The following is a 57671-nucleotide window of genomic DNA, read 5'->3' on the forward strand; positions in this document are numbered from 1 at the left end:
TTCTATGTGCTGCCTAAACATCTCAACAAACGTGCTCTGCGCTAACTCATCCAGCTTAGCAATAGCCTGCTCACGCTTAGCTTTAATCTCAGCAGCTTTGTCCAGTATTGCTGCAATGCGCTTCTGTTCTGCAAGTGGTGGGAGTGGGATGACTAAATCGTTTGCACGTTTAATGCTTAGATTTGAAATGTTGGTTGTTTTATTTCCAAAACTACGCAGCTTTGCTTGAATTTTTGCTGATGTAAACCAGTAATACAAATAGCGTCTATCAACAAGCGCATCTGTTGCTCTCAACGCACTAATGAAACCACCAAATGTGCATTCGTAATTTAGCTTAGGTACCCAGCAAGCCTTGCCAACTAAATTCCAACTGTTAGCGGTTGAGACAAGCAGGTCACCTTCTTGCAGTACTTGATTTTTATTAGCAACAAAATTTTTAGGCAAAAACCAAACATCTGTCTCATCAAGCTTAGATTGCACGTTTTTTGTACGCATACAGCCAACAGCATCAGCAGTTACCCCATCCAATACATCTGCTGGCTTAAACGTAATGCCGCGCACAAATGTCGCTACATCGCCTAAGCGTACTGTTGCTGTGCTCATTTCAGCAACCCTTCAAGCTCAACCAAGCCAGCTTGTATCTCGGCTTCCAGTTGCTTCAACTCTGCAATGAGTTGCTGCGGCGGTACATGCTCCACGTGTTCATGCACCACTTCCTTATATCTGTTCAAACTCAAGTCAAAGCCAGCAGCAGCAATCTCACTTGCAGCAACACAGAAGCTTTGTGCAGTACGTGCGTTCGCAACTTCATTGCCTGCACGCTCCTGCCAACGCTTTACTAAGTCTGGCAAGTTATTTTTTGCATGCTCTTCGGCGGTCAAAGCAGTTACTGGAACAACGCCTAGCTTGTCTGCATCGAGCAGTGCCTGTCGTTTGTCATCCAAGCTAAAGCCATCGGCTTGCATGTCGTAAAACCAAACGTTGTCAGTACCGCCTGAGTTTGTCTTTGTGAAAATCAATACGGCAGTGCTCACGCCAGCGTATGGTTTGAACACACCACTAGGCAGTGAAATAACTGCATCAAGCTTCTGCTCTTCAACCAAAATTCTGCGCAAGTCCTTGTGCGCCTTGCTGCTACCAAACAGCACACCGTCCGGCACAATCACAGCAGCACGTCCACCCGGCTTTAACAGCTTCAAGAACAAAGCCAAAAACAAAAGCTCAGTTTTCTTAGTCTTCACAACGTCCAGCAAGTCTTTTGCTGTCGTGTCGTAATCCAAGCTGCCAGCAAACGGTGGGTTAGCAAGAATCAAGCTGTACTTTTCTTCTTCAACTGCATAGTCTTGCGACAAGCTGTCACGGTAAGTAATTTCAGGGCTTTCAACTCCGTGCAACAACATGTTCATACTGCCAATACGCAGCATGGTGTTGTCAAAGTCGTAGCCATGAAACATTGTGCTGTTGAAGTGCTTAGCACCAGCTGCATCAACAAGCATTGCTGAATGATGCTTGCGCACATACTCACTCGCAGCAACCAAAAACCCACACGTACCGCTTGCAGGGTCACAAATAGTGTCTTTAGGCTGCGGTGCAGTCAGCTCAACAAGTAACTGAATGATGTGACGCGGTGTGCGGAACTGACCGTTTTGACCAGCACTCGCAATCTTGCCCAACATGTACTCGTAAATGTCGCCCTTCGTGTCCCTGTCATCCATGCGCACTTCATCAAGCATGTCCACAACCTTTGCAAGCAGCGCAGGTGTAGGCAATGTGAAACGTGCGCCTTGCATGTGTTTACTGTATGTACTGCCATCGCCACCAAGCTCACGCAAAAACGGGAATGCATGTTCACTAACCACATTAAACATGTCTTGTGGGTCTAGATTTTTAAGCCTGCTCCAGCGCATGTCTTGGTAACTGCGCCCCTTCGCATCGCTGCCAGCAGGAAAAATGCTACGTTCGATTGGCTTGTTGAGACGTGCAGCCTTGTTCTCTTCCAAAGTCTGCATCTCATCAAGCCTACGCAAAAACAGCAAATAGGTCAGCTGCTCGACAACTTCAAGCGGATTTGAAATGCCACCTGCCCAAATCGTTGCCCACACTCTGTCGATTTGCGACTTGATTTCACCAGTAATCATTAGGAGCTTTTAACCTTTGCAGCATTCTTTTGTTTTTTGGATGTGGCTTGTTCTGCTTTCTCCACAATCACACGCATGTGTTGGCGCAGGACTTGTGCAGCTGGAACGTCCATCTTTTGACAAGCAGCCACAAAAGCATCTCTAAGCTCCTGTTCAACTCGTATCCGCATGCCAGCGTCTTTCATGCTGCCTCTCCGTGTTTCCAATGTGTATCCACTTTATCACACAGCAACTAGTGGGTATAGAAGAAAAATCACCACCCACCAACAAAACAGTAGCTACGCAAAATTTCTAGCTGCACGTTTTTTTAACGGCTGCAGACCAGACTTGGCACAGCGCACGCAAGCTGCGTAAAACGACCTGCAAGCAGCGAAAAGCCCAGCCCAGCTACCCAAGCCTACCCTAGCAGCTTAAAACGCTTGCAGGGCTTGTTTGTAAATCCAGCTCGTTCGTGGCGCATGTGCCACACCAAGACCGCTAAATACAACTACGCATAGTTTTCACAAAACATGCGCAGTGCAGCTAACCCATTGCTGCTATTGAAGAAATTTAGAGGTAGGAATTTTGGACATACGAAAACATACTCAATGCACTATTTTCACAACAGTAGAGGAAGTGCAAATGACAAAACAAGCCCGAACAATTAGCGAGCGTGAACTGCAACGCTTGCTCGATTTCGTTTCCAAAACCAAAAGCCAAAAGCGCAACCGCGCAATCATCCTGCTTACGCACCTTGCGGGCATGCGAATTGGTGAAGTAGCTGCGCTGCGGGTTGCAGACGTACTTGCAAGCGATGGAACAGTGCGCAAAGAAGTTACGTTGAGCGCGATGCAGACAAAAGGCAATCGCAGCCGAACCGTCCTGCTCAACCAGCGCATGCAAGCAGAGCTAGCTGCTTACTTGCAGACAGTGCGTGTGCGCGATCAAAAGCAACCCTTGTTTTCAACTCAGCGCAGTGCTGGATTTACTGCCAACTCACTTACTCAAGTGGTGAATGGCATTTACAAGAAAGCGGGACTGGATGGATGCAGTAGCCACAGTGGTCGTCGTGGCTTTCTAACAAACTTGGCTGAGAAAGGTGTGAGCGTTAGGGTAATGATGGCGCTTGCAGGTCATCAAAACATGAGCACAACCCAGCGTTACATCGACTTGCGTCCAGGCGTGCTGCGTAACGCTGTGGAGTTGATTTAAAAATTACGCTTAATTAGTGTTGGCAAAGATTTCAAAGCGTCATTAGTTGCTTTTGCATGCGCATCAACCCAAGCCAGCTTTTCTTGCTCACCCTTCTGAAGCTCTGCAATGTATTCACACGCTTCTTTAGTTGTTAATGATAAAGCCTTGTAGCGCTCAATTATCAATCGGGGGCTAATATTAGAGCGCAGATATTCATATGCCTTTGCATGCTCCTGCGTTTCAAATATATGTTGAAAATCTTTCTTCTTTAATGCACTCGAAATCACTCCGACATAATCGTCTCCACAAACAGTAATTAACGCTTTATCTGTTTTAAATTCTTTTTTTGACTTTATTAACTCACATGTGCCTTGAACATTCTTTTTAACAAGCTGTGCTGCAAGTTGATCAGCTGTCATGTCCATAAATGCTTTTTGAGTTGCATATCGCAATTTCGCATCGAGCACCTCAAGCTCGTCAGCATTTAAAAGCAGACTAAATGCAAGGCCTGTCACGTATTGATCAACATCACGTTCAGCATCGTATTTCAAAACTATGTATGACACTCGAATCTCCTTTCCACGCCTCTACTTCAATTCAAACCCATTATTCATCTCAAGCAGCTTCTTCAATTTGTTGCTTGGTTTAGTAGCCTGCACAGCCAACGCTGGGCGACTGCTGTTTTCAATTGCAGCTGATACCACTTGCATCTTTATACCAGCTATCGTTTGTTTTGCCATGCCCGCCTGACGTGCTGCGCTGCGTGATGTGACGAGACGTGGAACACTGTCAGGGTCTAGTCCAGCATCACCTCGATCAAATGGTCTATCAAGCCATGCTTGCAAGCTAGGGTCTAGGCCTAGGCTTTCTTCCAGCCACTCTAACGCATGCTCGAATTGCACTTGAGACTGCGCCATGAACTTTTTTGCAACTGCATGTTTGCGCTGTTGACTGTAGCTGTCTGCCCTGTTGTACGTCAAAATCGCCTTGCTTAGCCTTGATTCGTACTCACGTATCGCATCGGGCTTTTCACCATACATGCTTCGACGGCGCTCTTTTTCGTTTAACCATCTTGCTTCGATTTCCGCAAATTCGTCTCGCGTCAACCACGTCTGCAAATCCCTGTTTTGCACATGCTTACCCAGCTCAAGCTTTGTTTTGATAGCTGTCAGCTTTTCTATACGCCTTGCGTCAATCGAACGCACGACTGGCTTTGGCTTTGGCTTTGGCTTTGGCTTTTGAGTTTGGTTTTTGGCTTTTAGTTTTGACAGTTGGCTAGTTGGCATGCTGTTCAAATTCCGTGCAATCTATGCACGTTTATTTTACGCCTAACAAACCAAATCCACAACTCGATTCCAATAACCAAAACCAAAACCAAATACCAATTTATTTGTTCCGCACAATACTGCCATCCACTACATCGTAGTCACTAAGCGCATTACTACGCATCTTTTCACGTGTTGTGCGGTAATAAGTCTTTTCGATCTGCGCGACGCTAGTACCAGCCATTTCAGCTACAGTCATCAAATCTAAGCCACTGTTAACTTTGTGGGTGATAAAAGAGTGACGGAAGCTGTAATGAACAATTCCACGTTCAGCCGCATCAACAATTTCAGCTCTCTCAAGCAAATTATCAAAATGAACGTAAATTGCACGAGGTGTAATGGCAGTCTCTCCATCAACGCTAAAAACCAAGTCTTTCCCAATTAGTTTACGGAGTGCATTTAGATTCTTAATTAAGAATTGCTCTGCCTTAGCTGAATAGGAAGCTGGCAATCCCTTAAATTTAATGCGCTTAGCGGCTGCGTAAAGCAAAACGTAGACATAACCGTCATCGCCGACCATGAATTGCCGAGTTCTCCTAACCTTACTAATTGCACCTGGAACAGTAATTTCAAATAATGCCTCGACACGTCCGCCCTTTAGCTTTCGAACTTCTCGCTCCACATCCTTAAAGCTAATGTTCTCCCACTTCAATTGCAACATTTCACCGCGACGCATACCAGTTAGCATTGCAATAGCATTGAAACACCCACATATGGCCTTGGTAGTGTTATTTTTATCGTTTTTATCGTCTGCTTGCTCATGCACATAAACACGCAAGACTTTTGCCATACGCTTTAATTCGTCCTTGTCAAAAATTGGACGTTTCAAAGCCATGTCACCAGCGTCAATAGGCTTTAGCTTTTTAAAGTCAAACGCTTCAATGTAAGTCTCGTTGCGTTTAAACAACCAATAAATCATTGCATTAATAGTGCTCTGTTCATTAACAATTGTTGATTGACTGATTTTTATTTCATTGCGCTTCTTAGTTTGACGGCGCTCATTAAAGTAGTTCTCACAATCAGTCCTAGCAAGCTCTTTAAGCTTTGTATCCTTGCCAATATATTTAAGCCAGTGCTGCAAGTGGGTGTTAATAGTCCTGTAGCGTCCTTGCACAATGATTCCAGCATCAACGTCTTTTTGCCGTTGCTGCAAGTACATCTCAACGCCTTGCTTGGTTGTGAGTGAGAAGTAGGTCTTACCAGCAAGCTCACCTGCCTTTAGCTCGTGGTAGTACTTCTTGGCTTTATCAATAGCCGTGTCTTGGTTGCGTGTTTTAAGGCTAAAGCGAGCGTACTTGCGCTCCTTTGCAAGCCACATACGCATCTGCCAGTAGTCACCACGCTTGTGTATGACTGCTTCGTCGTAAATTGGAATTTCGTCGTCAGCGTATTGCGTTTTTTTAAGTGGCATTTTTGGGCGCAGGAGCACTTACGAAAATCAATAAGCACTTTTTTGTGTAGGTTTACGTGCAACTGTAAAACCTGCGCCCAGCAAAATCAAGCACTTATTTTGCTGCGTGTCACTTTTGTGTAACTCGTAAATCGTTATAAATCAACAACTTACAACAGAAAAGTTACTCCCACTCGATCGTCGCCGGTGGTTTTGAACTCACGTCGTATGTAACTCTGTTGATGCCACGCACCTCGTTGATGATGCGGCCCGAGACCTTCTTGAGCAGCGCATAGGGCAGCTCGGCCCAGTCTGCAGTCATGAAGTCGCTGGTCTGCACCGCACGCAAAGCCACCACGTAGTCGTAAGTGCGGCCATCGCCCATCACGCCCACGCTTTTCACGGGCAGGAATACGGTGAAAGCCTGGCTGGTCAGGTCATACCAGGTTTTGCCGGATTCGTCAGTGAAGTTGCGTAATTCTTCGATGAAGATCGCGTCGGCGCGGCGCAGCAGGTCGGCGTATTCCTTTTTCACTTCGCCCAAAATGCGCACGCCCAAGCCGGGTCCGGGGAATGGGTGGCGGTACACCATCTCGCGCGGCAAGCCCAGCGCCACACCGAGTTCGCGCACTTCGTCTTTGAACAACTCGCGCAGCGGCTCCAGCAATTTCAGGCCCAGTTGCTCAGGCAGGCCGCCCACGTTGTGGTGGCTCTTGATGGTCACAGCTTTCTTGCTCTTGGCACCGCCCGACTCGATCACGTCGGGGTAGATCGTGCCTTGGGCCAGGAACGTCGCGCCCTTGTGACCGCCGTTACCGGCTTTCAACTTGGCCGCTTGTTCCTTGAACACATCCACAAACAAACCGCCAATGATCTTGCGCTTGGCTTCGGGCTCGCTCACACCCGCCAGCTTGCCCAAGAACAAATCGCTGGCATCGACGCGGATCACTTTCGCGTGCAACTTGCCCACGAACATCTCCATGACCATGTCGCCCTCGTTCAGTCGCAGCAGGCCGTGGTCCACAAACACGCAAGTGAGCTTGTCGCCAATGGCGCGGTGGATCAGGGCTGCGGCCACCGATGAATCGACACCGCCCGACAAGCCGAGGATGACTTCTTCGTCACCGACTTGCTCGCGGATTTTGGCCACGGCTTCTTCGATGTAGTCGCCCATGATCCAGTCTTGGCGGGCTTTGCAAATGTCGAGCACAAAGCGGTTGAGCAGCGCCTGGCCTTGCACGGTGTGCGTGACTTCGGGGTGGAACTGCACCGCATAGAAGTGACGAGCTTCGTCGGCCATGCCCGCAATGGGGCAAGCCGGGGTCGAAGCCATGACCTTGAATCCCGGGGGGATGGCCGTGACCTTGTCGCCATGGCTCATCCAGACCTTGAGCATGCCGTGGCCTTCGGGCGTGGCGAAGTCTTCGATGCCTTTGAGCAATTCGGTGTGGCCATGGGCGCGCACTTCGGCGTAGCCAAATTCGCGGGTGTGACCAGCTTCGACCTTGCCGCCCAACTGCTGGGCCATGGTTTGCATGCCGTAGCAAATGCCCAAGACCGGGATACCCAGCTCAAACACAGCATCGGGTGCGCGGTCGTCGACTTCGTACACGCTGGCGTGTGAGCCGGAGAGGATCACGCCTTTGAGGTTGCCGTCTTTGGCGTACTCGCGCACCCAGTCGCTGGTCACGTCGCAAGGGTGCACTTCGCAAAACACATGCGCTTCGCGCACGCGACGGGCAATCAGCTGGGTGACTTGTGAGCCGAAATCGAGGATCAGGATTTTGGAGTGCTGCATGGCAGGCGTCGTTCTTTGAGAAATGAAAAGGCGTCTGGGGTGCAGACGCCTTGGAGGTCAGAGGCAGATTTTAATCAGCCCGGTAATTGGGTGCTTCTTTGGTGATCTGCACGTCGTGGACGTGGCTTTCACGAATGCCCGCAGCGGTGATTTCCACAAACTGCGATTCGTTGTGCATGGCCTCAATCGTCGCGCAGCCGCAGTAGCCCATGCTGGCGCGCAAGCCGCCGGCCATCTGGTAAATGATGGAGACGACCGAGCCTTTGTAGGGCACGCGGCCTTCGATGCCTTCAGGCACCAGTTTGTCGGCATTGGGGTTGCCGGTGCTGGATTCCTGGAAATATCGGTCGGCACTGCCTTGTTGCATGGCCCCAATGGAGCCCATGCCGCGGTAGCTCTTGTAGCTGCGGCCCTGGAACAACACGATTTCGCCGGGGGCCTCTTCGGTGCCAGCAAACATGCCACCCATCATCACCGTGCCCGCGCCTGCAGCAATCGCCTTGGCGATGTCACCGCTGTAGCGGATGCCGCCGTCAGCGATCAGCGGAACGCCCGTGCCTTTGAGGGCGGTGGCCACACTGTCCACGGCCATGATTTGCGGCACGCCCACGCCCGCCACGATGCGGGTGGTGCAGATGGAGCCAGGGCCGATGCCGACCTTGACGCCATCGGCTCCGGCTTCGACCAAGGCCAAAGCGGCAGCGCCGGTGGCGATGTTGCCGCCGATGACTTCAATGTGCGGGTAGTTTTGCTTGACCCAGCGCACGCGGTCGAGCACGCCTTTGCTGTGGCCGTGCGCGGTGTCCACCACGATGGCGTCCACACCTGCGCGAGACAGTGCCTCGACACGTTCTTCGGTGCCCTCGCCCACACCCACGGCCGCGCCCACGCGCAGTTTGCCTGCGGCGTCGCGTGCGGCATTGGGGAAGTTGAGCTGTTTGGTGATGTCCTTGACGGTAATCAGGCCCTTGAGTTCAAAGGCGTCGTTGACGACCAGCAGGCGTTCGAGCTTGTGTTTGTTGAGCAGGTGTTTGGCTTGCTCGGGGGTGGTGCCTTCGGGCACAGTGATCAGGCGCTCGCGTGGCGTCATGATTTCGCTGACCTTCTGGTCGTAGCGGGTTTCAAAACGCAAATCGCGGCCGGTGACAATGCCGACCACTTGGCGGCCATCGCAGACCGGGAAGCCGGACACACCCAACTCGTCGCTCAAGGCCATGACTTGGCGGACGGTGGTGTCTGGCGTGATGACGACCGGGTCGCGCAGCACGCCCGATTCGTAGCGCTTGACCTTGGCCACTTGAGCGGCTTGCTCTTGCGCCGTGAGGTTTTTGTGCACGATGCCGATGCCGCCTTCTTGCGCGATGGCAATCGCCAAGCGCGCTTCGGTGACCGTGTCCATAGCGGCAGACACCAGGGGCAGGTTCAGTCGGATGTTTCGGGTGAATTGCGTCGCGAGCGACGTGTCCTTGGGCAGGACTTGGGAGTAGGCGGGGACGAGGAGAACGTCGTCAAAAGTAAGGGCTTTACCGAGTAGGCGCATAAGCTAAGGCTCCAAAAAATGGATTGTACCCGCGCAGACCAAGGGATTTCCCGTCCTTCGTGCCCAAAATGGGGGCACCCCAAACAGCAAAAAGCCTCAGGCGTTTTGGTAATGCAGCACTTTGAGGGACTTTTCAGGATCGATGTCGACAAAAGCCGCCGGATTGGCCAATCGCTCGACAAACCGCAAGCTCGGGGCCGCCTCGGCAACCTGGCTGTGTAAAAACTGCGTGTCCAGCTCCGGCGCGTTCAGGCACAGCAACACATGGCCTTGCGGCTCCAGCAAATCGGGCAAACGCCGGACCAGCTTGATGTAGTCCTTGGTGGCGATGAAGCTGCCCTTTTGGTAGCTGGGCGGGTCGATCACGATCACGCCGTATGGCCCCATCTTGCTGATCTTGCCCCAGGTTTTGAAGACGTCGTGCCCCAAAAAGCGGGCTTTGGCAGGCAGGTCGTTCAGGCGGTGGTTTTGCTGCCCCACGGCCAAAGCGGCCTGGCTCATGTCCAGGTTGACCACTTGCGCCGCCCCGCCCTGCAAAGCCGCTATCGAAAACGCGCAGGTGTAGGCAAACAAATTCAAGATGTTCTCGTGCTTGGCGTGGTTCTTCAACCATTCCCGGCCATTGGCCATGTCCAAAAACAAGCCGTGGTTCTGGCCGCGCATCACATGCACCAGATAACGGGCGCCCTGCTCTGTCACCACATGCGGCTCGGGCACGCTGCCTGACATGAGGCGGGTTTCGGCTTCGCCTTGGGCACGGCACTGGAACACCCAGTTGAGCGGCTCACCCGGGGCTAATGTGTCCCAGCGGGCTTGCAATGCACTTTGGAACTGGGCCAATGCCGCGTCGGTCACGGGCTTGAAGCTGGTCAGCACCCACACGGGCGCAAACCAGTCGAGTGTCCACTGCTCGCAATCGGGGTACATGCCGCCGCGACCATGGAACACCCGGTGCGCATCGGCGGTGTTGTGCATCTGGGCGATGGCGTTCAAAAGGGCTTGCATGGGGACTTTCAATAACCGGCTGCCGAGCCGCTTTTGCGGTTGGCAAACAAGCCTGTTCGGCCCTTGCCCTGGCGCTTGAAGCGCTGGCGCCGTGCCACTTTGGGGTCGACCTTCAGCTCACGGTACAGCTCAATGCGGTCCCCTTCTTGCACGGGCTGCGTCCAGGGCACTTTGCGGCCCCAGATGCCGGGCTGTTGAAATTGGAGGCTTGAGAGTTTGGAGGCATCGGTCAATCCATCCAGGCTCTCATTGGCCACGGCCTTGGTTGGCTGCCATTGGGCCACGCCCAGGGCCAAAACCGACGCCACGGTGCTGCCCTCAGGCACCAGCAAGCTCATTTCCTGCACATGCCGGGGCGCCAGGCTCCAGCACAGCGTGACCTGCAATGAAGGCTCAGCCATAGACTGCTTCAGCGCGTTTCACAAAGGCATCGACCAAACTGGCCGCAATCTTGTCAAACACCGGCCCCACCAGAGCCGCCAGGGTCTTGCTGGAAAAGCCGTACTGCAAGTCCAGCTCGACCTTGCAGGCGCGCTGCGTGCCATCGCCCACAGGGCTGAACCGCCACATGCCGCTCAGGTTGGAAAACGGGCCTTTGACCAGGCTCATGCCGACCGAGCGCCCTTCTTCGTGGGTGTTGCGGGTGGTGAAGGTTTGTTGGATGCCGCCCAGGCTGATGCCCACTTCGGCCACCATGCCTTGATCGTCGGTTTCGAGCACGCTGGCGCGGTCACACCAGGGCAAAAACTCGGGGTAACGGGCCACATCGGTGACCAGGCGAAACATTTCCTCTGGGGCGTACCAGATGAGAACGGACTTGTGGATATTCTTCATACAATGCACCGATTGTAGTTTTTCGATTGGCCTGTGGCTGATCGCCGGGCTGCACACTCTTGCGAACGGCCAGCCCGTCCTTATTTGCTCACCATGGCCACCACCAAAAAATCAACAGCTGCCCCCGTTTTTGCCAAGATCGCCGAGAACAAGAAAGCCGCCTTCGACTATTTCTTCGAAGAGCGCTACGAGGCAGGCATGGTGCTGGAAGGCTGGGAAGTCAAGGCCATCCGCGAAGGCAAGGTGCAACTGACCGACGGTTATGTGGTCATTCGCAATGGCGAGCTGTTCATCATCGGCTGCCTGATCAACCCGCTCAAAACCGCATCGACGCACATCAACCCCGAAGCCGCACGCACGCGCAAGTTGCTGCTCAACAAGGAAGAGATCAAGCGCCTGATCGGCAAGATCGAGCAAAAGGGCTACACCCTGGTACCGATCAACCTGCATTGGAAAGCGGGCAAAGTGAAGTGCGACATCGCGCTGGCCAAGGGCAAGGCCGAGCACGACAAACGCGACACCATCAAGGACCGCGAAGGCAAGCGCGAAGTCGAACGCGCCATGAAGAGCCGCCACCGCGACCGCTGAACACCAGTTCTCTGAGATCGGTTTGTAGTTTGTAGGTCGGTGGCTTTAGCCCCGACTATGTTGAACGTGTACGGTGTCGGGGCTAAAGCCACCGACCTACACAATCAGCTCAAATCGCGCAGCGGATGGTGATCAGAAGGCCAAGGGCTCACAAAGAAACGCGCGGCTTCGGCAGCATCCACCTCTTCGACACGCGCAGGCTTCCAGTTCGGGTTGTGGTCCTTGTCGACCGCCAAGGCACGAATGCCCTCGACCGTGTCACTGTCCGCTACCAAACGCAGATGGAAACAGTGGTGCACCATGTCGCGCTCCATGCGCAGGTCGTCGGCCAGGCTCATTTGCCGAGCGCGGCGGATTTGCTCGAGCACCACATGCAACATCAAGGGCGAACGGTGGCGCAAGGCATGCGCGGTTTTCTGGCTCCACTCGTCAGAGGCAGATTCCAGCTTTTGCAACATCTGCGCAACGCTGGGCAAACCAAACACCTCGTCAATTTGGGGTTGAGGCGTGAGCTTTTCAGGAGTCAAAGCACCCGACTGGGCCAAGACCCAGCGCTCCACCGACTCGGCGTTTTCAAAGGGGCTGCTGATCAAGGTTTGCCAGATCGGCTCCAGCATGCCACTGGGCAACGCGATGTCGGCCAGCTTGGCGGCCACCGCCTGTGCGCCATTCAGCATGTGCCCGGTCAGCCCCAAGTACTCACCCAGACGCCCCGGGCAACGGCTCAGGAAATAACCGCCACCCACATCCGGGAACAACCCAATGTTGGTCTCAGGCATGGCCATCTTGGTGCGCTCGGTCACCACACGCACACTGGCACCCTGGCTGATGCCCATGCCGCCGCCCATGACGATGCCATCCATGAAGGCAATGTAGGGCTTGCTGTAGGTGTGAATCAGGTGGTTGAGGCGGTACTCTTCGGTGAAAAAATCCCCCAAGGATGCGTCGCCAGCATGTGCGGCCTGATGGAAAAACCGGATGTCGCCGCCTGCACAAAATGCGCCGAACGGGCCTTCTTTGCCCGTGCCCCGCACGGCCACCGCCAGCACTTGCGGGTCATCTTGCCAAGCCAAGAGCGCTTGAGTCAATGAGCGAACCATCTCCAGCGACAAGGCGTTGAGCGCCTTGGGACGGTTCAGGGTGATGCAGCCGATGCGGCCTTCGATTTGCGCGATGACATCAGACATTGTTTTGTCTCCAGCCTAACCATTCATTGAGAAGCAAGGCACCCAAAACCAGGGCACCTCCCAAGAGTACGCTCAACTGCGGGGCCTCATTGGCGCCCCACCAAGCCAGTGCAATGCCAAAAACGATTTCGAGCAAGGCCAGCAAAGCCACCTCGGGTGCTTTGAGCACACGGGCACACACCACCGACAAAGCACAGGGAATGGCCAGCTGGAACAAGCCCAGGATGGCCAACAAGCCCACATCATGCGCCGATGCCTGAAACGGCATGGACAAGGGCAAGGCCAGCAAAGACGACAAGATGGCGCCCAGCATGACAGAAGGCACGAGATCGAGGTTCTGGCCCTCGCTCTGGCTTTTTTGCACCAGCGTCCATTGCACAGAGCCCGCGACGGGTACGCACAAAGCCACCAAGGAGCCGATCAGGAAATTCGGATCGCCCAAACTCAGCTGGGAGCCATACATCCAGCCAATGCCGATGCCCGCCAGCACAATGGCCAACCAGGTCCGCGCGGGCAAGCGGTGCCCCAAAAACATGCGGGTGATCAAGGCCGTGAGCAAAGGCCCCACGGCCATCGTGATCAACACATTGGCGACCGCCGTCAGGGTGAGCGCCACCATGAATGCGGTGAACATGACGCTCCAGCACAAACCGGAGAACCAAAAGTAACGGCTGCGCAAAGGCAGCCGTGTCCAGACACTTCGACCCTGCCACAAAGGCAGGATGACCAGCAATGAAACCGCCGTGAAGAAGCTGCGCCAGAAGGTGACTTCAAAGCTGCGGGCTTGCTCCAGGTGCCGCGTCACCACCCCGGCCATGGACCAGAGGGCGGTCACGCCCACCATGGTCCAGACGGCCATACCGTGCGTCAAACGCATGATCGTCAGCCGATCACTTGTTGCGCTTGCGGTCGCTTTCCTTCAGGAAACGCTTGCGCAGACGCACGCTCTTGGGTGTGATTTCGACCAGCTCGTCGTCCTCGATGAACTCGACGCCGTATTCCAGGGTCAGGTCAATCGGGGGCGTGATCTTGATCGCGTCTTCCTTGCCGGACACGCGGAAGTTGGTCAGCTGCTTGGTGCGCGTGGCGTTGACCACCAGATCGTTGTCACGGCTGTGGATACCCACAATCATGCCTTCGTACACCGGGTCGTTCGCCTTGACGAACATGCGACCACGGTCGTCCAACTTGCCCAGGGCGTAGGTGAAGATTTCACCGTCGTCCATGGAGATCAGCACACCGTTTTTACGGCCACCGATGTCGCCTTTGTGCGGCTCGTAGCTGTCGAAGATGTTGGAGATCAAACCGGAACCACGGGTCAAGTTCAGGAATTCGTTGGTGAAACCGATCAGGCCACGAGCAGGAATGCGGTATTCCAGACGGACGCGACCACGGCCATCGGGTTCCATGTTGACCAGTTCGCCCTTGCGCTCACCCAAGGCCTGCATCACGCCGCCCTGGTGGGTTTCTTCGATGTCGGCCGTGACCAACTCGATAGGCTCATGGCGCTCGCCATTGATGTCGCGAAACACCACGCGTGGCTTGGACACAGCCATCTCGTAGCCTTCGCGGCGCATGTTTTCCAACAAGATGGTCAAGTGCAATTCACCACGGCCCATGACTTCAAAGATACCTTCTTCGTCGGTTTCCTTGACGCGCAAAGCCACGTTGTGTTGCAGTTCTTTTTGCAGGCGGTCCCAGATTTGACGGCTGGTGACGAACTTGCCTTCACGACCGGCCAAGGGGCTGGTGTTCACGCAGAAGTTCATGGTCAGTGTGGGCTCGTCCACCTTCAGCATCGGCAGCGGTGCTGGGTTGGTCGGGTCGGTCACGGTCACGCCGATGTTCAATTCGGCAATGCCGTTGATCAACACGATGTCGCCAGGACCGGCTTCGGTCACTTGCACACGGTCCAGACCCTGGAACTTGAGCACTTGGTTGATGCGACCCTTGATGGCTTTGCCGTCTGGGCCTTCCATGACCACCACGTCCATTTGGGGCTTGATGGTGCCTTGGCTGATGCGGCCCACGCCGATACGACCGACGAAAGTCGAGAAGTCGAGCGCAGAAATTTGCAATTGCAAAGGTGCAGCAGGATCACCCTTTTGAGCTGGCACGTGCTTGAGCACGGTGTTGAACAGAGCCGACATGTCGGGGCCCCACTGCTCGCCAGGTGCGCCTTCTTCGAGCGATGTCCAGCCGTTGATGCCCGAGGCATACACCACGGGGAAGTCCAGCTGCTCGTCGTTCGCGCCGAGTTTGTCAAACAGGTCAAAAGCGGCGTTCACGACTTTGTCGGGGTTGGCACCGGGCTTGTCCACTTTGTTCACGACCACGATGGGCTTGAGGCCCAAGGCCAAGGCCTTCTTGGTCACGAAACGGGTTTGAGGCATGGGGCCTTCTTGCGCGTCGATCAACAAGACCACGCCGTCGACCATCGACAAAGCGCGTTCCACTTCACCACCGAAGTCCGCGTGACCGGGGGTGTCGACGATGTTGATGTGGGTGCCTTCCCAGCTCACGGCACAGTTTTTGGCCAGGATGGTGATGCCGCGCTCACGTTCGATGGCGTTGTTGTCCATCACGGTGTCGACCACTTTTTCGTGGTCAGCGAATGTGCCCGACTGGCGCAGCAGCTGGTCAACCATGGTGGTTTTGCCATGGTCAACGTGGGCGATGATGGCGATGTTGCGGATTTGCTTGGTCATGCTTTCTCTTCCTTTAAACCTGCTCGGCCAGCAACGGCTCGGTGGCAGGTGATTTTTCCAAAATCTGTTGAATTTCGATCGGGCTCAACAATCGACCCGGAACCAATTCGCCGCCATGCACAACAGCTGTTCCCAGCAAGGCACGAGGATGTTCTCCATACACCACGACTTGATCACAATCAACCCAAGGGCCGTGTCTGCGCACCCCATTCAAAAAACGGCCAGTGCAGTCACTGTCCAGGCTCACCTCGGTGTAGCCTGGCAGCAAAACATCCACTGGCAGCAAAGCGCTCTGGCGCTTGGCTTCATCCATCGCTTCCAGATCCTGCAGCGTCACGCACTGTGACGCATCAAAAGGACCGGTGACCACGCGGCGCAATGCGCTCAAGTGACCACCACACCCCAACGCCTCGGCGATGTCTTCGCCCAAGGTCCGGATGTAGGTGCCTTTGCTGCAACGGACACGCAAACGCAAAAAAGGCGCATCGCCTTGCAGTTGCATGTCCAGCAGATCCAGATCATGAATCACCACGTTGCGCGCTTCGCGCTCAACGGTTTCGCCCTCACGGGCATATTCGTACAAGGCCTTGCCGTCCTTTTTCAAGGCACTGTGCATCGGCGGTATTTGGCTGATCGGTCCCATGAACCGGTCCAGCACCTCCACCACCATACCCGGTGTACATGACACTTCACGCGTTTCAATCACTTCACCCTCGGCGTCGGCGGTGCTGGTTTTCAGCCCCAGACGCACGGTGGTCTCGTAAGTCTTGTCGGCATCCAGATGCTGCTGACTGAACTTGGTCGCCGCACCAAAACACAAAGGCAACACACCGCTGGCCAAGGGGTCCAAAGTCCCCGTGTGCCCTGCTTTCTCGGCCCGCAACAACCATTTGGCTTTTTGCAAAGCCTGGTTGCTGGAAAGGCCCAGTGGTTTGTCAAGCAGAAGCACCCCATGCACAGGGCGCCGCTGCACCCGTGTGCGTGGCGCGTTCATGCTCAGTCCTCTTGGGCGCGAGACGACACCGCCTTGGCGATCAATGCGTTCATGTCGGACGCACGCTCGGTGGTGCGGTCAAACAAGAAGTGCAATGTCGGCACGGTGTGGATGTGCAAACGCTTGAACAAACCATTGCGCAGAAAGCCCGCAGCCGTGTTCAATCCTTCGGTGGCTTCTTCGGGGTTGCCCGTCAACACACTGAAATAGACCTTGGCGTGGGCGTAATCGGGCGTCACCTCAATCGCGTTGATCGTGACCATGCCCACGCGCGGGTCTTTCAACTCGCGCGCGATCAATTCGGCCAGATCACGCTGGATCTGGTCGGCCACGCGGAAACCGCGATTGGGAACGGACGATTGCTTCTTGCGCGCCATTTACAGCGTTCTCGCGATTTCCTTGACGTCGAAGAATTCGAGTTGATCGCCTTCTTTGATGTCGTTGTAGTTCTTGAGCTTGATACCGCACTCGAAGCCTTCTTTGACTTCGCGCACGTCGTCCTTGAGTCGCTTGAGCGAATCGAGCTCGCCGGTGTAGATGACCACGTTGTCGCGCAGCAGGCGGAATTTGGCGTTGCGGGTGACTTGACCCGAAGTGACCATACAACCTGCAACCGTACCGATCTTGGAAGCCACGAACACGGTCCGGATTTCGGCCATACCCATGATTTCTTCACGCTGCTCTGGTGCCAACATGCCCGACATCGCGGCCTTGAGTTCATCCACAGCGTCATAAATGATGTTGTAGTAATGAAGATCAACCCCGTTGCCTTCGGCCAACTTGCGGGCACCTGCATCGGCACGCACGTTGAAACCGATCACGATGGCTTTGGAAGCGATCGCCAAGTTGACGTCAGACTCGCTGATACCACCCACGCCGGAGTAGACCAACTGCACTTTGACTTCTTCGGTCGACAGCTTGAGCAAGGATGCGCCCAAGGCTTCTTGCGAACCCTGAACATCGGCCTTGATGATGATCGGCAGCATCTTGACTTCGCCCGCAGACATGTCGGTGAACATGTTTTCGAGCTTGGCGGCTTGTTGCTTGGCCAGCTTGGTGTTGCGGAACTTGCCTGCACGGTAAGTGGCGATCTCGCGGGCACGGCGCTCGTCGCTCATGACCATGAACTCGTCACCGGCTTGCGGCACTTCAGTCAAGCCTTGAATCTCGACCGGAATCGATGGGCCAGCAGACTTGATGGCCGCACCGTTTTCGTCCAGCATGGCGCGCACGCGGCCAAAGGTCTGGCCTGCCAACACCACATCGCCCGTGTTCAAAGTGCCGGACTGCACCAGGATGGTGGCCACAGGGCCACGGCCCTTGTCCAGGCGGGCTTCGATGACCAGGCCCTTGGCGGCAGCTTGCACCGGCGCCTTGAGTTCCAGCACTTCGGCTTGCAAGAGCACTTGCTCCAGTAAGTCGTCGATGCCCATGCCGGTTTTGGCCGACACGGAAACGAAGGGCGCGTCGCCACCGAATTCTTCGGGCACGACTTCTTCGGCAATCAGTTCGCTGCGCACGCGTTCGATGTTGGCATCGGGCTTGTCCATCTTGTTGATGGCGACCACGATCGGCACACCGGCCGCTTTCGCGTGTTTGATGGCTTCTTTGGTCTGGGGCATCACGCCGTCGTCACCCGCCACCACCAGGATGACGATGTCGGTGGCTTGTGCACCACGGGCACGCATGGCCGTGAAGGCCTCGTGACCAGGAGTGTCCAGGAAAGAGATCATGCCACGAGGCGTCTCGACGTGGTAAGCACCAATGTGCTGCGTGATTCCACCGGCTTCGCCCGAAGCCACTTTGGCTCGGCGAATGTAGTCCAGCAACGAGGTTTTACCGTGGTCAACGTGACCCATGACGGTGACCACAGGGGCACGCGGCAGGGATTCAGCGTGTTGGTCCAACACTTCGTCGTCGGTGAACGCTTCTGGATCGTCCAGCGCAGCAATCACGGCCTTGTGGCCCATTTCTTCCACCACGATCATGGCGGTGTCTTGGTCCAAAGGCTGGTTCATCGTGGCCATCTGGCCGAGCTTCATCAAGTGCTTGATGACCTCGGAAGCTTTGATGGCCATTTTGTGGGCCAATTCGGCCACCGTGATGGTCTCGGGCACGTGCACTTCGAGCACGCGCACCTCGACGGGCGCCTGCTGGCTGTGGCCATCATCGCGATCACGCTCATTGCCACGGCGACCACGCGGTCCACCGCGCCAGTTGTTGCGGCCCACACCACCGCTGCTGTCGCCGCGGGTTGGAATGGCTTTCTTCTTGGCTGGATCACCCGCCCAGCTGGAAGACAGCTTGGCTGATTTGACTTCTTTGTTGCCGCCTGGGCCTGAAGGCGCAGCAGCTTGTGCAGCAGCAGCCCGAGCACCAGGCGCTGGCGTGCCAGCAGGTTTGTGCAAAGTGCCTTTGACAGCCGCTTTGGCTTCGACCTTGGGCTCTTCTTTTTTGGCGACCAACACCTTTTTAGGGGCGTTCATCATGGTCCGAATGGCTTCGGCTTCGGCCAAGGCCTTGCGACGACGTGAGTCAAGATCGGCTGCACGGGCGGTGTCTTCGTCGGCTTTGGCCTTCGAATCGGCAGCGGCTTTTTGCGCAGCCGCTTCGCGTGCTTCTTGGTCCGCTTTGGCTTTGGCAGCAGCCGCCTCGGCGAGCTGAGCGGTTTTGGCTGCGGCAACGCTTTCAGCCGAAATGACCGGCGCAGCGGGTGCCGTTTTCACTTGCGATGCGGCGTTGATGCTGGCGGCTTCAGCGCGGGCCAATTGCTCACGCTCTTCGCGGCTCAACTGGGGCTTGGCGGGGGCAGCTTGCCCTGCGGCCAATGCGGCAGCTTCGGCCAAAGATTGCGCTTCGGCACGTGCTTTGGCTTCCTGAGCTTCCATCTCGGAACGCTGCTTGGCTTCTTGCTCTTCACGCAAGCGGCGCTTTTCAATCAGCTCTTCTTCCTGGCGGCGAATCAGCTCGGCCTGACGGCGGGCTTCTTCTTCACGGCGGGCCAGGTCAGCATGGTCGATCACGGGCTCTTGCGGCTCTTCGGCTTGTGCTTCTTGCACGGGCTCGTCGTCGCGCTTGATCAGCGTGCGTTTTTTGCGCACTTCGACCTGGATCGTGCGGGCTTTGCCTGAGGCATCGGCTTGCTTGATCTCGCTGGTGGACTTTTTCACCAAAGTGATTTTCTTGCGGTCACCGGCCACGGTGCCGTGGCTGGCTTGCAGGTAGCTCAGCAGCTTTTGCTTGTCGGTGTCGTTCAGCGTATCGCTGACCGCGCTTTTGGCAACGCCAGCTGATCGCAATTGATCAAGCAAGACATCGGCAGATTTTTTGAGTTCGTTTGCGAACTCGGCAACAGTGGTACTGGACATATTGTGTTCAAGCCTCCATAGCTTCAGGCCTGGCCAGCGAACCAATGTTCGCGGGCTTTCATGATCAGGGCGGTCGCCTCTTCAGCTGTCTGAGCGGTGATGTCAGTCAGTTCATCGGTGGCCAAGTCAGCCAAATCGTCACGGGTATGAATACCCGCTTCGACCAGCTTGGAAATCAGCTCAGGCGTCAAGCCTGGCAGGTCACGCAAATCCTGAGAAACGTCTTCAACGCTCTCTTCGCGTGCAATCTCAAGGGTCAGCAACGCGTCTTTGGCGCGTGTGCGCAACTCGTTGATGGTGTCTTCGTCGAAGCTTTCGATCTCGAGCATTTCCTGGATCGGCACATAGGCCACTTCTTCCAGGCTGGTGAAACCTTCACCAATCAGGATGTCGGCGATTTCCTGGTCCACGTCCAGCTTTTCCATGAACAACTGGCGAATGCCGGTGGTCTCTTCGGCTTGCTTCTGGGCAGACTCGGCAGCGTCCATGATGTTGATCTTCCAACCCGTGAGGTCAGAAGCCAGGCGCACGTTTTGACCACCACGGCCAATCGCAATCGCGAGGTTTTCTTCGTCCACCACCACGTCCATCGCGTGCTTTTCTTCGTCCACCACGATGGACTGCACGTTGGCCGGAGCCAAGGCACCAATCACGAACTGTGCCGGGTCTTCGCTCCACAACACGATGTCGACGCGCTCGCCGGCCAATTCGTTGGTCACCGCATTGACGCGGGTGCCACGCACACCGACGCAGGTGCCAATCGGGTCAACGCGCTTGTCGTGCGACAAAACAGCGATCTTGGCGCGTGAACCGGGGTCACGGGCGCAGGTTTTGATTTCCAGCAAGCCTTGCTCGATCTCGGGCACTTCCTGACGGAACAACTCGATCATGAACTCGGGGGCCGAACGCGACAGCAAGATCGGCGCGCCGCGCAAGGTCAAGTCCACTTCCATGATCATGGCGCGCACACGGTCGCCGCTGCGCAGGTTTTCCTTGGGAATCATTTCGCTGCGGCGCAGGCGGCCTTCAATGCGGCCTGCTTCGCAGATGATGTCGCCCTTGTCCATGCGCTTGACGGTGCCGACAAAGATCTTCTCGCCACGCGACATGAAGTCGTTGAGCAGCATTTCGCGCTCGGCGTCACGGATTTTTTGCAAGATGACCTGCTTGGCCGCCATGGCGCCAATGCGGCCAATGGGCAAAGACTCGATCGGCTCTTCGATGTACTCGTCGACTTCGATGTCCGGAATTTGCTCTTTGGCTTCAAACAGCAAAATTTCCTGCTCGGGCAACTGAAGACCGGCTTCATCGGGAACCACATGCCAGCGGCGGAAAGTCTCGTAATTGCCGTTGTCGCGGTCCACCGCAACGCGGATGTCCACTTCACCGGCATACAGTTTTTTGGTGGCTTGGGCCAAAGCGGCTTCCACGGCACCAAACACCACGTCGCGCTCAACGTTCTTTTCACGTGAGATGGCTTCGACCAACATCAACATTTCGCGATTCATGACTTGACTCTCCTGTTCCACTGGGTCTGCGGTTCAGACCCGATAAAAATGCGCAAAGCCCGACACACCGGTCAGGCTTCAACCTTTGGCTTGCGCCCTTTGAAATCCACCACGGGCGCCAAACGGGCCTCGCGCAACTCATCCAATGTGAAACCCAGCGCATGCAAAGGCGCAGGGACTCGTTTTTTACTGATTCTTTGACCGGGCTTGCCGACGGGCTCGTCACTCCAGACGATTTGCCAGCCTTCACCTGTGGCTGTTCGCTCAAGGGTGCCGCGAAACTTCTTGCGGCTGGCACTGACCAGACCGCCTGCGTTTTCACCCATCGGGGCCTTGAGGGTGAGGTCGATCAGCTCACCGACAAAACGCTCAAAATCTTTTTCATGACGCAAGGGGCGGTCAATGCCGGGCGAGGACACCTCAAGCCGGTTGTAAGCAACGCCGTCGACTTCGAGGGCGAACTGCAGTTGCCGATTGACTTTTTCGCAGTCTTCCACGTTGATGAAGAGCTCTGAACCGGGCTGCCATGGCCAGTCGATGGTGATGCGCAGCAAGCCGCCCGCAGTGCGGTCAATCTCAACCAGGTCATAACCCAGTCCAGTCACGGTTTCTTGAACAATTTGCTGCAATGCCACAGAGCTTCGAAATATCAACGTTAAAAAAGAAAGACCCAAAAAAAACGGGCGGTGAAAACCCGCCCGTTTGGTCGTGAAGCCGGTATTCTAGCCGAAAAACGCGCTAAGTGCGTGATTTTTAAGGAAAACGAAGCACTGTTTCCCGTGAGTCTGCTCACGCATTTGGAAAGGCCGCCAACAAACTGCGGGTGTAGGCATGGCTCGGTTGGTGCAACACCTGATCGGCCGGCCCGGTCTCCATGATTTGCCCCGCCTGCAGCACCATCACTTGGTGGGCCATGGCCCGTAAAACATCGATGTCATGGGTAATCAACAAATAAGCAATGGATCGCTTTTTTTGCAATTCCTGTAGTAATTTCAGAATTTGCTTTTGCACCGTCACATCCAAAGCGCTGGTCGGTTCGTCCAGCACCAACAGATCGGGCTCGACCACCAAGGCCCGGGCCAAGGCCATGCGCTGCCTTTGGCCACCAGAAAAAGAATGCGGGTAGCGGTTCAGCAAATCCGGAAAATCTGCGGTGCTCAAGCCCACTTCGGCCAAAGTGGCCAAAACACGGGCCTCAATTTGGGATTCAGGGGCTTGCGGCTGGTGAAGGCGCAGGCCCTCCGAGACGATTTCACCCACCGTCATGCGGGGCGAAAGGCTGCCATAAGGGTCCTGAAAAACCACCTGCACGCGTTGCCGCAGGGCCTTGTCTTGGGCTGGCGAGTTTTGCCATGTTTTGCCGCCAAAAGACAACACGCCTTCAAACGGGATCAAGCCCAGCACCGCTTGCGCCAAACTGGATTTGCCTGAACCCGACTCCCCCATGACCCCCAAGGTCGTGCCTGCCTCAATCTGAAAGTCTGCTGCATGGACAGCGGTGAAGTGGTCTTTTTGGAACCAGCCCCGAAAACCGGGCAAATTCATGGGGTAACGCACGCGCAGCCCTTGAGCCTGCAGCAGCGGTTCGGCCTTGCCTGCAGCCAGCTGAACCAAGCCTTCACGGCTTGGGCGGCTGTCCAGCAGCTTTTGCGTGTAGGGGTGCTGCGGCTTTGCAAACACCTCGGCCAAGGGCCCCTGCTCCACCAGATGGCCTTTTTCCATGACCGCCACATGGTCTGCAAAGTGGCGGACCAGGGCCAAGTCATGGGTGATCAAGAGCACGGCCATGCCCGTTTTTTTCTGCAAATCGGCCAGCAAATTCAGCATTTGCAGACGCAAGCTGGCGTCCAGTGCGGTGGTGGGCTCGTCGGCCAGCAGCAGTTTGGGCTCGGAGGCCAAGGCCATGGCCATCATGGCGCGTTGCCGTTGCCCGCCCGACAACTGGTGCGGATAAGCGTCAAACCGGCGGTGCGGATCATCGATGCCGGTTTCGGCCAGCAGGGTTTCCGCCCGCTGGTCGGCCTCTTGGCGGCGCAGCATTTTCTTGAGCTGCAGCACTTCAGAGATCTGCTGCCCCACCGTCATCAGGGGGTTGAGGGCGGTCATCGGCTCCTGAAAAATCATGGCGATTTCATCGCCACGGATGCGCGCCATTTCGGCTGGCGACTGTTGCAGCAAATCACGCCCTTGCCACAACACCTGCCCGCCCAGTTGCGCCGACTCCAGCAGCCTCAGCACCGACAGCGCGGTGACCGACTTGCCCGAACCCGACTCCCCCACCAGTGCACAACGCTCACCGGGCTGAATGCTCAGGTTGATGCCGTGCACCACCTCGGTGTCGCCAAAAGACACGCGCAAGTCGCGCAATTGCAGCAAAGGGGTGCTCATGCGTCGGCCTTTCGCGGGTCCAGGGCGTCGCGCAAGGCATCGCCCATGAAAGTCAGCAGCAGCAAAGTCACCACCAACACGCCGAAGGTGGAGATTGAAATCCACCAGGCGTCGATGTTGTTTTTGCCCTGCGACAGCAGCTCACCCAATGAGGGCGTGCCGGGTGGCACCCCCAAGCCCAGAAAATCGAGCGAGGTCAAAGCCAGAATGGCCCCACTCATGCGAAAGGGTAAAAAGGTGACCACCGGGGTCATGCTGTTGGGCAACACATGCCGCCACATGATTTGCCAGTGCCCCAAGCCCAGCGCCCTGGCCGACTTGACGTAATCGAGTTGGCGGTTGCGCAAGAACTCGGCCCGCACGTAGTCCGACAAGCCCATCCAGCCAAACAGGCTCAGCAACACCAGCAGCAAACCCACACTGGGCTCGAACACCGCCGAGAAGATGATGAGCAAATACAACTCGGGCATGGCACTCCAGATTTCGATGAAGCGCTGGAACACCAGATCGATCTTACCCACAAAGAAGCCCTGCACTGCCCCGGTCAACACGCCCAGCAATACACCGAAGAGCGTCAAAGCCAAGGCAAACAGCACCGACACGCGAAACCCGTAGAGCAAACGCGCCAGCACATCACGGCCCCGGTCGTCGGTGCCCAGCCAGTTGCGGGCGCTGGGCGGTGCCGGGTTGGGCAGGGGCGCAAAATAATCGAGCGTGCTGTGGTGATAAGGGTTGGGCGCTTGCAAAGCCCAGTTACCCTCCTTGTGCAGTTGTTGCTGGATGAAGGGGTCCAGGTAATCGGCGGGCGTTTCAAAGTCGCCCCCAAACAGCTTTTCGGGCAAGGTCTGCACCACCGGAAAGTACCACTGCCCCTGAAAGCGCACGACCAAGGGTTTGTCGTTCGACAAAAACTCGGCGCCCAGACTGAGCACGAACAAGGTCATAAAAACAAGCAGGCTGTACCAGCCCAGGCGGTTGCGCTTGAAACGTTGCCAAGCTCGGGCCGTGGGCGAAGTCTGCGCAGACGAGAAGGAAGTCGTGGATGTGCTCATTGGTCGAACTTCACACGCGGGTCTACCCACAAATAACAAAGGTCGCTGACCAGCTTGGTGACCAGGCCAATCAATGTGAACAAATACAAGGTGCCCAGTACCACCGGGTAATCGCGCCGGATGACCGACTCATAGCTGAGCAAGCCCAAGCCATCGAGCGAAAACAAGGTTTCGATCAACAAAGAGCCCGTGAAAAATGCGCCGATGAAGGCCGCAGGAAAACCGGTGACCAAGGGGATCAACGCGTTGCGCATGACATGGCGGTACAGCACCCGGTTTTCGCTCAGGCCCTTGGCACGGGCGGTGAGCACGTATTGCTTGCGGATTTCTTCCAGAAACGCGTTTTTGGTCAGCATGGTGATGACAGCAAATGAGCCCAGCACACTGGCCGTGACCGGCAAGGCGATGTGCCACAAATAGTCGACCACCTTGGCCCCCCAACTGAGTTGCTCCCAATTGGATGACGTCAGGCCGCGAAGTGGGAACCACTGCAGCTGACCGCCAAAAATCACCAGCAAAGCCACGCCCAACACAAAGCCCGGAATCGCATAACCCACCAGCACCAGCAAGCTGGTGAGCGTGTCAAAACGCGTGCCCGCCCGCACCGCTTTGGCAATGCCCAGAGGCACCGACACCAGATAACTCAGGAAAAACGTCCACAAGCCCAGACTGATCGAGACCGGCAATTTTTCCTTGATCAGGCTCCAGACGTCTTTGGGGTAGAAAAAGCTTTTGCCCAAATCGAACTGCGCAAACTGTTTGAGCATCATCCAGAAGCGCTCGGTGGGCGGTTTGTCAAAACCATAAAGGGTTTTGATCTCAGCAATGCGGGCCGCGTCGACGCCCTGGCGACCGCGGTAACCACTGCCCGCAGCAGCCGCGCCCTCCCCGCCCGTGTCACGCCCCTGCAGTTGGGCCACCATTTGTTCTACCGGCCCACCGGGCACAAACTGGATCACCGCAAAAGTCATGAGCAAGACCCCGAACAAGGTCGGGATCATCAACAACAAGCGCTTGAAGATGTAGGCCAGCATGGCTCAAGGGCCTTTCTTGTCAACCGCAGGGCCGACGTTTGCAGGGGATGAGGCCGCTGTAGCCAAGGTGCCAGAGGCAGCACCAGCCGACCTGGACCACCAAACCGTTGTCACCAAGGCTTCGGGTTGGTAATAACGCGGCAAGCTGGCAGGTCGGTCAAAAGCCGCAGCACGCCAGGACACGCGGTGCACCGCGCCGTACCAGTGCGGCACCACGTAATGGCCATGCCGCAAAACACGGTCCAGCGCCCGCAAACTGGACACCAGTTCCGGCCGGGTGGTGGCGCTCACGGCCTTGTCCAGCAAAGCATCGACCGCCGGGTCTTTCAGGCCCAACACATTGCCCGAGCCCTCCACATCGGCCGACTTGCTGCCAAAGCGCTCCAGCAACTCGGTGCCGGGCGCTTCACTGCCCACCGAGCGGTTGCTGATGATGTCAAAGTCAAACACATCCATGCGCTTTTGCAGCAGCGCAAAGTCAATCACTTTGTACTGAACCTGAATGCCCAGCTTTTCGAGGTTCTTGGCAAAGGGCGTGACCACGCGCCCCATGGAGCCCGAGCTGTCCAGAAATTCAAGCGTCAGCGCTTGGCCGTTGGCGTTGCGCAAAGCGCCATCGCGGTAAGTCCAGCCCGCATCTTTGAGTAAATCACGGGCTTGGCGCAGGTGGTCGCGCAAAGTGTGGCCCGAGTCCATGGCCAAATCCGTCTTGGGGGGCAAGGGCACATCTTGCTCGAACACGGCCGCAGGCAACTTGGCCCGCAAAGGCTGTAGCAAGGCCAGTTCGTCGGGGTCAGGGCGGCCTTTGGCCTCAAAGTCGCTGGCCACAAAATAGCCACGCACACGGCTGTAGGCGTTGTAAAACAGCTGGCGGTTCAGCCACTCAAAGTCCATGGCCAAAGCGATGGCCTGACGCACCCGCACATCCTTGAACTTGTCACGGCGCAAGTTGAACTGAAAACCCTGAAAGTCGCCCGCATTGCCATGCGGCAACTCGGCCTTGATCAATTCGCCCCGATCAAATGCGCGGCCCGTGAAAGCCCTGGCCCATTCCCTCGCAATGAACACCTGCATGTAATCGAACTCGCCCGCCTTGAAGGCTTCGAGCTGCGCTGTGCTGTCCTTGTAAATCTTGTAGGTGATGCGGTCAAAGTTGAACAGGCCCTTGCGCACATTCAGGTCTTTGGCCCAATAAGCCGGATCGCGCACATACGTGATGTCTTTGCCAAACTGCACCGGGCCCATGCGGTAAGGCCCCGACGCGATGGGGATGTCCATGACCATCTGGTCCAGCGGTTTGTGCGCGTTGCCTTGCAGGCCCCATTTTTGGCTGAACACGGGCAAGCTGCCCACAATCAAAGGCAGTTCACTGTTGGGCCGCACAAAGTCAAAGCGAACGCTGCGCTCGCCCAAAACAGTGGCGGCCTTCACCTCGCCAAAATAGGTGCGGTACTGCGGAGCGGCTTGCTTGCTGGTCAGGCGCTCGAATGAATGGCGTACATCGGTGGCCAGCACCGGATCGCCGTTGTGAAAGCGGGCCTGGGGGTGGATCTGAAAAGTGGCTGACATGCGGTCTGCAGCCACCTGAATGTCCGAAGCCAGCAAACCATAAGCCGTGGTGGGCTCGTCCATGTTGCCCGCCAGCAAGGTGTCAAACATCATGCCCAGCATGGCGGGCGGTGCGCTGCCCTTGAGGGTGAAGGGGTTGTATTTGTCGAAGTTGGACTGCCGCGTGGGCGGCACCAGCACGATCTCGCCGCCTTTGGGTGCAGCAGGGTTCACATAAGAGAAATGGTCAAAACCAGCGGGGTAGCGAATGTCGCCAAACTGCGCATAAGCGTGCGCCGCCCACGCGGTGGCCGTCGTCCAGAGCCCGAGGGCCAGCAAGCAATTTGTCCAAAATCGGGCCATGGGTCTTCGCATGCGACAATTCTGCACACATTTTCCAGGAGTTGAAGACATGACTACAAAAACAGGATTTCTGTCGGGCAAAAAGCTGTTGATCACCGGCGTGTTGTCCAACCGCTCGATCGCCTATGGCATCGCCAAGGCTTGCCACGCACAAGGCGCCGAGCTGGCATTCAGCTATGTGGGCGAACGGTTCAAGGACCGCATCACCGAGTTCGCTGCCGACTTCGACTCCAAACTGATTTTTGATTGCGATGTGGGCAGCGATGAGCAAATCGAAAAGCTGTTCACCGATTTGTCAGCCACCTGGCCCAAGATCGACGGCTTTGTGCACGCGATTGGTTATGCGCCGCGTGAAGCGATTGCAGGCGATTTTCTGGATGGTTTGTCGCGCGAGGGCTTCAAGATCGCCCACGACATCAGCGCCTACAGCTTTCCCGCGATGGCCAAAGCGGCCCTGCCTTACCTGAACGACAAGTCGGCCGTGCTGACCCTGACGTATCTCGGCGCGATCCGCACCGTGCCCAACTACAACACGATGGGCTTGGCCAAGGCCAGCCTGGAGGCGTCGGTGCGTTACCTGGCCGAGTCATTGGGCAGCCAAAACCGTGGCCTGCGAGCCAACGGTATTTCGGCAGGCCCCATCAAAACCCTGGCCGCCAGTGGCATCAAGGGTTTTGGCAAGATTTTGTCGGTGGTGGCCGAGGCTTCGCCGATTCGCCGCAATGTGACCATTGACGATGTGGGCAATGTGGCGGCATTCTTGTTGAGCGACTTGGCCGCGGGTGTGACCGCAGAGATCACCTATGTGGATGGTGGTTTCAGCCAGGTTGTCGGTGGGATTGCGGAGCCAGCTGCGGCTGAATGATGGCGTTCTGAGCCCTGGTTATGCGCCGTGTTTAAGACCGCCTGAGACAAGGCGGGCGCTGCCCGGGCTCATAACTCGCTTCGCTCGCCAAATCGCCCGGTTCAGCGCCCGCCTTGCCTCAGGCTGAGCAGGTATTCGTATGACGATGGGCTTGCTGGAATTAGCCGCACCGAACACACACTGGCTTGATCAAGCATGAGCGATGGGCTGTTAGCGATTCAAAATCGGCACTGAACCGGCGCATCTTCCGGAATTGAAAAAAGCGGCCTAGGCCGCTTTTTTCAATTCTCCCCCGCAGGTGGGTTGGGGCCCTGTGCGGGGGCGATGTGGCAAAGCGAAGCGCCTCTGAGCCCCTGCACAGGGCCTCAACTCACCTGCCACCACAACGACCCAACACCGAAATCAGGCCTTCACGCAATCCGCAAAGTACCGCTTCTTGCCGTCGTCGTCCTTGATCTCCACCAAACCGTGGATATCCGTCTCGAACCCAGGGCACTTCTCGTTGAACTCGCGGGCAAACTTGAGGTAGTCCACGATCTTCTTGTTGAAGACTTCGCCAGGAATCAACAGCGGAATACCGGGTGGGTATGGCGTGACCAGACCCACGGTGATGCGGCCTTCGAGGTGATCGATTTCCACGCGCTCGGTCTTGCGCTGGGCAATGTGCGCGTAGGCGTCTGACGGACGCATGGCGGGGGCCAGGTCAGACAGATACATCTCGGTGGTCAAACGGGCGATGTCGTATTTGGCGTACATCTCATGCACGTGCTGGCACAGGTCGCGCAAACCCATGCGCTCATAGCGCGGGTGCTTCTGGCAGAACTCCGGCATGATTTTCCACATCGGCTGGTTCTTGGCGTATTCGTCCTTGAACTGCTGCAGCGCAGTCAACAGCGTGTTCCAGCGGCCCTTGGTGATGCCGATGGTGAACATGATGAAGAAGCTGTACAGGCCGGTTTTTTCGACCACCACGCCGTGCTCGGTCAAGAACTTGCTGACGATGGACGCAGGAATGCCGGTCTTGTCGAACTTGCCATCCAGGTCCAGGCCGGGCGTGACGATGGTCGACTTGATCGGGTCGAGCATGTTGAAGCCGTCGGCCAACTGCTGGCCAAAGCCATGCCACTTGCTGGCCTTCTTGCGTGGGTCGTTGCGCAAGATCCAGTCGTCGGCGCGGCCAATGCCTTCTTCGGCAAACTTTTCAGGGCCCCAGACCTTGAACCACCAGTCTTTGCCATATTCGGCATCGATCTTGCGCATGGCGCGGCGGAAATCCAGGGCTTCGGCAATGCTTTCCTCAACCAGCGCAGTGCCGCCGGGTGGCTCCATCATGGCCGCAGCCACATCGCAACTGGCGATGATGCTGTACTGCGGCGAGGTGGAGGTGTGCATCAGGTACGCCTCATTGAACAACGGCCGGTCGAGCTTGGTGTTTTGCGCGTCCTGCACCAGCACATGGCTGGCCTGGCTGATACCGGCGAGCAACTTGTGAATGGACTGCGTGGCATAGACCATCGACTCTTTGGGTCGAGCGCGTTTTTTGCCCATCGCGTGGTACGGGCCATAAAACGGGTGGAATGCCGCGTGCGGCAACCAGGCCTCGTCAAAGTGCAGGTTTTCCACGTAGCCGTCCAGCATGCTTTTGATGGTTTCGGTGTTGTAGAGCACGCCGTCGTAGGTCGACTGCGTGAGCGTCATCACGCGAGGCTTGACCTTTTTCGGGTCCACGCCCTTGAGCAAGGGGTTGGCCTTGATCTTGGCCATGATGGCCGCTGGCTCGAACTCGCTTTTGGGAATGGGGCCGATGATGCCGAAATGGTTGCGCGTGGGCTTCATGAAAACCGGAATCGCGCCGGTCATGATGATCGCGTGCAGGATGGATTTGTGGCAATTGCGGTCCACCACCACCACATCACCCGGGGCCACGGTGTGGTGCCAGACGATTTTGTTGGAAGTGCTGGTGCCGTTGGTCACAAAAAAGCAATGGTCGGCATTGAAGATGCGCGCCGCATTGCGCTCGCTCTCGCCAATGGCGCCGTTGTGGTCCAGCAGCTGACCCAACTCTTCCACCGCGTTGCACACGTCGGCGCGCAGCATGTTTTCACCATAAAACTGGTGGTACATCTGGCCCACAGGGCTCTTCAAAAAGGCCACGCCACCCGAGTGACCGGGGCAATGCCAAGAGTACGAGCCATCTTCGGCGTAATCGAGCAGCGCCTTGAAGAATGGCGGCTGCACACCCTCCAAATAGCTCTTGGCTTCGCGAATGATGTGACGCGCCACAAACTCTGGCGTGTCCTCAAACATGTGGATGAAGCCATGCAGCTCGCGCAGGATGTCGTTGGGCAAATGGCGCGATGTCTTGGTCTCGCCATAGATGTAAATCGGCACATCGGCGTTCTTGCGGCGCACTTCGTCAATGAAGGCCCGCAGGTTGATCACGGCAGGGTCCAGATCAGGGCCCGGCGAGAACTCTTCATCGTCAATCGACAAGATGAACGCACTGGCACGGCTTTGCTGCTGGGCAAACTGCGACAAGTCACCATAACTGGTCACACCTAAAACTTCCAAGCCCTCGCTGACGATGGCATCCGCCAAAGCGCGAATACCCAAGCCCGATGTGTTTTCGGAGCGGTAATCTTCGTCAATGATGACGATGGGAAAGCGAAATTTCATGGGCTTGTCGGGCTGTGCGCCAAAGAAGGGACAAAGGAATTCAAACAGAGGCGAAGTTTAAGGACAAAACCCCCTCGTAAAACCACTGTCATCCAGAATTCATAAAAAAACCAATGTGCGAATCAGGACAGACAAAAGATTCAAGAGCCCAAATGGGCCTTTTACGCTGCTACAATACGACGCTTCGGAGCGGTGGATGAGTGGTTTAAGTCGCACGCCTGGAAAGCGTGTGTGGGTTAATAGCCCACCGCGGGTTCGAATCCCGCCTGCTCCGCCAAAACAAAAAAAGCCTGCACATGTGCAGGCTTTTTTTCGTCTGTGCATTCCAACATGGGCCCGAAAGCCCCTGCTGAATGAGCCCCCGAAACCGGGGGCTGCCAGATCAGCGAACCACAGCGATCTGTGAACGCTCGCCACCTTTGTAGGTGTACAAGGTCAAAGCGCCGTTCTTGATGTCGCCTTTTTCGTCGAACGCGATGTTGCCAGTCACGCCTTTGTAGTTGATGGCTTTCAAAGCGGGCAGGTACTTGGCTGGATCAGCCGAGCCTGCAGTGACCATGGCGGTGGCCATGACTTTGACAGCGTCATAAACGTAAGGGGCGTACACCTGCACGTCAGCATTGAATTTGGCTTTGAAGTCGGTACGGAACTTGTCCATGCCGGCTTTTTGTTCGCCTTCAACGCCACCGGCTTCAGCACAGAAGACCGACTCGTCTTTCATGGCGTCGCCAGCCAACTTGGCCAGCTCGGAAGTGCAGATGCCGTCACCGCCCAAGAACTTGGCGTTGATGCCCAGAGATTTCATCTGGCGCAGCATTGGGCCAGCCACAGCGTCCATGCCACCGAAGAACACGACGTCAGGCTTCTTGGCCTTCAGTGTGGTCAGGATGGAGTTGAAGTCAGAAGCCTTGTCGGTGGTGAACTCGTGACCAACGATGGTGCCGCCAGCAGCAGTTGCGCCCTTCTTGAACTCTTCAGCCACGCCTTGGCCGTAAGCTGTACGGTCATCGATCACAGCGATGTTTTTGCCCTTGAGGGTTTCCACAGCATATTTGCCCAAAGTGCCGCCCAGGTGCACGTCGTCAGCCACGACGCGGAAAGCGCCGGTGTAACCTTGACGTGTGTACTTGGGGTTGGTCGCCGATGGCGAGATCTGAGGGATGCCTGCAGCGTTGTACAGCTGCGAAGCAGGAATGGTGGTACCGGAGTTCAGGTGACCGATCACGCCGTTGACTTTGGCGTCGACCAGTTTCTGAGCAGCGGCTGTGCCTTGCTTTGGATCTGCTGCATCGTCTTCAGCCAGCAGTTCAAACTTGACAGCCTTGTCACCGATTTTCAGGCCAGCAGCATTGAGTTCTTCAATGGCCATGCGGGCACCGTTTTCGTTGTCTTTACCCAAGTGGGCAATGGCACCGCTGACTGGACCCACGTGACCAATCTTGATCACTGTGGCGTCAGATGCGGCGTCTTTTTTGCCACAAGCAGCCAAAACAACTGCAGCCACAGCCACAGAAACCACTGTCAAAGAACGCACACCAGAAAATTTCATAGAAACTCCGAAAAGTAATTTGCTTCAATTAAGCAAGCCGTGAAGATACTGCAAATTTGGCCGTTTGTGGCCTAGGGAAAACCAAAATTCTCGCCAAACTACAAAGGTTATTTGGCGGGTCAATCCGATTCCGGGCGAAAACGGCTGGCCCAGGCTTGGCGCAGGCTGCGCCGCACCAATTCGGTGGTCATGCGCTCCAATTCAGGGCGCAACGCTTGCACCAGGTCATCGGTCAACGCCATGAATGAAGCCCGCTCCGATTCACGCGCATCCAACGCCGCAATCAAATTGGGCGATATTTGAGTTTCCGGAATAACCATGCTTAAAACTGGAACAACCAAGGGCGTATTTTCTGAAAATTGCACCGATTCAGAAGATGTCATGACGCAGCAACCTTGGACAAGTCGTGCTGCAGCAAATCGTAGCCTTGAGCGGTGTAATGCCGCCAGCGCTGACGCGCTGTCATGCGGCCATGGTCGTCGGTAGCCACAATTTCAATCAGGCGCTCAAACTTCTCAAAACCTTGAGGCACTTCATCGCCCAGGTTCACCAACACATCCATGCCGCTCAAGCGCAGTGGATCCACATGAAGGCGAATGGGTGAGGCGTTCTGCACATCTTGGGCATCTGCCGCTGTGCTGTGCGGCAAAAAGTCCGCTTCTGAAAACGTCCAAAGCGCTGCATCCAGCTGGCGCAATGTGGCCTCTGAACCCACAACCCCAATTTTCAAGTCGCGCCCATGCGCCTTGCGCAAAAGCCGACAGGCATATTGCAAGCGCTCGGGCGCATTGAAATGAAATTCAATCCGGGTCATTGGCACCCAGTCAACGGCGACGCGCGGCCGTGGTTTTAACAGGCCCTTTTGGCGCTTTGCCCGCTTGGGCCAACAGGTAATGCACCAGCAAACCGACAGGCCTGCCTGTAGCACCTTTGGCCGCACCGCTTCGCCAAGCCGTTCCGGCAATGTCCAGATGTGCCCACGGATAACGCGATGCAAAGCGCTGCAAAAACTTGGCCGCCGTGACCGAGCCCGCCTGGCGACCGGCCACGTTGGCCACGTCGGCAAAACGCGACTTGAGGCCTTCGGCATAGTCGTCGTCCAAAGGCATGCGCCAGCAAGCATCACCCGACACATCACCCGCCAATTGAAGTGACTGCGCCAAAGCATCGTTGCTGGAAAAAAGGCCTGAGCGAACCGCGCCGAGCGCGATCACACAGGCACCGGTCAAGGTGGCGATGTCGATCACGGCCTGAGGCTTGAACCGCTCGGCATACGTCAGCGCATCGCACAGCACCAAGCGCCCTTCGGCATCGGTGTTCAAAATTTCGATGGTCTGGCCGCTCATGCTGGTCACCACATCACCCGGCTTGACCGCCAAGCCATCGGGCATGTTCTCTGTGGCCGGAATCAAGCCCACCACGTTGATGGCAGGCTTGAGCTCAGCCAAGGCCTTGAAAACGCCCAGGACACTGGCCGCACCGCACATGTCGTATTTCATCTCGTCCATTTCGGCCGCTGGCTTGATGGAAATACCGCCGGTATCGAACGTGATGCCCTTGCCCACCAGCACCACGGGGGCTTGGGCCGCAGCTGCGCCGTTGTAACGCATCACAATGAACCGCAAAGGCTCTGCTGAACCACGGGCGACCGCCAAAAAAGCCCCCATGCCCAGCTTGGTGACCTCTTTGGGCCCCAGCACTTCGCATTTGAAATCTGCGCCCTTGGCGATCGACTTGGCCGCATCGGCCAGCATGGCCGGTGTGCAATGGTTGGCTGGGCGATTGGCCCATTCTTTGGCCACCTCAACGCCTGCCACCAGCGCTTGCGCCTGAGCCAGTGCCCCACGCAGCTCGGCGTTGACGGCATTCCCGCTGAACACGACTTGCTTGAGCATTCGTGGCTTGGGTTTGCTCAGGGTGCTGGTGTAGCTGTAACTGGTATCGGCCAGAGCCGAAACCGCCACTTGCAACAGTTGGGCAGACATGTCCGTCACCGCATGAAGCCCCAGGCGCTTGATCTTGGCCGACTTGAGCGCATTCCAGGCTGCAAGTACAGCGCTTCGCACATGGGCGGGTGTGCCGTCTGCCACACAAACGACCACCAGATGACGGGCTTTGATGCCCGGATGTGCGTACAAAGACAACACGGCACCCGACTTGTGCTCAAAATCACCGTGCTGGATGGCTGCCCTCACCAAGGAGGCCACCGGGTCTTGGCCCGAGACGACCGCTTTGTCTTCAGACGGCCATAAAACAACCAAGGCATCCAGATCGTCACGAATAACACTGGACAGGGCGCGCTTTTGGATTTCGAAGTTCATAATTCAGCTTTTCCTTCGCACCGATGTTATTCCATTCCTCTTTACGCAAAGACCTTGCCCGCAATTTCGGGGCCACGCTGGTGGTTTTGGTCACCATTGTGATCACCATCATCCTGATCCGGACACTGGGTCAAGCCAGCCGTGGCAGCGTCAACCCCTCAGAAGTCCTGCTGGTCATGGGTTTCAGCGTGCTGAGCCAGCTGACCACCATCATCACCTTGAGCCTGTTCATCACCGTGGTGGCCACCCTGTCCCGCATGTACAGCGACAGTGAAATGGTGATCTGGTTTTCGAGTGGACAAGGTTTGGGCCATTTTGTTCGCCCGCTTTTCAGATTTTCCTGGCCCGTGCTGTTGATCGTCACCTTGCTGGCACTTTTTGCCTGGCCTTGGAGCAACCAGCAAATCCAGGATCTGAAACAGCGCTTTGAAAAACGCAACGACATCGAGCGTGTCGCTCCCGGTCAATTTCAGGAGTCTGCGGGCGGACAACGCGTCTTCTTCATCGACAAAGACACCCCTGACAACCGTTTTGGCAGCCATGTCTTCATCTCCAGCATGGAAGGCAGTATGGAAAGTGTGACCACCGCCCAACAGGGACGGATTGAACTCACCGGCAGTGACCGGTTTTTGATTTTGGACAAAGGGCAGCAGTGGCTGACCAACCGTGAGACCGGCGAGACCCGATTGACCCAGTTTGAACACTATGAACTGCTGGTGGACTCCGACGTGAGCATTCCCTCTTCTGCGTTCACCAGCCGTCACACCCCGTCCTGGGAACTGCTGAAAAATCCAAGCCGCGAAAACTGGGCCGAACTCTCATGGCGCTTGGGTTTGGGTTTGGCGGGGATCAACCTGGTCTTGATCGCCTTGGCCGTATCGGCCGTCAATCCTCGGGGCGGGCGCAGCTACCACCTGGCCTTGGCCTTGTTTGTCTTTGTGGCTTACTACAACATGGTCAACGTCGGGCAAAGCTGGATCAGCACCGGACGCTTCAACTTTGCGCCCTTCATGCTGGTCTTGCACGGAGGCGTCTTCCTGATCGCCCTGCTGTGGCTCTCGGTGCGGCACTTCAACTGGTCATGGCGATTTCTATGGCCCCTGAACGCCGCACAGAACAAGGGGGCAGCATGAAAACCGTGCGCAGCTTGCTGCATGGCGAAATCATTCGGGCCGTGACTTTTGTGGGCATTGGCTTTCTCGCCTTGTTCCTGTTTTTTGACCTCGTGGATGAACTGCAAAACCTGTCACGGCTGGCCAGTCAAGGCTACAAACTGCACCATGCCTTGTTTTATGTGGCGCTCAAAATTCCGGCCCACGTGTATGAGCTGTTTCCGATCTCCGTGCTGATTGGCTGCATTTTTGTGATGGCCAGGTTGGCCCAAAGCTCGGAATTCACCATCTTGCGCACAGGCGGACTGGGGCCGCTCAAAGCCTTGGGCACCTTGCTGCAATTGGGGCTGGTGTTTGTGGCACTGACCTTTTTGATTGGCGACTACGCAGCGCCTTGGGCCGAGCGCCAAGGCGTCTTGCTCAAAACCCGGTTTCAAGGCAGCTTGACCGTGGGTCAAACAGGCGCCTGGCTCAAAGAAAGACAAGACCATCGGCATTTCGCGGTGAACGTTCGACGTTTTGACGGCATCAGCCACATGGAGAACATCCGGATTCACGAGTTCAATGAGTCAGGCCAATTGCTGGCCATCACCACCTCCCCTATGGGCGAGGTGGGCACTGGTGCGTGGCAATTGCAGCAAGTGGAACAAAAATCCATCCGTGCGGGCACAACCCCAAATGCACTGCAATACACAGCCGCCAAGCTTGCAACCATGGACTGGCCCACCGAAATCAGCGCCGACATGGTGGCTGCGGCCGTGCTCAGCCCAGACCGCATGCAAACCTGGGAGCTGTTCAAGTACATGCGGCATTTGTCGAGCAACCAGCAAAATGCACAGCGCTATGAAATCGAGTTCTGGCGCAAGGTTTTCTACCCCCTGAGCTGCCTGGTCATGCTGGTCATGGCGCTTCCCTTCGCCTACCTGCACTTTCGATCAGGCCAAATCACAGGCCATGTCTTTGGCGGGGTTCTTGCGGGCATCAGCTTTGCCTTGCTCAACAACCTCTTCAGCTTTGTCGGCAATTTGCAAAACTGGCTGCCTTGGCTGACCGCTGCTGCGCCCGCCTTGCTTTACAGCGCGATTTCCTTGCTGGGTTTTTGGTGGATGGTCTTACGACAATGACAACGGACATGAATTCCCATACGGGCGTGATTCTCTTTGCCCACGGCTCACGCGACCCACTTTGGCGCTTGCCCATCGATGCCGTGGCCCAGCAAATGACCCAGCGCTGGCCAGGCTTGGTCGTGGCATGCGCTTTTCTGGAGCTGACCACACCCGACCTGCCCACCACGGTCGAGGCCATGATGATGCGGGGCATGACCCATTTGCGCATCGTGCCCATGTTTCTGGGCGTGGGGCGGCACGCACGTGAAGACCTGCCTGCGCTGGTCCACGAACTGATTCAGGCCTACCCCCAAGTGCAGTTTGAATTGTTGCCCTCCATCGGCGAACACCCCGCCATGACCCGGCTCATGGCCGAAATTGCAGCCAACCAAGTCACCGTTTCATAGACCAGTTAAAGCATAATGACGAGAGTCAATATGGCATTTAACGTATGAATCTGCACCAATTTCGCTTTGTCCAAGAGGCTGCGCGCCGCAACCTGAACCTGACCGAAACGGCCAAGGCCCTGCACACCTCGCAGCCCGGGGTGTCCAAAGCCATCATTGAGCTGGAAGAAGAGCTGGGCATCGAAATCTTTGCGCGCCACGGCAAACGCCTCAAGCGCATCACGGAGCCAGGGCAGCACGTGCTTCAAAGCATCGAAATCATCCTGCGTGAGGTGGGCAACCTGCGCAAAATTGGCGACCAATACAGCGCGCAGGACAACGGCACCTTGTCCATTGCCACCACCCACACCCAGGCCCGCTATGTGCTGCCCATGCCCGTGGCCAAACTGCGCGAAAAATACCCCAAGGTCAACATCAGCCTGCACCAAGGCGCTCCCGACCAAGTGGCCAAGATGCTGCTCGACGACACGGCCGAAATCGGCATCGCCACCGAGTCCCTGTCGGCCTACGAAGAACTGGTCACCCTGCCCTGCTACGAGTGGCAACACGTGCTGGTGCTGCCACTCGATCACCCACTGGCCAAAAAAGAACACCTCTCACTCGAAGACATCGCCAGCGAACCGATCATCACGTACCACCCCTCGTTCACAGGTCGTGGTCGCATTGACCATGCGTTTGCGGCCAAAAAACTGCACCCCCGCATCGCGTTGGAAGCCATCGACTCGGACGTAATCAAAACCTATGTCCGCCTGGGCTTGGGCATTGGCATCGTGGCCGAAATGGCTGTGAAAGACGACCCGGTGAAAGACCTGGCGGTTCGCCCCTTGGGCGCATTGCTGGGCATGAACGTGGCCCGCGTGGCTTTCAAGCGCGGTGCCTACCTGCGCCACTTTGTCTACCATTTCGCCGAATTGCTGAGCGACCGCCTGACCGCCCCGTTGATCACAAAAGCCATGACCGGACACGTCAACGACTACGAACTTTGAGCCCTGAACTTTGAGCACATCACTCTGAACGCCATGAACGCACGCACACCCAGCCTCGTCTCCAAAGCGCCCAACATGGGCACCACCATTTTTACCGTCATGTCGGCACTGGCCACTGAAAAGAATGCGGTCAACTTGGGTCAGGGTTTCCCGGACTTTCCTTGCGATCCGAAACTGCTGGAGCTGGTGAACGACGCCATGCGCGAAGGCCTGAACCAATACCCGCCCATGACCGGTGTCGCCCCGTTGCGCGAAGCCGTCTCGAAAAAAATCGAGGCGCTGTATGGCCGTCATTACGACCCGGCCACCGAGATCACCGTCACAGCAGGTGCCACCCAGGCCATCCTGACCATCATTTTGGCCATCGTGCACCCGGGTGACGAAGTCATCGTGCTCGAGCCCTGCTACGACAGCTATGTGCCCAACATCGAGCTGGCGGGTGGCGTGGTGGTGCGCGTGCCCCTCACGCCAGGCACCTTCCGTCCTGACTTTGACAAAATCCGCGCCGCGATCACGCCCAAAACCCGGGCCATCCTGATCAACTCGCCACACAACCCCAGCGGCATGATCTGGTCCCGGCAAGACATGCTCACGCTGCAAGAAATCTTGGCCCCCACCGACATCGTGCTCATCAGCGACGAGGTCTATGAGCACATGGTCTATGCGCCCAACCAGCACTGGAGTGCGGCCCACTTTGACGGCCTGGCCGCGCGCGCCTTCATCGTGTCGAGCTTTGGCAAAACCTACCATGTGACAGGCTGGAAAGTCGGCACCGTAGCAGCGCCTGCGGCCTACACCGCCGAATTTCGCAAGGTGCACCAGTTCAACGTGTTCACGGTGAACACCCCCATGCAACATGCCTTGGCCCGCTTTATGGGCGACACGGCACCCTACATGGAACTGCCTGCGTTTTACCAACGCAAACGCGACCTGTTCCGCCAAGGGCTGGCACAAACCCAGTTCAAACTGCTGCCCGGCGAAGGCACCTACTTCCAGTGCGTGGACATATCCGAACTGAAAGTGCCCGAAAAAAACCTGAGCGAAGCCGACTTCTGCAAATGGCTCACCACCGACATCGGTGTGGCCGCGATTCCGCTGTCAGCGTTTTACGGCAATGGCTTTGACCAAAAAGTCATCCGGTTTTGCTTTGCCAAAAAGGATGAAACCTTGCTGGCGGCACTGGAGAAACTGAAGGGACTTTGACGCCATCTTTGCAAGAGAGAGCCCCTGCCCGCAAACGCCTGGACAGCGGCGTTGCGCGAAAGCTCAGTCGTCTTCAGCAGAGCTGATCTCTGGGAACAGCACCTCTGTAAAGCCAAACCGGCCAAAGTCGCGCACCCGCATCGGGTAGAGCTTACCGATCAGGTGGTCGCATTCGTGTTGCACCACCCGGGCGTGAAAGCCATCCACCGTGCGGTCGATGGTTTGCCCTTTTTCATCCAAACCGATGTAACGGACATGGGCCCAGCGTGGCACCACGCCGCGCAGGCCGGGAACCGACAAGCACCCTTCCCAGTCTTCCTCTTCGTCTGTGCCCAAGGGCGTGATGACAGGGTTGATGAGCACGGTGGGGGGCACCAGAGGGCGGTCCGGATAGCGTGGGTTGCGCGCCGTGCTGCCAAAGATCACCAGTTGCAGGTTGACCCCGATTTGTGGCGCTGCCAGGCCTGCGCCGTTGACGGCCACCATGGTCTCGCGCATGTCGGCGATCAGGGCATGCAATTCGGGGGTGTCAAAAGCCTGCACGGGCTCAGCGATTCGCAGCAGGCGGGCATCGCCCATTTTGAGAATTTCACGCACGCTCATGGTTTTTCTCCTGTCAACAGCACTGCCAGCCCGGCATCGTCGAGCACGGGTACGCCCAATTGTTGTGCTTTGTCGAGCTTACTGCCCGCCTCAGCACCCGCCACCACGTAGTGGGTTTTCTTGCTGACCGAGCCGGCCACTTTGGCCCCCAGGGCTTCGAGTTTTTCTTTGGCTTCGTCGCGGCCCATGCTTTGCAAGGTGCCCGTCAAAACCACCGTGATGCCCGCCAAAGGCATTTCGGTGGGGGCCAGGGCGTCGCCTTCGGGCCATGCCACGCCCGCATCGCGCAGGGCCTGTACCACTTCGCGGTTGTGCGGCTGGTCAAAAAAGGTGCGGATGCTGTGCGCCACCACCGGGCCGACATCGGCCACTTGCAACAAAGCGTCTTCACTGGCGGCCATGATGGCGTCGATCTGGCCAAAGTGCCGGGCCAGTTCCTTGGCTGTGGCCTCGCCCACATGGCGGATGCCCAAGCTGAACAAAAAGCGGCCCAGCGTGGTGTTTTTGGATTTTTCCAGCGCTTCGAGCAGGTTGACCGCCGACTTTTCGGCCATGCGGTCCATGTTGGCCAAGTTGTCCAGCTTCAGGTGGTACAGGTCGGCCAGGGTGTTGACCTGGCCCAAATCCACCAGCTGATCGACCAGTTTGTCGCCCAGACCGTCCACATCCATGGCGCGGCGGTGGGCAAAGTGCCAGATGGCCTGCTTGCGCTGGGCACTGCAAAACAGCCCGCCCGTGCAGCGGTGGTCGGCTTCGCCCTCTTCGCGCTCGGCAAGACTCCCACACACGGGGCAGTGCGTCATCATGGTGAACTGGGGCGCATCGGCCGGGCGGCGGTCCAGCACCACCGACACCACTTCGGGGATCACGTCGCCCGCACGGCGCACGATCACGGTGTCGCCCACCCGCACATCTTTGCGGCGGGCTTCGAGTTCGTTGTGCAGCGTGGCATTGGTGACGGTGACACCGCCCACAAACACCGGGGCCAGTTTGGCCACGGGCGTGAGCTTGCCGGTCCGCCCCACCTGCACGTCAATGGCCAGCACGGTGGTCATTTCTTCTTGCGCGGGGTATTTGTGGGCCACGGCCCAGCGCGGCTCGCGGGTCACAAAGCCCAAGCGGGCCTGCAAGGCGAGGTCATTGACCTTGTAAACCACCCCGTCGATGTCGTAGGGCAAGGCGTCGCGCTCGGCCGCGATGCGCTGGTGAAAGGCCACGAGGCCTGACGCGCCTTGCACGCAGGCGGTTTGCTCGGCCACCGGAAAGCCCCAGGCCTTGAGCTGCATGAGCATGTCGTAGTGCGTGACCCAAGCAGGCCCCCCCTCGGCGGCGGGGGTGATGTCGCCCAGGCCATAGGCAAAAAAGCTCAAGGGGCGCTCGGCAGCGATGCCCGAGTCGAGCTGGCGCACGGCACCGGCAGCGGCATTGCGCGGGTTGACGAAGGTTTTTTCGCCCTTGGTGCCTGCGGCGATGCGCTGGCGTTGGCGCTCATTCAGCGCCTCAAAATCGTCCCGGCGCATGTAGACCTCGCCACGCACTTCGAGCACGGCGGGCGCATCAGGCGGCAAACGCAAAGGGATCTGACCGATGGTGCGGATGTTGGCCGTGACCTCTTCGCCGGTTTCACCATCTCCCCGGGTGGCTGCTTGCACCAGGACACCGCCCTCGTAGCGCAGGCTCATGGCCAGGCCGTCAAATTTCAGCTCGCCCACATAGGCCACGGCCGGGTCGGCATCGCCCAAGCCCAGCTCTTTGCGGATGCGCGTATCAAAGGCCTCAGCCCCGCTGGCTTCGGTGTCGGTTTCGGTGCGGATGCTGAGCATGGGCACGCGGTGCGTGACTTGGGCAAAGGCGTCGAGCACCGCCCCGCCGACCCGTTGGGTGGGCGAGTCGGGTGTCAGCAGCTCGGGGTGGGCCGACTCCAACGCTTGCAATTGGCGGAACAAGCGGTCGTATTCGGCATCCGGGATTTCAGGTGCATCCAGGGTGTAGTAGGCATGCGCATGCCGGTGCAGCTGGGCTCGCAGCTGGGCAGCTTGGGCAGCGGGTGTCAGCAATGCTTGAACGGTGGCGGCGTGGGCATTCGGCTCAGATGGCTCTTCACCAAACAAGTCCGGGTGGGACATGGTCACGAATCGCCCGAATCAGGAGAACAAGCGACGCGCTTGCGGCGAACCCGCAGACAACTCCCGCGCGTCCAAGGCGTCATACAGCTGGTGCAAATCGTTGGCGATCTGGTCGAGCACGTCTTCACCCAAAATCTGGCCGTTGCCATCCGTCACCACACCGTCCATGTTCTCTGCCAGCAAGCGCGCCACTTCACGCAAACGCGCAAAAGGATGGTCTTCACGCGCAATTTGCGGCACATCCAAGCTCAGCGAAAACTCGCGGATGGCGGACAAGGCCGGGTCATCGGCCAAAGCCGCCTGGGTGTCAAAAACCAAAGACAAGATGGGTGGCAAACCGGCCACAGCCGAAGGCAAGACCATGCGCCCCGGAATGACCCCAGCCACAAAACCCAGACGCGCCGCGTGCTGCTGGATGTAGCCCGGGCTCCAGGCGGCTGCGCGGGCACACAAGGTGAAGCTCAGTTGCGCGTCGTGCGCGCTGGCAAACTGGTCCAGCTCTCGTGCACGCGCCACCTCTTCGAGCATGTCGCTGAAGCTGGGCGTGCCGCCCACGGCATCGGCAAAGGCCTGGGTTTTGACCACAAACTCTGAAAACTCGATGTTGTTCAGTGCACCCACACGGTTGGCCAGCTGCACGCCCGCCTGAAACGCAGAATAGCGACGCCCCGCCACCAAGGCCTCCCATTCCCCACTCAAATCACTGCAGCCTTCCACATGGAAAGGTTTGGTGCCCACGCGGCGGGTCACGGGCAAAGCGGCCAGTGCCGCATCGCCAGAAACGGGGTGATCCACCTCGATGGTGGCAATGACATCGATCAGGGCATCCAGCAGCGGCTTGCGTTCGGGCTGCGGCAAGCTGGAGAAGTCATCGGTCAAGACGGGCTCTCGCGGCTCGAAAGCCTCTTGGGCCGTGTCGGCGGCACCCAATGGCTCCAAGGGGGGCTCTGCCTGACGCGGCGCATTTTTGCGCGATGTCCAGTAGTTGTAAATCACCACGGCCCCCAAGGTCAGGGCACCGATACCGGCCAAGCTCAATTGCAAGGAACTCATTGAATCCAACATAAATCAAAAACCTCAGGCCACATCGGCCATAGACACTGCGGACTCCATGTCCACCGCCACGATGCGGGAAACGCCCTGCTCCTGCATGGTCACGCCAATCAGCTGCTCGGCCATTTCCATGGCGATCTTGTTGTGGCTGATGAACAGGAACTGGGTCTCTTTGCCCATGCCCTTGACCAGCTTGGCATAGCGTTCGGTGTTGGCGTCGTCCAGCGGCGCGTCCACCTCGTCCAGCAAGCAGAACGGGGCCGGGTTGAGCTGGAAAATGGCAAACACCAACGCGATCGCCGTGAGCGCTTTTTCGCCACCGGACAGCAGGTGAATCGTCTGGTTCTTCTTGCCGGGCGGCTGGGCCAGCACCTGCACACCGGCGTCCAGAATCTCGTCGCCGGTCATCACCAGGCGCGCATTGCCGCCGCCAAACAGCTCGGGGAACATGCGGCTGAAGTGCTCGTTGACGATCTTGAAGGTGCCACCCAGCAGGTCGCGGGTTTCGGCGTCGATCTTGCGGATCGCGTCTTCGAGCGTGTTCATGGCCTCGGTCAAGTCGGCGTTTTGCGAGTCCAGGAAGGTCTTGCGTTCGCGCGAGGTGCTCAGCTCTTCGAGCGCGGCCAAGTTGACCGGGCCGAGGGCCGTGATTTCGCGGTGGATGCGGTCGATCTCGCCTTGCAGGCCAGTCACGCGCACCTGACCCACTTCGATGGACTGGGCCACGGCCTCCAGATCGGCCTGGGCATCGGCCAGCAGCTGGGTGTATTGCTCCAGCCCCAGGCGGGCCGCTTGTTCCTTGAGCTGCAAATCGGTGATGCGCTGGCGCAGCGGGTCGAGTTCGCGCTCAAAAGCCACCCGGCGCTCGTCGCTGGCGCGCAGTTTGGCGGTCAGGTCGTCGTAGGCACTGCGGCGGGCGGCCAAAGCCTGCTCGCGCTCCATCTTGATGGCCAGCACGTTTTGCAAGCCCGCTTGGGCGGCGGCATCGGTCAGGCGACCGAGTTCGTCGCGGGCGCGCTGCATTTCGGCGTCGATGCTGGTCACTTGCTGCTGCGCGGTCTCGATGGTGCGCTGCAACTCGGCACGGCGGGCGTCCAGGCTGCGCTGCGAGAACTGGGCTTCTTGCGCCCGGCGCTCCAGGCTGCGCTGCTGTTCGCGGCATTCGGCCAGCTTGCGCTCGGACTCGATCACCCGCTCGTCCAGCTGGGCGTGGCGCTCTTGCGTGTCGGCCAGCTGCATGTCGAGTTCTTCAAAACGGGCTTCGGCTGTCACGCGGCGCTCTTGCAGCTCGTCGAGCAAGGCCTCGACTTCGGCCAGGTCGTTGCTGATCTGCTCGCTGCGGGCGCGGGTTTGCTCCACCAGCTGCGACAAGCGCAAAGTCTCGACCTGCAGCCCGTGGGTGCGCGACTGGTTCTCGGCCGCTTCGCGGCGCACGGTGATCAGGCGCTGCGAGGCATCGGCATAAGCGGCTTCGGCGCGCACCAGGGCGCTGCGGCTGTCTTCGGCAATCAGGGTCTGGGCCCGCAGCTGTTTTTCGAGGTTGTCGATCTCTTGGGCGCGGCCGAGCAAACCGGCTTGCTCGGAGTCCTGCGCGTAAAACACCACGCTGTTCAGATCGACCGCGTGGCCGGCCTGCACATACAGGGTTTCGCCTGCCTGCAACTGGCTGCGCCAGGCCAGCGCATCTTCGATGTTGGGGGCCGTGAAGCAGCCTTGCAGCCAGTCGGCCAGCAGGGCCGACAAACCGGCGTCCGGGATGCGCAGCAGCTCGGCCAAGGGGCGGCAGCCGCCCGGCAAACCACTGCGCGGCACGGCGCTGGCGGCCAGCGGCGGGCTGAAAAAGCTGAGTTTGGCCGGTGGCGCATCGGCGGCGAAGGCCCGCACCATGTCCAGACGCGAGACTTCGAGGGCCGACAGGCGCTCGCGCAAGGCCGATTCGAGCGCGTTTTCCCAACCGGCTTCAATATGGATGCGGCTCCACAGCCCTTCCAGGCCGTCCATGCCGTGTTTGGCCAGCCAGGGCTTGAGTTTGCCGTCGGTGCGCACTTTTTCCTGCAAGGCCTTGAGCGCGTCGATGCGGGCACTCAGATCGGCCAGCCGGGCCGACTCGTCGTTGACGGCCTTTTGGCGGGTGCGGCGGTCTTCGTCCAGCTGGGGCACCTGCTCCTGCAAGTCCTGCAGACGGGCTTCCGACTCGGCGGCCAGCGCTTCGGCTTCGGCCAGTTGCTCGCGCAGGTTGTTCAGGCGCGCTTCGTCGGGGGCGGCCAGCGCGTTGCGGTCGGTCAGCAGGCGCTCGCGGCGCTGGTCGAGCTGGCGCGATTGTTCTTCAACGTTGCGCTGGTCGGCGGCCAACACACCAATTTGCTGCTGCACCTGCACCACGCTGGCACGCTGGGCGTTGGCGTCGTTTTGCGCTTTGCGCAGGGCTTCTTCCAGATCGGGCAAGGCCATGGCCTGGTCTTCCACCTGGGCGGCCAACGTCATGCTCTGGTCTTCGGCCATCGCGGCCTGCTCAGACAAGGTCTCCAGCTCGGCCTGCGCGTCTTCGCTGCGGGTGCCCCACTGGGCGGTTTGTTCCACCAGTTGCTGCAGTCGCTGCTCGGCGCGTTGGCGGCCTTCGACCACAAAGCGGATTTCGGCTTCCAGACGGCCCACTTCGGCGCTGGCCTCGTACAAAGCACCTTGCGCCTGGTTGACCTGGTCACCCGCGTCGTAGTGCGCCTGGCGGATGGCTTCCAGATCGGCCTCGACGTGGCGCAGGTCGGCAATCCGCGATTCGAGCGCGTTCACCGCCTGATCGACATCGGACTTGACCTTGCCTTGGTCGCTCTCGGCATCGCGGCGCTTCAAGAACCACAGCTGGTGCTGCTTGAGCGTGCTGTCGGCCTGCAACTGGTTGTAGCGGGTGGCGACTTCGGCCTGTTTTTCGAGCTTTTCGAGGTTGGCGTTGAGTTCGCGCAGGATGTCCTCGACACGGGTCAGGTTCTCACGGGTGTCCGACAGGCGGTTTTCCGTCTCACGGCGGCGCTCTTTGTATTTGGAAACGCCCGCAGCCTCTTCGAGGAACAGGCGCAGCTCTTCAGGGCGCGACTCGATGATGCGGCTGATCGTGCCCTGGCCGATGATGGCGTAGGCGCGGGGGCCCAAGCCGGTGCCCAGAAACACGTCCTGCACGTCGCGGCGGCGCACCGGCTGGTTGTTGATGTAGTAGCTGCTGTTGCCGTCGCGGGTGAGCACGCGCTTGACGGCGATCTCGGCAAACTGGCCCCATTGGCCGCCCGCACGGTGGTCGTCGTTGCTGAACACCAACTCCACACTGGCGCGACTGGCGGGTTTGCGGGTGGTGGTGCCGTTGAAGATCACGTCCTGCATGGACTCGCCACGCAGCTCGGACGCCTTGGACTCGCCCAGCACCCAACGCACCGCGTCCATGATGTTGGATTTGCCGCAACCGTTGGGGCCGACCACGCCCACCAGCTGCCCGGGCAGCAAGAAGTTGGTCGGTTCGGCAAACGATTTGAAGCCTGAAAGCTTGATGGAATTGAGGCGCACGGCGGTCAGGACAATCTAAAAAGAGAATACAAAATGACGACGCTTGGGCATCGCCACTCTGCACAAAAGGCCTGAATCCAGGCCATTCAAACAGTCTTCAATATTAACCCAGCGGACCTGCCCGGATGATCCCGGATAATCGGGGGATGAATCCCCTTCTCGCCAAGCTGCAGCCCTATCCTTTTGAGCGGCTGAAACACCTGTTTTCAAGCGTCACGCCCAACCCCGCGCTCAAGCCCATCAGCCTGGGCATTGGCGAACCCAAACACGCCACGCCCGCTTTCATTCAGGAAGCACTCAAAGCGTCGGTCGCCACGGGCTTGTCGGCCTACCCGGCCACCGCGGGCGAGCCTGCGCTGCGAAAGGCTTGCGCCGCCTGGCTGCAAACCCGTTATCAGTTGACGCTGGACCCGGCCACGCAGGTGCTGCCTGTGAACGGCTCGCGTGAAGCCCTGTTTGCCCTCACACAAACCGTGATCGACCCGACCCGACCCGGTGCCACCGTGGTCAGCCCCAACCCGTTTTATCAAATCTACGAAGGCGCGGCCTTGCTGTCGGGGGCCGAGCCGTATTACGTGCCCAGCGACCCGGCGCGCAACTTTGCCAACGATTGGGACAGCGTGCCCGCCGAGGTCTGGGCCCGCACCCAGCTTTTGTTCGTTTGCTCGCCCGGCAACCCCACGGGCGCGGTCATGCCGCTGTCCGAATGGCAAAAACTCTTTGCCCTGTCCGACCAACACGGTTTCGTGATCGCCTCGGACGAGTGCTACAGCGAGATTTATTTCCGCGAAGAAGCCCCCTTGAGCGGTCTGGAAGCCGCCCACCAGCTGGGCCGCACCGACTTCAAGCGCCTGATCGCTTTCACGAGTCTCAGCAAACGCAGCAATGTGCCCGGCCTGCGCAGCGGCTTTGTGGCCGGTGACGCAGCCATCATCAAACAGTTCCTGCTGTACCGCACCTACCACGGCAGCGCCATGAGCCCCGTGGTGCAAGCGGCCAGCGTGGCCGCCTGGGGCGACGAAAGCCATGTGGTGGACAACCGCAACCAGTACCGCACCAAATTCGCCCAGGTCACGCCCGTGCTGGCCGAAGTGCTGGATGTGAAACTGCCCGACGCGAGCTTTTACCTCTGGGCCGGTGTGCCAGCAGGCTGGCAAGGCGACGACGCGGCGTTTGCCAAAGCACTTTACGAAGCCGAGAGCGTCACCGTGCTGCCCGGCAGCTACCTGGCGCGTGACTTCAATGGCGGCAACCCCGGCCAAGGTCGCATCCGCATGGCGCTGGTGGCCGAGACCGCCGAGTGCCTGGAAGCGGCTGAGCGCATCGCCCGCTTTGTGCGCGCCCACCCCAGCAAAGTCTGAGCCGTGAACACCATGAACATGACCACCTGTCACGACACCCTGCGCCTGGCCGAGCAGCTGATCGCCAAGCCGTCCGTCACGCCAGATGACGCGGGCTGCATGGACCTCTTGGTTGACGCCCTGAAACCCTTGGGCTTTGTCTGCGAATTCATGGATTCGGGCCCCGAGACCTTTCGCGTGCGCAACCTCTGGGCCAAACGCGCCGGCACTTCGGGCCAGACCCTGGCTTTCGCCGGTCACACCGACGTGGTGCCCACCGGGCCGCTCACGCAATGGGACAGCGACCCCTTCACCCCCACCCACAAAGACGGCAAGTTGTTTGGCCGGGGCGCGAGTGACATGAAAACCTCGCTGGCGGCCATGGTGGTGGCGGTGCAGGAGTTTTTGGCGGCCCACCCCAACCCGGCTTTGGGCATCGCCTTTTTGCTGACCAGCGACGAAGAAGGCCCGGCGCTCGATGGCACCGTGGTGGTCTGCAAGCAACTGGTCGCAAGAGGGGAAGCGCCCCAGTTTTGCATCGTGGGCGAGCCCACCTCGGTGCAGCAAACCGGTGACATGATCAAAAACGGCCGACGCGGCACCCTGAGCGGCAAGCTCACCGTGCACGGCGTGCAAGGCCACATCGCCTACCCGCACCTGGCCGACAACCCGATCCACCGCCTGGCCCCAGCGCTGGCCGAATTGGTCAGCATCCGCTGGGACGAAGGTAACGCCTTCTTCCCGCCCACCAGCTGGCAGGTGAGCAACATCCACGCAGGCACGGGCGCGAGCAACGTGATCCCCGGCGACTGCGTGGTCGATTTCAACTTCCGCTTTTGCACCGAATCCACGCCCGAAAGCCTGCAGCAGCGCCTGCAAGCCGTTTTGGACCAGCACGGCCTGAAATACAGCCTGAACTGGACCCTCGGCGGCCGGCCCTTCCTCACCACCCCCGGCACCTTGGTGGCCGCCGTGCAACAAGCGATTGCCGACGAAACCGGCCTGACCACCGAGCTGTCCACCACCGGTGGCACCAGCGACGGGCGCTTCATCGCGCAGATCTGCCCGCAAGTGATCGAATTCGGCCCACCGAATGCGACCATCCACAAGGTCAACGAACATGTGGCGCTGAGCGACATCGCGCCACTCAAAGCCATCTACCGTCGCACGCTGGAACAACTCAACCTGGGCCTGTCGGCATGAGCGCCTTGACCCTTTCCGACCTGATCGAAACATCGACTGAACGACTGACTCAGGCGGGCGTGGCCTTCGGTCACGGCACTCTGAACGCCTTTGACGAAGCTGTGTGGCTGGTGCTGTGGCGCTTGGGCCTGCCGCTCGATACCGATCTGGACGAGGTGAGCAGCCACGAAGTGACGCCCGAGCAGCAAGCGGCCTGCGCCGCGCTGATCGAAGAGCGCATCACCACCCGCAAGCCTGCCGCCTACCTGACGCAAGAAGCCTGGTTGCAAGGCGTGTCGTTTTACATCGACGAACGCGCCATCGTGCCCCGCAGCCTGATTGCCGAGGTGCTGGCTGACGGCACCATTGACGCCTGGCTGAGCGACCAGACCCGGCAAGTGCTGGACCTGTGCACCGGCAACGGCAGCCTGGCGGTGCTGGCGGCGCTGGCCTGGCCCGAGGTGCAGGTGACCGGGGCCGACATTTCCGACGATGCGCTGGCGGTGGCCACCATCAACGTGGAACGTCACGACCTGCAAGAGCGCGTGAATCTGGTGCACAGCGACGGCCTGAGCGCATTGCCCGGCCCGTTTGACCTGATCCTGTGCAACCCGCCTTATGTGTGCCAGGCCAGCATGGACGCCCTGCCCGCCGAATACCGCGCTGAGCCCGAATTGGCTTTGGCTGGCGGCACGGACGGCATGGACTTTGTGCGCCAACTGTTCAAGGATGCACCCTCGCGCATGAGCGAGCAAGCGGTGCTGGTGCTGGAGATCGGCAACGAACGCGCGCATTTTGAAAACGCCTTTCCCAACTTGGAAGTCGCCTGGCTGGAAACTAGCCAAGGCGAAGACCAGGTGCTGCTCATCACCCGTGCAGCCTTGCTCGCGCCCAAGCTGGCATGAGCCCTTCGATGACTTTCGAGCGGGTTCGCGTCGAGCAAGCTGCGCATTGGAACGCTTTCGTGGGCTTGATGCGCGAGTACGCCAGTGCAGACCTGAACAACCCGGGCATGAGCTCTATCCACGGCGACATCCAGCAGCCGCAAGAGCGTTATTCGGGATCGCAAGGTCAGGCGTGGTTGATCCAGACGCCTGAGCAACTGGTCGGCTGCGGTGCATTCACGACCACGCGGGAAGCGGGGCTTGCGGAACTCAAACGCTTGTATGTGCGTCCTGCATTTCGTGGCCTCAGTGCATCGCGACAACTCACACAACACCTCATCGAACAAGCCCGTACAGCAGGTTTCACCCGCATGGGGCTGAGCACCTGGCGCAGCAACACCCTCGCTCTGGGCCTTTACCAACGCATGGGCTTCACCCCTATGCCCGCTTTCAAAAACCACCCAGACCCTGATCTGGTTTACCTCGGCATGACCTTGACGGCGCTGAACGCCGTCACAACCCACACCACATGATTGTTCTTAAAAACGTGACCCTCCGCCGCGGCACCAAAGTGCTGCTTGACCAAGCTTCGGTCACCCTCAACCCCGGAGAAAAGGTCGGTCTGGTCGGACGCAACGGTGCAGGCAAATCCACCCTGTTTGCATTGTTCAACGGCAGCTTGAACGAGGATGGTGGTGACTTCGACATGCCCAAAGCCTGGCGCATGGCCCAGGTGGCACAGAACATGCCCGAAACCGACCAACCCGCCGCCGAGTTTGTGCTGGAAGGCGATACGCGTCTGGCTGAATTGCGCCAGCGCCTGGTGTTGGCCGAAGAAAGCGGCGACGGCATGGAAATGGCCCACGTCTACACCGACCTGGCCGACGCGGGTGACCACGACGCCATGCCCCGCGCCGAAGCCCTGATTTTGGGTCTGGGCTTTCGGGTCGACGAGCTGAACAACCCCGTGAACAGTTTTTCAGGCGGCTGGCGCATGCGCTTGCAATTGGCCCGGGCCCTGATGTGCCCCTCCGACATCCTGATCCTGGACGAACCCACCAACCACTTGGACTTGGATGCCTTGGTCTGGCTGGAAGCCTGGCTGCAACGCTATGCGGGCACCATGATCGTGATCAGCCATGACCGCGAGTTTCTGGATGCAGTGACCGATGTCACCTTGCACATCGACCACGCCAAACTGACGCGCTACGGCGGCAACTACAGTGCGTTTGAAATCTTGCGTTCGCAGCAAATGGAGCTGCAACAAGCTTCGTTTGCCAAACAGCAAGACAAGATCGCCCACCTGCAAAAGTTCATCAACCGCTTCAAGGCGCAGGCCAGCAAGGCCAAGCAAGCGCAAAGCCGGGTCAAGGCGCTGGAGCGCATGGAAAAAGTGGCCCCGCTGCTGGCCGACGCCGAGTTCACTTTCGGCTTCAAGGAACCGAACAACCTGCCCAACCCGATGCTGGCCATCAGCGAAGCCAGCTTTGGCTATGTGGTGGAAGACGAACCCAAGGCCATCTTGCAAGGTGTCAGCAAATCGGTGCTGGCCGGGCAGCGCATTGGCATATTGGGGGCCAACGGCCAGGGCAAATCGACCCTGGTCAAGACGATTGCCCGCACCATGCCGCTGCTGGCGGGCACGCTGACCGAAGGCAAGGGCTTGAACATCGGCTACTTTGCGCAACAAGAACTCGATGTGCTGCACCCGCAAGACACGCCGCTGGAGCACATGATCCGCTTGGCCAAGGAACTGGGACCCAACAGCGGTGAGCCCAGCCGCGAGCAGGACCTGCGCAACTACCTGGGCACCTTCAATTTCACCGGCGACATGGTCAAGCAGGCCGTGGGCACCATGAGCGGCGGCGAAAAAGCCCGCCTGGTGCTGGCCATGATCGTGTGGCAACGCCCCAACCTGCTGCTGCTGGACGAACCCACCAACCACCTGGACTTGGCCACCCGCGAAGCGCTGTCGATGGCGCTCAACGAATTCGAAGGCACCGTCATGCTGGTCAGCCACGACCGCGCCTTGCTGCGTGCCGTGTGCGACGAGTTCTGGATGGTGGGCCGGGGCAAGGTCGAGCCGTTTGATGGCGACTTGGACGATTACCAGCGCTATTTGCTCGAAGAGTCCAAACGCCTGCGCGAAGTGGCCAAAAATGCCGCACGCGACTCGGCGGGCTCAGCGGCTGTGCCCGCTACTCAAGCAGCTCCGGTCATCGCGGTGGCGGTTGCCCCCGTGGCGGCCACCGCACCTGCCTGCAGTAACGGCAGTAATGGCATCAGCAGCGCCGAGCAGCGCAAACTCGATGCCCAAAAACGCCAGCAACTGGCCGCACAAACCCGCCCCTTGAAGCGCGAACTCGAACAAAACGAGCAGCGCATGGCCAGCATCGAAGCAGAGAAAAGCCAACTCGAACAACAACTGAGCGCCCCTTTGCCGCCCGCAGAAATTGCCGAAGCGGGCCGCCGCTTGAAAGCCTTGTCGGACGAAGTGACCACGCTGGAAGAGCGCTGGCTCGAACTGACGCATTTGCTGGAAGAAACAGCCTGAGGCCATTGAAAGCACCCAAAACAAAGGGGCCCATGAAAATGGGCCCCTTTTTTATCGGGTACAAACACCGGACATCGGCCACAGGTGTGGCCGCAAACACGGCCAAGCTTATCGGCCCACCACGGACCAGCCGGCATGCTGATCGGCTTTGTTGTTTTCGTATTCCCAAGCTGTGCCGCAGCGGTCACAGCGGTACGCCGTGATGGTGGCTTGACCTGACTCGCGCTGCTCCTTGCGGTTGGCACCTTGCACCAACTCGGCATGGCCAGGCGCACGACGCCAGTTGCGCTGAATACCGGAGCAAGGCTCGCACAACACCTGTTTGTTCAATGCATTGGGGCTGTTCAATTCGCTGGTCATGGAGGCTCTTTCGATGGGTATCCGGGTTCACAACGCGTGCGCCCATGAAAAAAGCACTTTGTACCGAGATACAAAGTGCTTTTTAGTTTTTTGGTGGGACCAGCGGGGGTCGAACCCACGACAAACGGATTAAAAGTCCGCTGCTCTACCAACTGAGCTATGGTCCCTTTGCTGCAGTATTTGTGCACTGTAGCAAGACTCAAATTATAGCGTTATTTTTTGGCCTTCTGAAGGCAACTTGCCAAAAAATTCAAAATTTCTGATGCGGCGCACATGCCAAAGGTCGCGGTCACGCTGACCACCGATCCATAACCGTGGCAATTGAGCGTGCCATCGCCTTCAATGACGCAAGACGCATCCGGTGGCGCTACGGCTTCACGGCTGAAGACACCTTGAATGCCCATGCGCTTGTCCCCCTTGGCTGCACCATGGTGTTTGCGCAAGCGGTAGCGCACTTGCGCCAGCAAGGGGTCATGGGTGATACGGGACAAATCATCCACATCCACCTTGTGCGCCAAACGCTTGCCGCCAGCGGCCCCCACGGTGATGAAGCCCACCTTGTTTTCGAGTGCCCACTGGGCCATGGTCACCTTGGCCTTCACCTGGTCGCACGCATCGATCACCGCATCCGGCTGGCTCGGCAAAACAGCAGGCCAGTTCTCTGGCGTGACAAATTCATCAATGGCGTCGACCTGGCATTCAGGGTGAATCAAGGCAATGCGCTCTCGCATGGCCTCCACTTTGGCCTGCCCCGTGGTGCTGGTCAACGCATGGATCTGGCGGTTGATGTTGGACTCGGCAATGTGGTCCATGTCAACCAAGGTGAGACGGGCCACACCACTGCGGGCCAGCGCTTCAGCCGCCCACGAGCCAACACCACCAATGCCCACCACCACCACATGCGCCTGGCGAATGCACTGCGCACCGGACACGCCATACAAACGTTGCAAGCCGCCAAAACGGCGTGCGTCGATGTCGTCCTGAAATGGTGTATCGCTCATGCCGAGACCTCCGCGCGGTACATCTGCCAATGCAAGGTCGCCACCGCACCCAACACGATCCCGAACACGGCAAGGCCACTGCCCAGACTGAGGGTGGACAAGCCCGACAAGCCCTGCCCAATGCTGCAGCCCATGGCCATGACTGCGCCCATGCCCATCAACGTGCCGCCCAGCAAATGCCAACCCAGGTCAGCGGTTTGGGTAAAGCCTTCCCAGCGGAATGTGCCTTGCCACTGGGCACTGCAAAAGGCCCCCAGCAACAAGCCAATCACCATGACCATGCCTGTACTCACCCGCTTGCCGCCATCACTGAAATACATGAACGCATCCCACCAATAAGCCACAGGCGCCGTCAAACTCATGGATTCCATGCGCCCGCTGGCGGTGGCCAAAAATGCGGGCTCCAGTGTTTGCGGGTGCTCTTGCACAAAGCCCAGCACCCCGCTGACCCACCACAGCGCGACCACAAGCGCCCCGATACCAGCCCCCGAAAAAAGCGTTGAGCGCTGAAGTGTCTGGCGGTCTTTGAACACCCAAAGCAAAAGCAGACCTGAAACCACACAAGCCGAAACCCAACCCGCCCAGGACGGCGTCATGCCTGAAGCGTGGCCGAGCCATTGCCCCAAAAATGGACCTGGCCCCGTGCCCACGGTCAACAAATCAATGGAATTCACCCGCCACACGGCCGTCAAACCGCGCAGGGTGGCCAAGGCCGCAATGCCCATGGCCATCAACACCACCAGCGACTTCAAATTACCGGCGCCCAGCCGGACCAGCGACTTGCTGGTGCAGCCAGAGCCCAACACCATGCCCACGCCAAAGAGCGCACCGCCCAACCACAATGAGAGCCAGGAGAGCTGCGTGCTGGCATAAATGGTGTTGCCGGGGCTGACCCAACCGAGCCAGGACATGCCGCCGAAACCCAAAATGGCCACCGCAAGGGCCACCGCCCATTGCTTGGCCCGATTGGCGTCGCCCATGATCACCCAGTCACTGATGGCGCCCAAGGTGCAAAAGTGGCTGCGATGAAACAGCACCCCGGCCAAGACCGACAGTGCAAAAGTCAGCCCCAAAACCGCCAGCGTCTGAAGCTGGAGCTGATCGAGCGTGATCACCCGAATGCCTTGGGCTCAGCGCAAACGCGCCAGACGGTCACGCGCGGTGGCTGCAGCCTCGGATGCCGGATAGGCCTTGACCAATTCGTCCATCGTTTTGCGGGCACCCTTGAGGTCCTTCAATTCGATTTGAACGTTGGAGATGGCGAGCATCGCCTCAGGCGCACGGGCATGCGCGGGAGCCACTTGCAGCATTTGCTGAAAATTCGCCATCGACTCTTTGTAATCCTTGTTGGCATATTGGGCATTGCCCAGCCAAAACAAAGCCGAAGGCACGTAAGCACTTTGACGGTAACGCTGCACAAATTGACCCAAGGACGCTTGTGCCGCTGCAAAATCGCCTTTGCGGAAAATGTCCATGGCCGCTTCGTAATCGCGCTTTTCCACAGGTTCTGCCATGAACTCTGCGCCATCCACAGACACTTTCACAGGCTCGAAACGGCGCAAACGCTCGTTCACGCCATTGACCATGTCTTTTTGGCTCATCTGCGCTTCAGACACATCGCGGGCCAAGCGTTCTTGAGCGCCACGCATTTGAGACTGCTCGGCCTTCAATCCGTCAATTTGACCTTGAAAATCCAGCAGCGCACGGCGCAGCTGGGCGTTTTCATCGGCCAAGCCTTTGATCGCCGTGTTCGACTGCTCTACACGCTGGCGCAGATCAAGAATCGCTTTGCGGGCCTCGTCATCGTCAAAAAGACCCGCCTGCGCCGTGCCCATCAAAGCCCACAAAACAGGGGCCCAAACGAATCGGTGCCCTGCACGCCCCAAAATTGCCAGCGTTTTCATGGTGCTTAGTACCGGATTTCAACGCGGCGGTTTTTAGCCAAGTCGGACTCGGCAGAGCCTTGTGCTGCGGGCTTCTCTTTGCCATAGCTGACGGCTTCCAACTGGTTCTCAGCCACGCCCAACAAGCTCAATGCCTGGCGCACGGCCTCAGCACGCTTTTGGCCCAGTGCCAGGTTGTATTCACGGCCACCGCGCTCGTCGGTGTGGCCTTCGAGGTTGGCTTTGCGTTGTTTGTTGGCTTGCAGGAAGCGGGCGTGGTTTTCGATCACCGGACGGGCTTCTGCGCGAACCACAAAGCTGTCGTAGTCAAAATAAACCACATGCGCCACGCCGACAGGCCCGGTGCCCGAAGCGGACTTTTCGACCACCACACCGGCCACGCCAGTTTGTGCGCCGTTTGGATTGTTGCCAATGCCTTGCGTCGACGCGCCCGACGATGTGGCCGATTTGTCTTCCACCGGCACATCGTCCAATTTCACGCCAGATGCGCAACCTGCCAACAACGCCACCAACAACAAGCTGGCCAAAAATTTCTTCGTCATGATTTACCTCGTCAATTTAAAAAAGTGAATGTTCAAAATTCATTTGCGCACCGGGCCCCAATGGGGCTCCCGGATGTCGCCGCCCTGCCCAGCCAAACGGGCTTTGATGCGGCCATCCAAGGTGGTGGTCATCAAGGATTCGCGTCCTTGAAAAATCGTCGCATAGACCAACAAGCGGCTGTTGGGTGCAAAACTGGGGCGCTCGTCAGCCGATGTGTCGGTCAATGCGGTCACTTGACCGGAAGCCAACTCCATCAAGTGCAAGCGAAATGCGCCCCCCATGCGCGAAACATAAGCCAGCCAGCGCCCGTCTGGACTGACCACCGGTGAAATATTGTAGGTGCCCGAAAACGTCACGCGCTCGGCAGGCCCGCCTTGCGCAGGCATGCGGTAAATCTGCGGGC

At 58.2% G+C, this 57671-nt stretch carries 51 protein-coding genes and 2 tRNA genes (2 of these 53 only partly in view); 14 read left to right on the plus strand and 39 right to left on the minus strand.

Going from position 1 to position 57671, the window contains the following annotated elements; translation table 11 throughout:
* The 3 genes in view from ACZ5VE_RS07935 to ACZ5VE_RS07945 are tightly spaced (each overlapping or abutting the next) and all read right to left on the minus strand, a layout consistent with a single transcriptional unit that may run on beyond the window.
* A protein-coding gene (locus ACZ5VE_RS07935) for a restriction endonuclease subunit S (protein ID WP_464454663.1) crosses the window boundary here: on the minus strand, window positions 1-603 show its 5' portion. 585 nt of this gene lie to the left of the window's left edge; the window shows 603 of its 1188 coding nt (coding positions 1-603); it begins with the start codon at window positions 601-603; its stop codon lies beyond the left edge, outside the window.
* Window positions 600-2138, minus strand: coding sequence for a type I restriction-modification system subunit M (locus ACZ5VE_RS07940; RefSeq protein WP_464454664.1), 1539 nt, complete (start codon window positions 2136-2138; stop codon window positions 600-602). The genes ACZ5VE_RS07935 and ACZ5VE_RS07940 overlap by 4 nt, the downstream gene beginning before the upstream one ends.
* On the minus strand, window positions 2138-2323 hold the full coding sequence (locus ACZ5VE_RS07945; protein WP_286262173.1) for a plasmid-related protein: 186 nt from the start codon (window positions 2321-2323) through the stop codon (window positions 2138-2140). The genes ACZ5VE_RS07940 and ACZ5VE_RS07945 overlap by 1 nt, the downstream gene beginning before the upstream one ends.
* 436 nt (window positions 2324-2759) lie before the next feature.
* On the opposite strand from ACZ5VE_RS07945, the gene ACZ5VE_RS07950 reads away from it, so the two are divergent.
* Window positions 2760-3329: a tyrosine-type recombinase/integrase gene (locus ACZ5VE_RS07950; RefSeq protein WP_464454665.1), complete on the plus strand. Its 570-nt coding sequence runs from the start codon at window positions 2760-2762 to the stop codon at window positions 3327-3329.
* Here ACZ5VE_RS07950 and ACZ5VE_RS07955 read toward each other — a convergent pair.
* The 8 genes from ACZ5VE_RS07955 to ACZ5VE_RS07990 form a co-directional block, all read right to left on the minus strand.
* Window positions 3326-3877: a hypothetical protein gene (locus ACZ5VE_RS07955; protein ID WP_464454666.1), complete on the minus strand. Its 552-nt coding sequence runs from the start codon at window positions 3875-3877 to the stop codon at window positions 3326-3328. The two genes, ACZ5VE_RS07950 and ACZ5VE_RS07955, sit on opposite strands and share 4 nt — an antisense overlap.
* 21 nt (window positions 3878-3898) lie before the next feature.
* Window positions 3899-4597, minus strand: coding sequence for a hypothetical protein (locus tag ACZ5VE_RS07960; protein WP_464454667.1), 699 nt, complete (start codon window positions 4595-4597; stop codon window positions 3899-3901).
* 100 nt (window positions 4598-4697) lie between these two features.
* Window positions 4698-6065, minus strand: coding sequence for a tyrosine-type recombinase/integrase (locus ACZ5VE_RS07965; RefSeq protein ID WP_464454668.1), 1368 nt, complete (start codon window positions 6063-6065; stop codon window positions 4698-4700).
* Between the two features lie 145 nt (window positions 6066-6210).
* Window positions 6211-7824 (minus strand): glutamine-hydrolyzing GMP synthase, encoded by a 1614-nt coding sequence (guaA, locus tag ACZ5VE_RS07970; RefSeq protein ID WP_464454669.1) that lies wholly within the window; start codon window positions 7822-7824, stop codon window positions 6211-6213.
* Window positions 7825-7894: 70 nt separating this feature from the next.
* Window positions 7895-9364 carry an IMP dehydrogenase gene (gene guaB, locus ACZ5VE_RS07975; RefSeq protein ID WP_108313258.1) on the minus strand — a complete coding sequence of 490 codons (1470 nt, stop codon included), beginning with the start codon at window positions 9362-9364 and terminating at the stop codon, window positions 7895-7897.
* 96 nt (window positions 9365-9460) lie between these two features.
* A complete protein-coding gene (locus tag ACZ5VE_RS07980) occupies window positions 9461-10369 on the minus strand; it encodes a class I SAM-dependent methyltransferase (protein ID WP_464454670.1) in 909 nt (302 codons plus the stop codon).
* Between the two features lie 8 nt (window positions 10370-10377).
* Window positions 10378-10770, minus strand: coding sequence for an RnfH family protein (locus ACZ5VE_RS07985; RefSeq protein WP_464454671.1), 393 nt, complete (start codon window positions 10768-10770; stop codon window positions 10378-10380).
* The gene (locus tag ACZ5VE_RS07990; protein ID WP_464454672.1) at window positions 10763-11203 is read right to left on the minus strand and encodes a type II toxin-antitoxin system RatA family toxin; all 441 of its coding nucleotides are present in this window, start codon (window positions 11201-11203) and stop codon (window positions 10763-10765) included. Before ACZ5VE_RS07990 ends, ACZ5VE_RS07985 begins: the two co-directional genes overlap by 8 nt.
* A 93-nt stretch (window positions 11204-11296) precedes the next feature.
* On the opposite strand from ACZ5VE_RS07990, the gene smpB reads away from it, so the two are divergent.
* A complete protein-coding gene (gene smpB, locus ACZ5VE_RS07995; RefSeq protein ID WP_464454673.1) occupies window positions 11297-11791 on the plus strand; it encodes an SsrA-binding protein SmpB in 495 nt (164 codons plus the stop codon).
* A 104-nt stretch (window positions 11792-11895) separates the two neighbouring features.
* Here the strand turns inward: smpB and ACZ5VE_RS08000 are convergent, their stop codons facing one another.
* The 12 genes from ACZ5VE_RS08000 to ACZ5VE_RS08055 all read right to left on the minus strand — a co-directional run bounded on the left by ACZ5VE_RS08000 (window position 11896) and on the right by ACZ5VE_RS08055 (window position 27941).
* Window positions 11896-12978 (minus strand): enoyl-CoA hydratase/isomerase family protein, encoded by a 1083-nt coding sequence (locus tag ACZ5VE_RS08000; protein ID WP_464454674.1) that lies wholly within the window; start codon window positions 12976-12978, stop codon window positions 11896-11898.
* Window positions 12971-13855, minus strand: a complete 885-nt coding sequence (locus ACZ5VE_RS08005) for a DMT family transporter (RefSeq protein ID WP_464454675.1) — start codon at window positions 13853-13855, stop codon at window positions 12971-12973. The genes ACZ5VE_RS08000 and ACZ5VE_RS08005 overlap by 8 nt, the downstream gene beginning before the upstream one ends.
* 13 nt (window positions 13856-13868) lie before the next feature.
* Window positions 13869-15686, minus strand: a complete 1818-nt coding sequence (gene typA / locus ACZ5VE_RS08010) for a translational GTPase TypA (RefSeq protein ID WP_464454676.1) — start codon at window positions 15684-15686, stop codon at window positions 13869-13871.
* A 13-nt stretch (window positions 15687-15699) separates the two neighbouring features.
* Entirely contained in the window at window positions 15700-16680 is a 981-nt protein-coding gene (gene truB / locus ACZ5VE_RS08015) for a tRNA pseudouridine(55) synthase TruB (protein WP_464454677.1), read from the minus strand.
* 2 nt (window positions 16681-16682) lie between these two features.
* Entirely contained in the window at window positions 16683-17057 is a 375-nt protein-coding gene (rbfA, locus tag ACZ5VE_RS08020; RefSeq protein WP_464454678.1) for a 30S ribosome-binding factor RbfA, read from the minus strand.
* Window positions 17058-20048 carry a translation initiation factor IF-2 gene (gene infB / locus ACZ5VE_RS08025; RefSeq protein ID WP_464454679.1) on the minus strand — a complete coding sequence of 997 codons (2991 nt, stop codon included), beginning with the start codon at window positions 20046-20048 and terminating at the stop codon, window positions 17058-17060. It abuts the gene before it with no gap.
* 23 nt (window positions 20049-20071) lie between these two features.
* Complete coding sequence (gene nusA / locus ACZ5VE_RS08030; RefSeq protein WP_464454680.1) at window positions 20072-21556, minus strand: transcription termination factor NusA; 1485 nt, start codon at window positions 21554-21556, stop codon at window positions 20072-20074.
* A 71-nt stretch (window positions 21557-21627) separates the two neighbouring features.
* Window positions 21628-22191: a ribosome maturation factor RimP gene (gene rimP / locus ACZ5VE_RS08035; protein WP_464454681.1), complete on the minus strand. Its 564-nt coding sequence runs from the start codon at window positions 22189-22191 to the stop codon at window positions 21628-21630.
* 154 nt (window positions 22192-22345) lie between these two features.
* Window positions 22346-23944 (minus strand): ABC transporter ATP-binding protein, encoded by a 1599-nt coding sequence (locus ACZ5VE_RS08040; RefSeq protein ID WP_464454682.1) that lies wholly within the window; start codon window positions 23942-23944, stop codon window positions 22346-22348.
* Window positions 23941-24996, minus strand: a complete 1056-nt coding sequence (locus tag ACZ5VE_RS08045) for an ABC transporter permease (RefSeq protein WP_464454683.1) — start codon at window positions 24994-24996, stop codon at window positions 23941-23943. Before ACZ5VE_RS08045 ends, ACZ5VE_RS08040 begins: the two co-directional genes overlap by 4 nt.
* On the minus strand, window positions 24993-26030 hold the full coding sequence (locus tag ACZ5VE_RS08050; protein ID WP_464454684.1) for a microcin C ABC transporter permease YejB: 1038 nt from the start codon (window positions 26028-26030) through the stop codon (window positions 24993-24995). The genes ACZ5VE_RS08045 and ACZ5VE_RS08050 overlap by 4 nt, the downstream gene beginning before the upstream one ends.
* Window positions 26031-26033: 3 nt before the next feature.
* The gene (locus ACZ5VE_RS08055) at window positions 26034-27941 is read right to left on the minus strand and encodes an extracellular solute-binding protein (RefSeq protein ID WP_464454685.1); all 1908 of its coding nucleotides are present in this window, start codon (window positions 27939-27941) and stop codon (window positions 26034-26036) included.
* A gap of 49 nt (window positions 27942-27990) precedes the next feature.
* On the opposite strand from ACZ5VE_RS08055, the gene fabI reads away from it, so the two are divergent.
* A complete protein-coding gene (gene fabI, locus ACZ5VE_RS08060) occupies window positions 27991-28806 on the plus strand; it encodes an enoyl-ACP reductase FabI (RefSeq protein ID WP_019428787.1) in 816 nt (271 codons plus the stop codon).
* 402 nt (window positions 28807-29208) lie between these two features.
* On the opposite strand, the gene ACZ5VE_RS08065 is transcribed toward fabI, so the two are convergent.
* Window positions 29209-31482, minus strand: coding sequence for an Orn/Lys/Arg family decarboxylase (locus ACZ5VE_RS08065; protein WP_464454686.1), 2274 nt, complete (start codon window positions 31480-31482; stop codon window positions 29209-29211).
* 186 nt (window positions 31483-31668) lie between these two features.
* Between ACZ5VE_RS08065 and ACZ5VE_RS08070 the strand changes: the two genes are divergently transcribed.
* Window positions 31669-31759: transfer RNA gene (locus ACZ5VE_RS08070), tRNA-Ser, on the plus strand.
* 105 nt (window positions 31760-31864) lie between these two features.
* On the opposite strand, the gene ACZ5VE_RS08075 is transcribed toward ACZ5VE_RS08070, so the two are convergent.
* From ACZ5VE_RS08075 to ACZ5VE_RS08090, 4 genes are all read right to left on the minus strand, one after another.
* On the minus strand, window positions 31865-33031 hold the full coding sequence (locus tag ACZ5VE_RS08075) for a branched-chain amino acid ABC transporter substrate-binding protein (RefSeq protein ID WP_464454687.1): 1167 nt from the start codon (window positions 33029-33031) through the stop codon (window positions 31865-31867).
* 119 nt (window positions 33032-33150) lie between these two features.
* A complete protein-coding gene (locus ACZ5VE_RS08080; RefSeq protein ID WP_464454688.1) occupies window positions 33151-33273 on the minus strand; it encodes a hypothetical protein in 123 nt (40 codons plus the stop codon).
* A gap of 137 nt (window positions 33274-33410) precedes the next feature.
* Window positions 33411-33845, minus strand: a complete 435-nt coding sequence (locus ACZ5VE_RS08085) for a DNA polymerase III subunit chi (RefSeq protein ID WP_464454689.1) — start codon at window positions 33843-33845, stop codon at window positions 33411-33413.
* A 10-nt stretch (window positions 33846-33855) separates the two neighbouring features.
* Window positions 33856-35352, minus strand: a complete 1497-nt coding sequence (locus ACZ5VE_RS08090; RefSeq protein WP_464454690.1) for a leucyl aminopeptidase — start codon at window positions 35350-35352, stop codon at window positions 33856-33858.
* A gap of 23 nt (window positions 35353-35375) precedes the next feature.
* Between ACZ5VE_RS08090 and lptF the strand changes: the two genes are divergently transcribed.
* From lptF to ACZ5VE_RS08115, 5 genes are read left to right on the plus strand one after another with little or no spacing between them, the layout of a single operon-like run.
* Entirely contained in the window at window positions 35376-36485 is a 1110-nt protein-coding gene (gene lptF / locus ACZ5VE_RS08095) for an LPS export ABC transporter permease LptF (protein ID WP_464454691.1), read from the plus strand.
* The gene (gene lptG / locus ACZ5VE_RS08100; protein WP_464457459.1) at window positions 36482-37588 is read left to right on the plus strand and encodes an LPS export ABC transporter permease LptG; all 1107 of its coding nucleotides are present in this window, start codon (window positions 36482-36484) and stop codon (window positions 37586-37588) included. Before lptF ends, lptG begins: the two co-directional genes overlap by 4 nt.
* An 8-nt stretch (window positions 37589-37596) precedes the next feature.
* Window positions 37597-37977, plus strand: coding sequence for a sirohydrochlorin chelatase (locus tag ACZ5VE_RS08105; protein WP_464454692.1), 381 nt, complete (start codon window positions 37597-37599; stop codon window positions 37975-37977).
* Window positions 37978-38021: 44 nt separating this feature from the next.
* Window positions 38022-38963, plus strand: a complete 942-nt coding sequence (locus ACZ5VE_RS08110) for a CysB family HTH-type transcriptional regulator (protein WP_464454693.1) — start codon at window positions 38022-38024, stop codon at window positions 38961-38963.
* A 33-nt stretch (window positions 38964-38996) separates the two neighbouring features.
* Window positions 38997-40166, plus strand: coding sequence for a pyridoxal phosphate-dependent aminotransferase (locus tag ACZ5VE_RS08115; RefSeq protein WP_464454694.1), 1170 nt, complete (start codon window positions 38997-38999; stop codon window positions 40164-40166).
* Between the two features lie 63 nt (window positions 40167-40229).
* Here the strand turns inward: ACZ5VE_RS08115 and def are convergent, their stop codons facing one another.
* Genes def through smc form a run of 4 tightly spaced genes read right to left on the minus strand, consistent with a single transcriptional unit; the run spans window position 40230 to window position 47500 of the window.
* The gene (gene def, locus ACZ5VE_RS08120) at window positions 40230-40769 is read right to left on the minus strand and encodes a peptide deformylase (RefSeq protein ID WP_464454695.1); all 540 of its coding nucleotides are present in this window, start codon (window positions 40767-40769) and stop codon (window positions 40230-40232) included.
* Window positions 40766-42895: an NAD-dependent DNA ligase LigA gene (gene ligA, locus ACZ5VE_RS08125; RefSeq protein WP_464454696.1), complete on the minus strand. Its 2130-nt coding sequence runs from the start codon at window positions 42893-42895 to the stop codon at window positions 40766-40768. Before ligA ends, def begins: the two co-directional genes overlap by 4 nt.
* 18 nt (window positions 42896-42913) lie before the next feature.
* A complete protein-coding gene (locus tag ACZ5VE_RS08130; protein WP_464454697.1) occupies window positions 42914-43948 on the minus strand; it encodes a cell division protein FtsZ in 1035 nt (344 codons plus the stop codon).
* 24 nt (window positions 43949-43972) lie between these two features.
* Window positions 43973-47500 (minus strand): chromosome segregation protein SMC, encoded by a 3528-nt coding sequence (gene smc, locus ACZ5VE_RS08135; protein WP_464454698.1) that lies wholly within the window; start codon window positions 47498-47500, stop codon window positions 43973-43975.
* 146 nt (window positions 47501-47646) lie between these two features.
* Here smc and dapC point away from each other — a divergent pair, with 146 nt between their 5' ends.
* The 5 genes from dapC to ACZ5VE_RS08160 are packed head-to-tail and all read left to right on the plus strand — an operon-like array spanning window position 47647 to window position 53460.
* Window positions 47647-48861: a succinyldiaminopimelate transaminase gene (gene dapC / locus ACZ5VE_RS08140; protein ID WP_464454699.1), complete on the plus strand. Its 1215-nt coding sequence runs from the start codon at window positions 47647-47649 to the stop codon at window positions 48859-48861.
* 12 nt (window positions 48862-48873) lie between these two features.
* Window positions 48874-50043, plus strand: a complete 1170-nt coding sequence (gene dapE / locus ACZ5VE_RS08145) for a succinyl-diaminopimelate desuccinylase (protein ID WP_464457460.1) — start codon at window positions 48874-48876, stop codon at window positions 50041-50043.
* Complete coding sequence (prmB, locus tag ACZ5VE_RS08150; RefSeq protein WP_464454700.1) at window positions 50040-50927, plus strand: 50S ribosomal protein L3 N(5)-glutamine methyltransferase; 888 nt, start codon at window positions 50040-50042, stop codon at window positions 50925-50927. Before dapE ends, prmB begins: the two co-directional genes overlap by 4 nt.
* Complete coding sequence (locus tag ACZ5VE_RS08155; RefSeq protein ID WP_464454701.1) at window positions 50924-51439, plus strand: GNAT family N-acetyltransferase; 516 nt, start codon at window positions 50924-50926, stop codon at window positions 51437-51439. The genes prmB and ACZ5VE_RS08155 overlap by 4 nt, the downstream gene beginning before the upstream one ends.
* A complete protein-coding gene (locus tag ACZ5VE_RS08160; protein ID WP_464454702.1) occupies window positions 51436-53460 on the plus strand; it encodes an ABC-F family ATP-binding cassette domain-containing protein in 2025 nt (674 codons plus the stop codon). The genes ACZ5VE_RS08155 and ACZ5VE_RS08160 overlap by 4 nt, the downstream gene beginning before the upstream one ends.
* Before the next feature lie 108 nt (window positions 53461-53568).
* Here the strand turns inward: ACZ5VE_RS08160 and ACZ5VE_RS08165 are convergent, their stop codons facing one another.
* The 7 genes from ACZ5VE_RS08165 to tolB all read right to left on the minus strand — a co-directional run.
* Window positions 53569-53820, minus strand: a complete 252-nt coding sequence (locus tag ACZ5VE_RS08165) for a hypothetical protein (protein WP_464454703.1) — start codon at window positions 53818-53820, stop codon at window positions 53569-53571.
* Window positions 53821-53911: 91 nt separating this feature from the next.
* Window positions 53912-53987, minus strand: a tRNA-Lys gene (locus ACZ5VE_RS08170).
* Between the two features lie 45 nt (window positions 53988-54032).
* Complete coding sequence (locus ACZ5VE_RS08175) at window positions 54033-54821, minus strand: tRNA threonylcarbamoyladenosine dehydratase (RefSeq protein ID WP_464454704.1); 789 nt, start codon at window positions 54819-54821, stop codon at window positions 54033-54035.
* Entirely contained in the window at window positions 54818-55936 is a 1119-nt protein-coding gene (locus ACZ5VE_RS08180) for a YeeE/YedE family protein (protein WP_464454705.1), read from the minus strand. The genes ACZ5VE_RS08175 and ACZ5VE_RS08180 overlap by 4 nt, the downstream gene beginning before the upstream one ends.
* A gap of 15 nt (window positions 55937-55951) precedes the next feature.
* Window positions 55952-56725 (minus strand): tol-pal system protein YbgF, encoded by a 774-nt coding sequence (gene ybgF, locus ACZ5VE_RS08185; RefSeq protein ID WP_464454706.1) that lies wholly within the window; start codon window positions 56723-56725, stop codon window positions 55952-55954.
* Between the two features lie 5 nt (window positions 56726-56730).
* Window positions 56731-57267: a peptidoglycan-associated lipoprotein Pal gene (gene pal, locus ACZ5VE_RS08190; RefSeq protein ID WP_464454707.1), complete on the minus strand. Its 537-nt coding sequence runs from the start codon at window positions 57265-57267 to the stop codon at window positions 56731-56733.
* A gap of 39 nt (window positions 57268-57306) precedes the next feature.
* On the minus strand, window positions 57307-57671 hold the 3' end of the coding sequence (gene tolB, locus ACZ5VE_RS08195; protein ID WP_464454708.1) for a Tol-Pal system beta propeller repeat protein TolB. It continues 928 nt past the right edge of the window; the window shows 365 of its 1293 coding nt (coding positions 929-1293); the start codon falls outside the window, past its right edge; the stop codon is at window positions 57307-57309.

This window comes from Limnohabitans sp. INBF003 (genome assembly GCF_055396645.1).

Bases quoted from the DNA above. Each gene is read 5' to 3' on its own strand.
- pal (WP_464454707.1), bottom strand. From the start codon at position 57,267: ATGACGAAGAAATTTTTGGCCAGCTTGTTGTTGGTGGCGTTGTTGGCA.
- ACZ5VE_RS08115 (WP_464454694.1), top strand. From the start codon at position 38,997: ATGAACGCACGCACACCCAGCCTCGTCTCCAAAGCGCCCAACATGGGC.
- prmB (WP_464454700.1), top strand. From the start codon at position 50,040: ATGAGCGCCTTGACCCTTTCCGACCTGATCGAAACATCGACTGAACGA.
- ACZ5VE_RS08065 (WP_464454686.1), bottom strand. From the start codon at position 31,482: ATGAAATTTCGCTTTCCCATCGTCATCATTGACGAAGATTACCGCTCC.
- ACZ5VE_RS08005 (WP_464454675.1), bottom strand. From the start codon at position 13,855: ATGCGTTTGACGCACGGTATGGCCGTCTGGACCATGGTGGGCGTGACC.
- ACZ5VE_RS08090 (WP_464454690.1), bottom strand. From the start codon at position 35,352: ATGAACTTCGAAATCCAAAAGCGCGCCCTGTCCAGTGTTATTCGTGAC.
- ACZ5VE_RS08045 (WP_464454683.1), bottom strand. From the start codon at position 24,996: ATGAGCACATCCACGACTTCCTTCTCGTCTGCGCAGACTTCGCCCACG.
- ACZ5VE_RS08075 (WP_464454687.1), bottom strand. From the start codon at position 33,031: ATGAAATTTTCTGGTGTGCGTTCTTTGACAGTGGTTTCTGTGGCTGTG.
- nusA (WP_464454680.1), bottom strand. From the start codon at position 21,556: ATGAATCGCGAAATGTTGATGTTGGTCGAAGCCATCTCACGTGAAAAG.
- dapC (WP_464454699.1), top strand. From the start codon at position 47,647: ATGAATCCCCTTCTCGCCAAGCTGCAGCCCTATCCTTTTGAGCGGCTG.
- infB (WP_464454679.1), bottom strand. From the start codon at position 20,048: ATGTCCAGTACCACTGTTGCCGAGTTCGCAAACGAACTCAAAAAATCT.
- fabI (WP_019428787.1), top strand. From the start codon at position 27,991: ATGACTACAAAAACAGGATTTCTGTCGGGCAAAAAGCTGTTGATCACC.
- ACZ5VE_RS08040 (WP_464454682.1), bottom strand. From the start codon at position 23,944: ATGAGCACCCCTTTGCTGCAATTGCGCGACTTGCGCGTGTCTTTTGGC.
- lptG (WP_464457459.1), top strand. From the start codon at position 36,482: ATGAAAACCGTGCGCAGCTTGCTGCATGGCGAAATCATTCGGGCCGTG.
- smpB (WP_464454673.1), top strand. From the start codon at position 11,297: ATGGCCACCACCAAAAAATCAACAGCTGCCCCCGTTTTTGCCAAGATC.
- ACZ5VE_RS08110 (WP_464454693.1), top strand. From the start codon at position 38,022: ATGAATCTGCACCAATTTCGCTTTGTCCAAGAGGCTGCGCGCCGCAAC.
- ACZ5VE_RS08155 (WP_464454701.1), top strand. From the start codon at position 50,924: ATGAGCCCTTCGATGACTTTCGAGCGGGTTCGCGTCGAGCAAGCTGCG.
- def (WP_464454695.1), bottom strand. From the start codon at position 40,769: ATGAGCGTGCGTGAAATTCTCAAAATGGGCGATGCCCGCCTGCTGCGA.
- ACZ5VE_RS08105 (WP_464454692.1), top strand. From the start codon at position 37,597: ATGAATTCCCATACGGGCGTGATTCTCTTTGCCCACGGCTCACGCGAC.
- ybgF (WP_464454706.1), bottom strand. From the start codon at position 56,725: ATGAAAACGCTGGCAATTTTGGGGCGTGCAGGGCACCGATTCGTTTGG.
- ACZ5VE_RS08175 (WP_464454704.1), bottom strand. From the start codon at position 54,821: ATGAGCGATACACCATTTCAGGACGACATCGACGCACGCCGTTTTGGC.
- ACZ5VE_RS08050 (WP_464454684.1), bottom strand. From the start codon at position 26,030: ATGCTGGCCTACATCTTCAAGCGCTTGTTGTTGATGATCCCGACCTTG.
- ACZ5VE_RS08165 (WP_464454703.1), bottom strand. From the start codon at position 53,820: ATGACCAGCGAATTGAACAGCCCCAATGCATTGAACAAACAGGTGTTG.
- ACZ5VE_RS08080 (WP_464454688.1), bottom strand. From the start codon at position 33,273: ATGGCGTTGACCGATGACCTGGTGCAAGCGTTGCGCCCTGAATTGGAG.
- guaB (WP_108313258.1), bottom strand. From the start codon at position 9,364: ATGCGCCTACTCGGTAAAGCCCTTACTTTTGACGACGTTCTCCTCGTC.
- lptF (WP_464454691.1), top strand. From the start codon at position 35,376: ATGTTATTCCATTCCTCTTTACGCAAAGACCTTGCCCGCAATTTCGGG.
- ACZ5VE_RS07940 (WP_464454664.1), bottom strand. From the start codon at position 2,138: ATGATTACTGGTGAAATCAAGTCGCAAATCGACAGAGTGTGGGCAACG.
- ACZ5VE_RS08085 (WP_464454689.1), bottom strand. From the start codon at position 33,845: ATGACCCGGATTGAATTTCATTTCAATGCGCCCGAGCGCTTGCAATAT.
- ligA (WP_464454696.1), bottom strand. From the start codon at position 42,895: ATGTCCCACCCGGACTTGTTTGGTGAAGAGCCATCTGAGCCGAATGCC.
- guaA (WP_464454669.1), bottom strand. From the start codon at position 7,824: ATGCAGCACTCCAAAATCCTGATCCTCGATTTCGGCTCACAAGTCACC.
- rbfA (WP_464454678.1), bottom strand. From the start codon at position 17,057: ATGGCGCGCAAGAAGCAATCGTCCGTTCCCAATCGCGGTTTCCGCGTG.
- dapE (WP_464457460.1), top strand. From the start codon at position 48,874: ATGAACATGACCACCTGTCACGACACCCTGCGCCTGGCCGAGCAGCTG.
- ACZ5VE_RS07960 (WP_464454667.1), bottom strand. From the start codon at position 4,597: ATGCCAACTAGCCAACTGTCAAAACTAAAAGCCAAAAACCAAACTCAA.
- ACZ5VE_RS08130 (WP_464454697.1), bottom strand. From the start codon at position 43,948: ATGAGTTCCTTGCAATTGAGCTTGGCCGGTATCGGTGCCCTGACCTTG.
- typA (WP_464454676.1), bottom strand. From the start codon at position 15,686: ATGACCAAGCAAATCCGCAACATCGCCATCATCGCCCACGTTGACCAT.
- truB (WP_464454677.1), bottom strand. From the start codon at position 16,680: ATGAACGCGCCACGCACACGGGTGCAGCGGCGCCCTGTGCATGGGGTG.
- ACZ5VE_RS07985 (WP_464454671.1), bottom strand. From the start codon at position 10,770: ATGGCTGAGCCTTCATTGCAGGTCACGCTGTGCTGGAGCCTGGCGCCC.
- ACZ5VE_RS08055 (WP_464454685.1), bottom strand. From the start codon at position 27,941: ATGGCCCGATTTTGGACAAATTGCTTGCTGGCCCTCGGGCTCTGGACG.
- ACZ5VE_RS07980 (WP_464454670.1), bottom strand. From the start codon at position 10,369: ATGCAAGCCCTTTTGAACGCCATCGCCCAGATGCACAACACCGCCGAT.
- ACZ5VE_RS07950 (WP_464454665.1), top strand. From the start codon at position 2,760: ATGACAAAACAAGCCCGAACAATTAGCGAGCGTGAACTGCAACGCTTG.
- ACZ5VE_RS07945 (WP_286262173.1), bottom strand. From the start codon at position 2,323: ATGAAAGACGCTGGCATGCGGATACGAGTTGAACAGGAGCTTAGAGAT.
- ACZ5VE_RS08000 (WP_464454674.1), bottom strand. From the start codon at position 12,978: ATGTCTGATGTCATCGCGCAAATCGAAGGCCGCATCGGCTGCATCACC.
- ACZ5VE_RS07990 (WP_464454672.1), bottom strand. From the start codon at position 11,203: ATGAAGAATATCCACAAGTCCGTTCTCATCTGGTACGCCCCAGAGGAA.
- ACZ5VE_RS08160 (WP_464454702.1), top strand. From the start codon at position 51,436: ATGATTGTTCTTAAAAACGTGACCCTCCGCCGCGGCACCAAAGTGCTG.